This window comes from Acetobacter garciniae, assembly GCF_017377735.1.
In the GTDB taxonomy this organism is placed as follows: Bacteria; Pseudomonadota; Alphaproteobacteria; order Acetobacterales; family Acetobacteraceae; genus Acetobacter; species Acetobacter garciniae.
The window spans coordinates 284,542-341,678 of the sequence record NZ_JAFVMH010000001.1 but is presented as its reverse complement, the minus strand read 5'-3'; the positions used below and the strand labels follow the sequence as shown (position 1 = coordinate 341,678).

Below are 57,137 nucleotides of genomic sequence, written 5' to 3'. Positions count from 1 at the left end.
TGGCGGAGCGGGAAATAAAGGTGACTTCAGCCGTGACCGGCCCCAGCGCCGTAGCCGCCTGCGCAGGCATGGACCAGACTCCGCACAGGGCGAGCGTAATTGCGAAACGGCAGGATGCTGGACGCATCGGGTAAGCTCCCTGTATCAGCGGCGGAACATGCGGGGCGGCCCCTTTTTCATCCCCGGTCCCGGCGGCATGGCAGCACCCTGGGCATCTACAATGAATATCGAGGCGAACGGCCCGGCAGCACAGGCGCTTTTTTCTTCTGGCCCTTCGACCATGGCACAGGCGTCACACTCTGCAAAGCCCTTTCAGGCACCGGTTGTGCGACACCCGGCTGCGTTGGAAAAGTCACGCATTCCAGAGCGGATCTTTCAATTTTTCAACAAAGGCCGTGTGCTGGGCCAGTTCGTGTTCCGTGGGCCTGATACGGATCATCCGGCGTTCAAGCGGGGCGTCGTATATGACGGTGGGCGCCTGGCCGCCCTCGGCCACCAGCCCCAGCCCGTGCTGCCGCCCGCCCATGAGTTCGATATACACCTCGGCCAGCAGCTTGCAGTCCAGCAGGGCGTTGTGGGTCGTGCGGGCCGAAAGGTCGATGCCAAAGCGCCGACATAGCGCGTCCAGGCTGTTGGGCATGCCCGCAAAGCGTTCGCGCGCCATGTCCAGCGTATCGACCATGCGGCTCATATCCAGCGTGGGATAGCCCGCGCGGGCCAGTTCCGCGTTCATGAAGCCGAAATCGAAGCGCGCGTTATGGGCTATCAGCGGATCGGTGCCGACAAATTCCAGGAAATCGGCCGCCACCTCGGCAAATTTCGGCTTGCCCTGCAGGTCGGCCAGCGTAAAGCCATGCACGCGGCTTGCCTCTTCCGGCACGTCGCGTTCGGGGTCGATCAGCACATGGAAATGCCGCCCCGTGGGCAGGTCGCCCACCAGTTCCAGGGCCGCGATTTCAATTACCCGATCGCCGGTCGCGGGGTCCAGGCCGGTTGTTTCCGTATCGAACAGAATCGAGCGTTTCATGCCTGTCTCCTGGCAAAGCGTTTACGGACAAACTGGCGCACCTGCCGTTTTGTATCCCCCAGCGCGCGGCCCGTGCGCAGGATTGTATCGGCCCGCAGGCGCCTGCGGGCATCGGGCATCTGCCTGGCCATCAGCTTGCGGGCTTCAGCCGGGGTCATGCCCCGGCGGGCCGCAACCCTGCGGGCCTGCACCCAGCGCGGGGCAGAGACCACCAGAACATGGTCGCACAGCCGGTCCCCCCCCGTTTCAAACAGAAGGGGAATATCCAGCACCACCCACCGCGTGCCCCGCCTGCGGTGGCGGGCCAGAAACCGCGCGCGGGCCGCACGTACCTGAGGGTGGATAATGGCTTCCAGCCGCGCCAGCAACTGCGGGCGCGCCATGACGGCCCGGCGCAGGGCCGCGCGGTCCAGCTTGCCCCCGATCATGGCGTCGGGCACCAGCCTGGCCATGGCCGAAAGCACCGGCCCCGGTTCGGACTGGAGGCGGCGCACCTGGGCATCGGCATCGAAAACCGGCATGCCCGCGCGTTCGAGCATGGCCGCCACAGTGCTCTTGCCCATGCCCATGCCGCCTGTCAGGCCCAGTATCTTCATGCCAGCCCCCCTCCAGGCGGTTCACGTCAATCCGGCGCTTTTGACGAACCGGTTTCTTCAAGCCAGTCTTATCACGACCGATCTTTATCATACCCGCCCGGGCCACGCCTGTCTGGTTCGCATGCCTCGACCGCCTGCCCAAACCCCGCCCGCCCGATCCGTGCCAACGATCCGTGCCAACGATCCGTGGGGGATACCGTGCGCCGGCACAGGCCGCCATCAAAACTTGACACCCCTCACAAATCCGCCATTCCGAAAGCCGGTATTCTTGCGGTCCTGAAAAAGGATTGACGATCATTGCGTTTTCGCACCAATGATCCGGAACCCTCGCCAAGACCAGAAATAGAAAAGTGATCGCGTGAACCAGTGCCATAGCTCCACTCTCGAACGGGCGAAGGCCCTGAACGCCATTGCCAGCGTGAACACGCCGGACCTTGCGGAACAAGCTGGCCCCCTTGTTCTGGTCAAGGACAATATCGCCACGGCCGGCATGCCGCTGACCGCCGGTTCGCCGTTTTTTGCCGATGTCGTGGCAGGCGCGGATGCAACCGCCATCAGGCTGCTGCGGGCGGCGGGCGCCAATCCGGCCATTCGAACCACATTGCACGAACTGGCCCTGGGCATTACCGGCGTCAATGCCTGGAGCGGTCCCATCCTCAACCCGTTCTGCGCGACCCGCGTGGCCGGTGGGTCCAGTGGCGGGTCCGCCGCCGCACTGGCCGTGGGGCTGGGCGATCTTTCTGTGGTGACGGGTACCGGTGGTTCCGCGCGTATCCCCGCGGCCCATTGCGGCGTGATCGGCTTCCGCCCAACGACCGGCAGATACCCGGCCGACGGCGTGGTGCATCTTTCCCCCAGCCGCGACACGATCGGGCTGATGGCGCGTGATTTACGCTGGATCATCTGGGCCGACACATTGCTGAGCGGGGAGACCAGCCGCCCCCCGCAGCAATCGGGCGCTGTTATCGGTGTTATGGAAGCAGCAGCACTCGATACGCTGGACCCGCACATTGCGGCCGCCTATCGCCGGCTATGCGATGTGCTGACGCGCTCAGGCCATTACCTGAAACCCGTCAGCCTGGACCCCATCGCCCGGCTTGACGCGCAATGCGGCATGACAATTGCCGCGCATGAGACATACCACGCCCTTTGCGCCGCCAGCGCGACCCTGCGGGACAGCACATTCGACGCCCTGGTCGAAGCTACGGCCAGCCCCGATGTGGCCGAGGTGCTGAAAGGCTGCGCGCAATACGCGCTGGACGCACCGGGGGATTACGCACAGGCCATGGGGATCGGCCTGCCCGCGCTGCGGGCGGGTTTTCGCGCAATATTCGCGGATGTTTCCTTCCTGCTGACACCAACCACGCCGTTTCTGCCACCCCTTGTGGAACAGACCGACGTGCTCACCCCACAAGGAGAAACGCTGCCGATATTTCCTGCCTATAGCCGTTTCACACGCCCCGACAGCATGGCGGGCCTGCCATCGCTGTCCTTTCCGGTAGAGGCCGGGCAACACGCCTTGCCGATGGGCATGATGCTTTCAGCCCCCCGCCACAGGGACCGCGCGCTGCTGCGCACGGTGCAGGATATTCTCAACATTCTGGAACCGGGCATACTGCCCGGCTAGGCCAGACGTTCAGCCCCGCAGGCTGGCCAGCACATAGGCCTGGGTGGCGTCGTCCACCTGCGGTTCCACACCGAACCATTCCGTAAAGCCCAGCCGGGCCTGGTGCAGCAGCATGCCAAGCCCGCCAACCGTTTGCAGCCCGCATTGCCGCGCTTCGGCCAGGAGGGGTGTCACCATCGGCACATAGACGATATCGGCCACCACCAGCCCCGCATTTGCACAGTCGAGACGGGGGCGGAACTGCGGGTCCGGCCCGCCTGCCATACCCAGCGAGGTCGTATTCACCAGCAGGCTGTAAGCGCCAAGTCGGTTTTCCCATTCATCCCAGGCTACCACGCCAAGGCCCGGCAGGGCGCTGGCCAGTTCCTTTGCCCGGGCGGCGGTGCGGTTGCTGACATGAACCCCCATGCCCTGGCCGAGCAATGCCGCCGCCACCGAACGCGCAGCCCCGCCTGCCCCCAGCACCAGCACCTGCGCGCCGGGTCTTATGGTGTGCCCTTCGGCCTGAAGGCTCGCGACAAAACCGGCGCCGTCGGTTGAAAGACCACGAATTTTTCCGTCGTCCTGAAAGATCAGCGTATTCACGGCCCCCGCCTGCGTAGCGGAGTCGTCCAGTATATCGGCCAGCCTGAAGGCTGCTTCCTTGTGCGGGATGGTGACATTCGCCCCCCTGAAACCCGCCGCCTGCAAGCCCCGCACCGCAACTTCGAACGCACCCGGCTGCACGGGTAGGGGCACATAGACCCCGTCCACCCCGTAACGGCGCAGCCAGTAATTATGCAGCACGGGAGAGCGGGAATGGCTGACCGGCCAGCCCAGTACGCCTGCAAGCCGGGCCTTGCCGGTAATGATCTGGCCCGCAGCGGCGTTGTCCACGGTGTTGCCGGAGGCAGCGGTAGCGGGCTGGTGCGTTGCCTCGCCCGCGCCTGTGCGGGGCATCTGCCCGCCGTCCCGGGCGGATGGGGTGCGCGCTGTCATGGCGTGTCTTCTCCATACCGGTCGCAGAATGCGCGCCATGCCTGGGGCAGCAGGCGGGCCAGGCGTTCGGCCCAGGCAGCCTGCCCTTCGGGCTGGGCGATCAGATCCTGGCGGATTTCCAGTTCGATATAAGGCAAGGCGCGCTGTTCGCCATGTACGGGAATTGTGTAATCCGACGTATCGGTCAGGGCGTAGGGTTCGTTATCGCCTACTGTCAGCCCTTCATGCCGCAGCAGGTCGAGCATGATATGGGCCAGCCGCGAATCCTTGTTATGCAGCACACCCGCATGCCAGGGCCGCGCCTTGCCCCGCATGACCGGGGTGAAGCTGTGCAGGGCGACCACGACCGTGGGCCGGTTCCGGCTTGCGCGCGCGCTCAGTTCGCGGCGGATACGATCGTGATAGGGGTGCAGAATAACCTGTTCGCGCCAGGCGATATCCTGCGCGCACAGGCCCTGGTTACCGGGAACCGGCGTGCCATCGCTTTCACGCACGATGGAGGTCGGGTGGCCGGGGGCACGGTTACAGTCGATCACCAGCCGGGAATAGACCTGTTCGATCAGCACCGCCGGCAGGGCATCCGCAAGGCGGCGGCCCACGCCATCGATCCCGATATCCCAGCCGATATGGCGTGCGCGCTCGGTCGCACACACACCCAGATCGCCCAGTTCGGCGGGGATTGCCTGCCCCGCATGGTCGCTGACCAGCACGAACGGACCACCCGTATCGCGCCCGTATACGGCAAAGCTTTCTACGGCTTTTGCGGTCCTTGATTCCGTGGCCAAGCCGACCGGTTCGCGACCTGTCATGATCGCGCTGTTTCGCATGCTGTCATTCGTCCCTGCCCTGCCCCCCTCCGGCACCACCTGCCCGGCCTTTCAGCGGGCCGAGGATACGACCACGGCCGCAAGGTCGGCCTGCGCACGCACGGTGCCCGCGTCTTCCCCGCCAAGGGCTTCCGCATCCAGTCCGCTGCCATCCAGCGCATAGACAAGATAGGCGGGGTCCGCACCATCCAGCGCTTCCTCGCTGGCTTCGTCATAGCTGTGGGCGGCGACATATTCCGGGCCGCGCATTTTTTCTTCCAGGCGACGTACGGCGGCAACCGGGCTTTCGGCCCGGATGACTTCAAGCAGCACGTTCATGCCCGGATCGATCACGCCATAGGTTGCAAGCTTGTCTGTCGTCATGGTTCGTAAACTCCGTAAATGTCTGTTGCCTTATTAAGCAGAAAAATACGCTCGGGCCCATCCCCGCTCCCGGGCGCGCATGCAGGGCTGCCGCGCGTGGTGGACCCCGCGCAGCGATACGGTGATACTGCCCGGTGATTCCTTTCCCCGTAATGCTGCCCAATAATCCCGCCTGATGATCCCGCCCCATGGTCCCGCCCGATCAGGAGCGGAACAGCACGGTCTGCACATAATGGCCCGGGGCATTGCGTGACTGCTGCGCCGTTTGCACCAAAGACGCGGCCCCGGTAGGGTTAGGTGCTTTGCATTCGCGCCGGAGCGGTATAAATCGTGGCGGTATCAACCGGCACATTCCCGGCACATCATGTGTACGCAGTCGAACAGGTAAGCCCAACATATGTCTTTGACCAGCCAGAGCAACGCGGAACCGGCCACGCAGGGCCATGCCAATGTGCAGTGGGGCGGGCGCTTCGCGGGTGGTCCTTCACAAATCATGCAGGCCATCAACGCATCCATCAGCTTCGACAAGGTCATGTGGAAGCAGGATATCGAAGGCTCGCTGGCGCATGCGGCCATGCTGGCCCATGTCGGCATTATTTCCGCCGGGGACGAAGCAGCCATCCGCCAGGGCCTGGCAGATATCGGCCAGGAGATCGAAAGCGGATCCTTCGTGTTTTCCGAAGCCCTGGAAGACATCCACATGAATATCGAAGCCCGGCTTTCCGAACGGGTGGGCGAAGCGGGCAAGCGGCTGCATACCGCACGTTCGCGCAACGACCAGGTGGCGACCGACTTCCGCCTGTGGGTGCGTGACGCCATAGACGGGCTGGACCGGCAGGTGGCCTCCCTCATGCGGGCACTGGCCCGCCGGGCGGAAGAACACGCAGCCGACCCCATGCCCGGCTTCACCCACCTGCAGACCGCCCAGCCCGTGACCTTCGGCCACCACCTGATGGCCTATGTGGAAATGCTGGCCCGCGACCGCGGCCGCCTGGCCGATACCCGCCGCAGGCTGAACGAATGCCCGCTGGGTTCGGCCGCCCTGGCCGGCACGTCCTTCCCCATCGACCGGCGCATGACGGCGGGGCTGCTGCATTTCGACCGCCCCACGGCCAATTCGCTCGACGCCGTGTCGGACCGGGATTTCGCGCTGGAATTCCTGTCCGCCCTGTCGATCATGGCCATGCATCTGTCGCGCATGGCAGAGGAAATCGTGATCTGGTGTTCCTCCCCCTTTTCCTTCATCCGCCTGTCCGACGCGTTCACGACCGGTTCGTCCATCATGCCGCAAAAGCGCAACCCGGATGCGGCCGAACTGGTGCGCGCCAAGACCGGGCGCATGACCGGCAGCCTGGTCGGGCTGCTGACGGTCATGAAGGGCCTGCCGCTGGCCTATGCCAAGGACATGCAGGAAGACAAGGAACCCGTGTTCGCGGCAACCGATGCCGCCGCCCTGTGCCTTGCAGCCTGTGACGGCATGGTGCGCGACATGACGGCCAACACCCAGCAGATGCGCGCCTTGGCGGGGTCGGGCTATTCCACCGCCACCGACATTGCGGACTGGCTGGTGCGCGTGCTCAAGCTGCCGTTCCGCACTGCCCACCATGTTACCGGCAAGCTCGTCGCGCGGGCAGAAGAAAAGAACATCGGCCTGGCGGAACTGAGCATCGAGGACATGCGCGCGGAAGAGCCGGGCATTACCGAGGATATCTATTCCGTGCTCAGTGTCGATGCCTCCATCGCCTCGCGCACCAGCGAAGGCGGCACCGCGCCGGATAATGTCCGCGCGCAGGCCCGCCGCTGGCTGCATGCCCTTTCGGCCGAGGCTCCGGCAGCCCCCGAACCCGTCGCGGAATCCCGGCCATGACCGCGCGGCTGATGTTCGGCCTGGCGCTGGCCACGTTTTTATTCCTGCCCCTGGCCGCGTGCGGCAAGGTGGGCTCCCCCCACGAACCGGGGCCGGCCAGCAAGATCACCTACGGGCGGGTCTACCCGCCGGATGAATAAGCAGCACCCTGCCCATTTTGGCACCGGCTGCCCCCATCCCCCGGCCCTGGCAGGGTCAGCCGTGGCGGTGCCGGGGCCCCATAATCGTGCTGGCGGCCGTGCTTTCGGTCCTGCCGGATAAATCCACCGACATCGTGTCTGTTCCAAGGCTTCGTTCGCCTCATGGCTGATTTACCTGTTTACACGGACCCCGACCCCACCGGGGCGGAACTGCTGGCCACCCACCCGCATCTGCGCATGGATGCCACCTGCGGGCTGATGCTCGAAGGCGTGGCGCTGAACGCCATAGCCGATGCGGTGGGCACGCCCTGCTGGGTGCTGGGCGGGGGCACGCTCAAGCGTCGGCTCGCACGCATGCGGGCCGCCATGCGCGATGCCGGGCTGGACGTTGGCATTCACTACGCCGTCAAGGCCAATGACCACCTGGCCGTGCTCGACCTCATCGGGCGCGAAGGCTACGGGGCGGATATTGTCAGCGGTGGGGAACTGGCGCGCACGCAAAAGGCAGCGATCGCGCCCGCGCGCATCGTGTTTTCGGGCGTGGGCAAGACCGATGCGGAGCTTGAGCAGGCCATAGGCCTTGGCATCGGCCAGATCAACGTGGAAAGCGCCGAAGAACTGGCGATCATTTCCGCCATCGCCACCCGCATGGGTCGGACCGCACGCGTGACCCTGCGCGTCAACCCGGATGTAGACGCGAAAACCCACGCCAAGATCACGACCGGGCTGGCCGCCAACAAGTTCGGCATTCCCTTTGACAATGCGCTGGGTCTGTACGCCCGCGCCTCCAGCCTGCCCGGCGTGCAGGCATTGGGTTTTTCCACCCATATCGGCAGCCAGATCCTGACAACCGGCCCCTACCGCGCGGCCTATGCAAGGGTGGCCGAACTGGTACGCGCCGCGCGGCAGGCGGGGCTGGACGTCAGCACGGTGGATTGCGGCGGAGGGCTTGGCATTTCCTACCGCACGGAGCCCGAGGGCCAGCCCGAAGCACTGGCGGGGGCCATCAAGGCCGAACTGGGGGATCTGGGCGTGCGCCTTGCCATTGAGCCCGGGCGCTGGCCCATAGGGCCTGCGGGGGTACTGCTCAGTTCTGTCATCCTGCGCAAGGAAGCCGGGATGGATGTGCCGTTCGTCATAACCGACGCCGCCATGAACGACCTGGCGCGGCCCAGCATGTACGATGCCTGGCACGGCATTGTGCCGCTGGCCCCGCATGCGCCGGGCCAGGCCGTTGCAGCCACCCATGTGGTGGGGCCGGTCTGCGAAAGTGGTGATACCTTCGCGCGCGACCGCCTGCTGCCCCCGCTGGCGCGCGGCGAACGTATAGCCATTCTCGACACCGGGGCGTATGGTTCAGTCATGAGTTCCACCTACAACAGCCGCCCCCTGGCGGCGGAAGTTCTCGTTGAAGATGGAACATGGCAAGTCATACGCCCAAGACAGGCGGTGAAGGAGCTATGGCAGGATGAAATCATACCGACCCATGCTACCGAACAGGCGTGACCATGGGCGGGCCGGAGCATAGCCTGACCGCCCCGACCGCACCGAACGGAGCGCCCCACGTTCCGGATGGCGAGGCCACATCCCCCCCCATGGCCCTGGCCCGGCACCTGGCCGCCATGCGCCAGCGCGCAGGGCTGGTCCTGCGCGTGGAATATCTGTGGCCCGCCCTGCTGCCCCCTGCTGCCCTGCTGGGGCTTTACTGCCTGGCCGGCCTGCTGCGCCTGCCCCAGCACCTGCCCGACAGTGCCCGCCTTGTCCTGCTTGTCGGCTGGCTGGGCCTGTGCGGCTGGCGCCTGCGCGCAGGCTTGCGCCAGGTTGCCCACCCCACCCCCACCGCCATCGATCGCCGGATCGAGCAGGCCTCGGGCCTGGCCAATGCCCCGCTGAGCACGCTTGCCGACCGGCCCGCGCCATCGCCCGACGCACGCACCGCATTTTTATGGCAAGCACACCAGCAACGTGTTCTGGCATCCCTTGGCAGGCTGCGCACCGGCTGGCCGCATCTGCTGCCCCGGGGCAGGCTGGCCCGCGCCACAGGGGCGGCTCTGCTGGCGGCCCTGCTCGTAACCGGCGGGCTGGCCGGATCGTCCGCCCCGGGGCGAATTCTGGCAGCCTTCATCCCCGGCCGGGATGACCCCGACGTGCCCCTGCCCCGTGTGGAAGCGTGGATCACCACACCCGCCTACACGCCCGATGCCCCTGTTTTCCTGAATACGGGGGGCGATGGCGCCTCCGCCCCGGCGGGCACCGTGCCCCTGCCGCAGGTGCCCCAGGGTTCGCGCCTGACGGCCATTGTCTCGGGCATTGCCACCCCGCCCGTGCTGCGCGAACGCGGCGGGCTGGTTCTGGATCAGCGCAGCATGCAGCAGCTCGATGCGCATAGCTGGCGGCTGAACGCCACCCTGGCCCATGGCGGCACGGTGCGGCTGGCCGGGCGTGGGCGCACGCTGGCCTTGTGGCCGGTCACGGTGCTGCCCGACGCACAGCCCAGTGTAAAATGGGGCCCCAACCCCGGCGCCCCCAAGGGCGAATGGCGCACGCGCCTGCCGTATGAGGCCAGCCATGCCTATGGCCTGTCCGCGCTTACGATCGAGATGCGCCTGGCCCACCCCGCGCGCGGCATGACCGACACCCGCGTGCTCAGCCTGCCCGTAACACTGGCCGGGCACCCGCATTCCATCAAGGGCATGCTCACCCCCGACCTGTCCGAAGACCCCTGGGCGGGCATGGAGGTCACGGGCAGGATCGTCGCGCAATCGCTCAGCGGCCGCCGGGCCGAAAGCACCCCCGCCACGTTCAGCCTTGGCGCGCGGGTCTTTCATTCCCCGCTGGCCCGCGCCATTCTGGACGTGCGCAGGCGCTTTGCCCTGGGGCAGGAAAACCGCGCCGATACCGCCAGCGACCTGGAAGCGCTGGGTGACGCGCCGGGCCCGATCCACGACCATAGCGGCATGTTCCTCAACCTGGCCGCCGTGATCGCCATGCTGGACAACAGCCTGACCGACCCGCACACGGCCCTGGTCGGGGCCACGAACATGCTGTGGGACCTGGCGCTGGATATAGAAGACCGCCGCGACGGGGATGAAGCCAGCGCCCAGGCATCGCTCGACGTGCGGGCGGCGCAGGCGGCCGTGGCGCAGCAACTGGCCCGGCTGCGGGCCAGCGGCGCACAGGACCAGAACGCCAAAACGGAGCTGGATAACAGGCTCCAGGCCCTGCGTGAGGCCATCAGCCGCAAGATGCAGGCTCTGGCGGATGCCGCCCTGCGCAACCACACCGCCATTCCCGACCTGCCGGGCTTTTCCGCCGCCGGGAACAAGGCGTTTTCCAACCTGATGAAGCAGTTGCAGTCCGACGCCGCCAATGGCCATTCGGAAGATGCGCTCAAACGCCTGCAGGATATGGAAAACGCCACCGAGCGCATGCGCAACGCCACACCGCAGGACCTTGCCGCCCTGGCCCGCCAGATGCTGGCCCAGCAGAAAGCGCAGGAGCAGATGGCTGCGGCCACCGACCTTGCCGCGCGCCAGACCGGCCTGCTCGACCACGCCCAGTCCCGCCTGGACGAACGCCTGCGCGCCCAGGCCCACCGCCAGAACGACCTGGCCGACGATGGCGATGGCGAGGCCTCGAACTACACCTCCATGCCGACATCGGAACTGTTGCGCCAGCTTGGCCTGCCGGTGCCGCAGGAGAATGAACAGGCCAACACGCCGCCGGCTCCTCCCCCCCCCATGCCCGACCCCGCCAAGGCCGAGGCACAGGCCAATGCGCGCCGCGGCGAACGCGCGACCCAGCACGCGCTTGAACGCGCGACGGAAGAACTGCAAAACGAATTCAAGGCACTGACAGGCAAGACCCCCACCGCCTATGACGACGCCCGCACCCATATGCGCGACGCCCGCAAGGCCCTGGCCGACGGGGATGACGCCGCTGCCGCCACGGCGGAAGAAAAAGCGCTTGAAGACCTGCGCAAGGGCCAGCAGCAGATGCGTGAAGCCATGAAGGGGAACGGCCAGAACAGCACGCCCAGCTTCCTGCCGTCCTTCGGCAGCCCGTCCGAGGATTCCTCATCCGGGTCGGGGGGGAGCGAACAGGGTGAAAACGGCAGCGGCCAGCCGACCGACGAGTCCGACGGCGCGGACGATCACGACCCCACATCGGCCAAGCGTGACCCGCTGGGCCGCAAGCTGGGCGAAGGCAGCGACCAGTCCCCCGATGACAGCACCCATATTCCCGATACCGTCACCCGCCAACGCGCGCGGGAGATCGAGCAGGAACTGCGCCGCCGCGATTCCGACCGCACCCGCCCGCAACAGGAACTGGACTATCTGGACCGGCTTCTCAAACCGTTCTGAGGAACCGGCCCCACCGTGGCGGTGTTTGTAAAACACCCTGAACCCGCAGCGAAAAGCCCATGCCGGGCCAGCGCCCCGATCGCGCCAACCCGGCCCAACCACCCCAACCCTGAAGGATAGGCAAGACCATGGCTCGTTTTCTCGTGACCGGAGGTGCCGGCTATGTCGGCAGCCATGTTGTTCTGGCCCTGCTGGATGACGGGCATGAGGTGGTCGTATTCGATAACCTGCGCACCGGCCACCGCGCCGCCGTGCCCGAAGCCGCCAGTTTTGTGCTGGGTGATATTGCCGATATCCCCAAGCTGGACAGCCTGCTGGCCCATGGCCCGTGGGATGGTGTCCTGCATTTTGCGGCCCTGTCCCTTGTGGGCGAAAGCATGCAGCACCCCATGCTGTATATGAGCGCCAATGCCGGGTACGGCTACGGACTGATCGATGCCTGCGTGCGCCACGGGATCAAGCGCTTTGTGTTTTCCTCCACCGCCAACCTGTTCGGCGCGGCCGGGGAAGGCCCGATTGACGAAGACACGCCCATAGACCCCGGCTCCCCCTACGGCGAGAGCAAATACATGGTCGAGCGCGCCCTGCACTGGGCCGATCGGATTTATGGCCTGCGCAGCGCGTGCCTGCGCTATTTCAACGCCGCCGGGGCCGACCCCGCCGGGCGCGCGGGAGAAGACCACCGGCCCGAAACCCACCTGATCCCGCTGGTGATCGATGCCGCCCTGGGCAGGCGCCCTGCCCTGACCCTGTTCGGCCAGGACTACCCCACGCCGGACGGCACCTGCATTCGCGATTATGTCCATGTCAGCGATCTGGCGCGCGCGCATCTGGCCGTGCTGCCGCTTTTGAACGAGCGCAGCGTGGTGTTCAATGTCGGCACGGGGCGGGGCAATTCCAACCGCGAAATTATCGACGCGGTCGGCCGTGTCAGCGGGCTGGAAGTGCCCTGGCAGGGTGGCGCGCGCCGGGCGGGCGACCCCGCAAGCCTGGTGGCCAGCCCCACCCGGTTGATGCAGGCCACCGGCTGGGCACCGGAATTTACGGATATCGACCGGATCGTGCAGACCGCCTTCGCCTGGCGCAAGACACACCCCGAGGGCTATGGCGGCTGAAACACTGGGTTAACCCCCGCGGGCAGCAGATCCTGTGAACCTATAAAAGTTTTTGGTGAAGTTTTTTTCAAAAAGCTTCAGAGAACGTCGCCTTTTTGAAAAAAGGCGACATCCAAAAACTTTTATTACTTATCAATCAGTTGTCGGCGCACCCTTTACGCATCCACCGTGCCGGGTTGGCGGGCTGCGCTCCCCTCCTCCTGCGCCAGGGCGGCCAGGATCGTGGCCAGCAGGCCGGGGAAGCGCGCATCCAGTTCCTGGGTGCGCAGGCTGTTCATATGGGTCACCCCCACCACATCCGTGCGGACCAGCCCCGCTTTGCGCAACACCGAAAAATGGTGCGAAACCGAGGATTTCGGTCGCCCCGCCTGCAAGGGCCCGCAGGGCTGCGGCTGGGCCTGGGCGAGCTTGCGCACGATGGAAAGCCTGAACGGGTCCGACAGCGCATGCAGGATATGCAGCACCTGAAAGTCAGCCGCCACGGGGTGATCGTATTGCTTCATGTCCTACACCTTACAACTTTCCCCTTGCCCCACCCAATAGTTCGATTAATATCGAACTATTGGGTGGGAACGGCCCGCCGTGAACAGGACATGACCATGCCAGCTTTATTCGATTCTTACACGCTCAAGGATGTCACCCTGCGCAACCGCATTGCCGTGGGGCCCATGTGCCAGTACATGGCCCAGGATGGCGTGCCCAATGACTGGCATGATGTGCATTATGCCTCCCTCGCGCGGGGTGGAGCCGGACTGGTCACGATGGAAGCCACCGCCGTTTCCCCCGAAGGACGCATAACGCCCGGCTGCCTGGGCCTGTGGAACGACACGCAGGCCGCAGCCTTCGCGCCCATAGTTGCCGCCATGCGCAAGGCCGGCGCCGTGCCGGGTATCCAGATCGCCCATGCCGGGCGCAAGGCCAGCGCCAACGTGCCGTGGGAAGGCGACGACCATATCCCCGCCACGGACCCGCGTGGCTGGCAGACCATAGCCCCCTCCGCCATCGCCTTTGGCGAGAATTTGCCGCGTGAACCCCAGGCCATGACGCTTGATGACATCGCCCGCGTGAAGGCGGATTACGTGCGGGCCGCCGAACGGGCACGCGACCTGGGCTTTGGCTGGCTGATGCTGCATTTCGCCCATGGGTATCTGGCGCAAAGCTTCTGGTCCACGCATTCGAACCAGCGCACGGACAGCTATGGCGGCTCGACCGAGAACAGGGGCCGCTTCCTGCTGGAAACGCTGGCCGCCGTGCGCGCTGTCTGGCCCGAAAACCGCCCGCTGAGCGTGCGTTTCGGCGTGATCGAGTTTGACGGCCGGGATGAGGAAACCCTGGTGGAGTCCATCGACCTCGTTCGTAAAATGAAAGCGGGCGGGCTGGATTTCATCGATGTCAGCATCGGGTTTTCGACCCCTGCGGCCACCATCCCCTGGGGGCCTGCCTTCATGGCGCCCTATGCGCACCGTGTGCGGCAGGAGGCGGACATTCCGGTCAGCACGTCATGGTATATCAGCGAAGGGCGGCAGGCCGATGCCCTGATCCGCAATAATATCCTGGACATCGCAACCCTTGCGCGCCCGTTCCTGGCCAATCCGCACTGGCCGCTTGAAGCATCCCGCGCGCTACGGGCCAAGAATACGGAAACGCTGCTGCCCCCACCTTATGGCTGGTGGCTGGCCCGTTACCAGTAAGCGGCCCCTGCCCTCTACCTGTGCCCACTGCCACTGCCCCGGCCCGCTGCCCGCACCACAGGGGGCTCAGGCGACCTATGCCGGGCACACTGCCCTGCGGCCCGTGTCATCCGCACGGGCCGCAACAGGCCATAACAGGCAAGCTTGCAATTCAGGGTGTCTCGGTCAGGCCCACGCATTCCTCGGGCCCGGGAAAGCTGTGCGAGCGTACGGCCTGCGCATAGGCGGCAACGGCCCGGTCCACCTCCTGCCCGAGATTGGCGAAGCGCCGCACGAAACGGGGCGTGAAATCGGGAAACAGCCCCAGCATATCCTCCGTCACCAGAACCTGCCCCCCGCAGGCGGGGGATGCACCAATGCCGATGGTCGGGATGGACAGTTTTTCGGAAATGGCGCGGGCTACAGGCTCCATCGTGCTCTCGATCACCACCGCGAAGGCCCCCGCCTGTTCCACAGCCACGGCGTCCTCCATGATCTGGGTGGCCTCCGCCCCCCTGCCCACGGTGCGAAAACCCCCATGCGCATGCACCGCCTGCGGCTTGAGGCCGATATGCCCGATAACGGGAATACCGCGCTGGACCAGGAAGGCAATGGTGTCTGCCATTTCACGCCCGCCTTCAAGCTTGACGCACCCCGCCCCGGTCCTGGCCATGATATCGGCGGCCACCCGAAAGGCCTGCTGCGGGCTTTCCTGGTAACTGCCAAAGGGCAGGTCCACCGCGACACAGGCCTTCTGGCTGCCCCGCACCACCGCCTGGCCGTGGGCTGCCATCATTTCCGGCGTGACGGCCAGGGTTGAGTCCATGCCATAGACAACCATGCCCAGCGAATCCCCCACCAGAAGCAGGTCGCAATGCGGGTCCAGCAGACGGGCCATGGGAGTGGTATAGGCCGTCAGCGCCACAATGGGGGTCTGGAGTGTGACCAGGGAACGGGGCGTGTGGCGCCGGGTTGTCTGATGTTTGCTCAAGATCGTTTTTCCTGTTTTTTGACATGAAACCGCAAACTGCCGCAGCATTCTCCCGAACGGTCCGGGCTGTCCACCCCCGGGGTCCAAAAACCCGCACCCCGAACGCCCGTGCCCGTGCATTCGATACCCGCCACGGGCGCTGCAAAGGGCGTTGCAAAGAATGTCGCGAAGGCCATTGACAACGTATTCAGCAGGTTATAGGTCTTGCCCCACCACGATGGAGGGGTGCCCGAGTGGCTAAAGGGGGCGGACTGTAAATCCGCTGGCGTACGCCTACGTTGGTTCGAATCCAACCCCCTCCACCAATCCTGGAAAAATCCGACAATTCAATCATCTGGGCGACAATCCGCCGTCCTGTCCGCTTGGTATTCGCAGCCCCGGATGTCCTGCGCCTGTCGCGCCGGTACCGTCTGGCCTGCCCGATACGCAACGGGCCGGCAACACGTTCCGGCAGCGAACCGGGCTGCAGGAGGGGCGCCGGGGCGCAGCGTAAAATTGCATAGATGGTAAATTGCGTATTACTCACGCGTCCGCTACAAGAAAACGAACAAAACCGGTATTTTAAAAGGTAGCTAAAATCATTTAACTGCCGTAATTTCCGCCTGAGGTGGATTACAGCGCGTGTTATCAAAAGTGTCAGAATTGCAGAACAGGCCCATAGGCAAGGGCAAGGATAGGCCCGGAACAATGGCTATTTGGCTAAGAAACATAACAAGCACACGATAATGAAATTATTATCTAAAATAATTAGATTTTTTGCGGTGCTCTTCGATACTGTTGTATCAAGAATTGAATATCTTATGTTTGGCGTTGCGACGAGCCCGTTTGTTATCAAGCCGCCACGCTCCAGTATCTCATTAGTCGTGAGCGAACTGATCCGGGAAGAGCCCAACCAGCAGCTTCGCTACAGTTATTGTATTTTTTCAGTAGAACCCAAGGCCCTTGAAGATTATTGCGTAAAATATTTCTATAACGCCACCCTGCTCCAGTGCAAAAGAAACCTGGTGATCGAAGATGGGGACCTGATTATTCTCTTCAACATGGATGAAGTCCTTGGCAAGACCGATCCCACCAGTTACCAGGCCATGTTGTCTGTCAAAGTCGCCATCCATAACGTGATGAAGAAAAATTATCTCGGCCAATACAAGATTTTGCGCCTTTGAGTGTTCTTTCCGCGCTCCGGCCCTAACGGGTCTGGCAACTGCGCGAAAACCGCCCCCTACCGGGCAGGTCTTTCAGTTCCCGCATAAAAGCAGGATGTCCGCATGGCTTTTGGAAAGATCCAGACGATAGCCATCGCACAGGGCGGACATGACAAGCCGCGCACCATTTTTCTGCCTCAGGAACCGAGCATGAGCGAGCAGAATCTTGAGGACGAGGACAATCTGGAAAAGGCAAAAAAACCGGCCGCTGAAATACCTGTAAAAAATCATCTGGTTCCTGATCAGATAATACAGCCGCCAATGAACCTGCGTTGTGAACGGACGTGCCGCGACATCGTGCTGAAATTTCACCAGCGGCGCAAAAAAACTGCCATATCCGGCCTGGTGACATAAAAATGTGAACAATGTATCGTCACAATAAATAAACATTCTGCAATCTGGAAGAAGACCTGTTTCTTTCAGCATGGATCTTTTCAAAAAAGCTCCCACAAAAGAACTGTAGGAAATTTCCTTTATTTCTGTTCCTCGGTACGCCGCATCATCTAGACCGAAACTGCGTTTTTTATTCTTCAAGAAACTCCAAAAAGATTTCCAGTCGTCAAATGGGCTCAGGCCCGGCCGGTTCATTTGTGGAATTTGCCCCCCCGGAAGATACACGGCAGCCGCAATAAGGCCTACGGTGCCACCAGCCTCGATCTGACGAAATTGCGCTAGGGCGTCGGCTTCGGGCCATGCGTCATCATCGAAGCAGGCAATCCAGTCCACGCCCTCAAGGTCGCGGGCGTAAGCCAGGCCATGCGCGAAGCCACCGGCCCCCCCCAGGTTGACGCCGGCCTTCAGGACCGTAAGCCGCCTGTCCTCCAGCTGATCGAGCCAGCTTGCCGTTCCGTCTTGGCTGGCATTATCCACCACGATGACACGACAGAAATCCTGCGCGAGTGTGGCGGCCAGGCTGACTTTGAGTTTTTCCAGTCTGTTATAGGTTACAAGCAGCGCGGCAATTTGCTGTGCCATGGCAAGAACCCCCTAGATCTTTTTTTTCAGGGCCTGGGCAAGCGGCCACAGACGGGTACGCAGCCCTAGCGGCAATCTGCGCCACACCATTCTGGCTGCCCGCAGCATCCGTCCGCCTGACGGAGCGGGCATTACGGCACGCCCATGCGCCTGCCCCCCCCAGCAGACTTGTTCGTACCAGACTGTCTGGCGCAGGAAATACCAGTAAAACTGGGCCAGGGGGGCGGCGGCATTATTCCACGGCTTTGCATCCTGCCCGGCGTAATGAACAATTTTCGGCACCTGAATATCTTCAAGCGCCTTTTCACGCCAGTTCTGGTCAAGCCCGGGCAGAATGGCTGCGACAGTGCTGATGCAGTTCCACGCGGTATCCAGGAGCTTGACATGCCCCTGGAGGTATTTATTCAGCACATCCTGGTCCAGAAACCAGTATTGATTGGACCGCAAATCCGCTAGCGCGCGCGGCGCAATACCAAGATCCCGAAAACGGTCGAGATCGAAAACCAGAACACCAGCCTGGAAATAATCCCTGCCGTCCTCGCGCAGGCCCAGTCTTTCGCGAACATAACGGCCGGCGGGCAGCGCTTCATTGAAGGCCAGAACGTTTCTCTTGATAAAACTCTTCATGATCAGGTCTGGAGCGGCCGCAACACAGGCCCCGCCGAGATCAAGGTCCCACAAGCGGGAAATATCGGCCAGAACAATGGTATCGCAGTCAAGATAAAGCACACGGCTGTGCCGGGGCAGGATATCGCCCAGCGCTATCCTGAAGAATGTCGCGACCGAAAAATGCATGTGTACGGCGATCTCGCGATACATCGCACTACAGTCAAGAAAACGCAGCCGCGCGACGGATGACACACCCCGCGTTTGCACAAAAAGGGCGTTCCTGTTGGTTTTGGTTATCCCGCCGTCGAGGATGAGAATTTCAACGCCCCGATCCGGGGCAAGGGAATGCGTTATGGATTGAATAAGGGCCGCCAGATGGGGAACGAAATTATCATCGGCGGCGATAACGACGGTTATGATATCCTGCCCATCCAGGGGCATGAGCTGCGGAACATTCCCGGACATGGCGTCACTTCCTTGCGTGGCGGCAACGCCCGAGACCGGGGTTGACTGAAAAAATACACGGTCCAGTTCCAGTATTTTCAGACCTCTGTCAATTTCCCCGATCAGGAAAACGCTCAGGAGCCGTTCTGCCAGATAACCGAAGACGCGCCTGGCCTGGGGGCCATAATTGCTGCGATCGTGGCGCCGTTCCACCGCGAACAATATCGAAAACAGCCAGGCGCAGTATCGATCAAATATTTCCCGGCGGAAGATGAACATATTGGTAAAATAGCCGCTCTGGTCCGCCATATACCGATCGAACGCCCCCAGGTAATCCGGATGGCGTTCCGCGATGACCTGCCGCGTCAGTTCCAGATCAGCCGCGTGGTGATAAGGAGCCTCGCCATAATGGGCACGAATTGTCGCATATCCCGCAGAACGCACCGACCACTTGCGTGGCAGGATGGCATCCACCCCTGGGTTGCTTTCCAGGCAAGCCAGAACCTGCGCCGCATTCAACCCGAAACTGGCGCGCGTGGCATCGTTCAGTTCCGCAACGGGGATACACCCATATCGATCCAGTTTCCGGCCGGTCTGCCGAAAATCAAACAACCGGCGATAATGCATGACCCCCAGCCAGTCGGACGGAGGAGCGTTTTTCCACATCCAGTATATGGCGCTCAGTTCACAATATTCGCGGTTTTTTGCCGAAATATTATCACCCGTATCATCCCCCGCGAAGGGCAGGAGCCGATCGGTCAGCGCCCTGCCGACATGGAGGGGAACGAACACTTCGTCGGAAAAGAAATACCCGGCACCGTGATGGCACATATACAGACGCACGACGGCATGGCTGACGTCTTCCGGTGCGGATGCGGGCCTCTGGTCATGCATGTCTCAACTTTCGGGCAATGCGGTCTAGACGGTCTGGCGGGGCCCTTTTTGGCACCAGACGCGTTATACGGCCATAATACAGAATTTCGCCACCCTCTACGCTCTGCCGCCCGCAGGTCTTATGGTGCTGACATGCTCCGGCGCAGGTCGTGCGACAAGCGACATGCTCAACGCCATTCCGACGCCATATCCCTGGCAGGGACTAACGCCGCGAAAAAAATATTGCTAACGTGAAACTTCTGTCCCATCGCGCAACGGAGCCTGACCGGTGCCTCTTTCCCCGACCGCCGACGCTACCTTATCGCCCACGGCCCCCTCTGCCCCGCCGGCCGAACGCTATGACAGCCTGACCATCCTGCTGCACTGGCTGACGGCGGGGCTTGTGTTCGCACTGTTCGGGCTGGGGGAGACATGGGACCTGGTGCAGCACCCGACCCACCACATCATGGTGGTGGCGCATATGACGGCGGGGCTGGCGCTGGTGGCGGTCCTTGCGGTGCGCATAGGCTGGCGGCTGACGAAAGGGCGCAAATTCGCATCCTCCGGTTCGGCCATGGCCACGCGCCTGGGCCACTGCATGGATTACACGCTCTACGCGCTGCTGGTGGCCGAGGCCTGCCTGGGCTTTGCGTGGCGTTGGGGGGCTGGCCGCACGTTGAGCTTTTTCACGCTCCAGCTTGGCTCGCCCTTTGCCCCTGCATCCCATGATACGGTGCTGCTGTTCAAACAGTTGCACTACTGGACTGCGTGGCTGATCATCGGGCTGGCCCTGACACACGCCGCCGCCGCGATTTTTCACGCCGTCATCCTGCGGGACAATGTGCTTGAACGCATGCGGCCCGCGCGCCCAGACCGCTGACACACAGGGAACGCCGCCTTTTTGAAAAAAGGCGACGCCCCGAAACTTTCAGCTTTTTACTAATCGGCCGGTCTGAACCGGCCTTATTACAGAATGCGACCGGCGATGGTTTTCAGCTTGCTGATCAACGCCGGGTCACGGGCGTCGGGTGCGGTGATGATCGCGTGTTCCAGCGCGCGGTCGCATCCGGCATGGCAGACAGGCCGGTTTTTTGCGCCCAATGCGGGAATGACAGCCTTGACCAGCGCCTTCGCCCTGGCGGAATTGGCCTGCATGGTCTTGATGACGCTGTCCACCGTCACATTGTCATGCTCGGTATGCCAGCAGTCGTAATCGGTCACCATGGCCACGGTCGCGTAGCAGATCTCCGCCTCACGGGCCAGGCTGGCTTCGGGCATGTTGGTCATGCCGATGACCGAACAGCCCCAGGTGCGGTACAGCTCGCTTTCCGCGCGGGTGGAAAACTGCGGGCCTTCCATGACCAGGTAGGTGCCGCGCCGGGCCGCGTCTATGCCCAGACGGGCGGCCTGTGCCTCCAGCACGTCGCCCACGCGCGAACACAGCGGATCGGCCATGGAGATATGGGCCACACAGCCGGTGTCGAAAAAGCTCTTGTCCCGCGCGATGGTGCGGTCGATGAACTGGTCGATAATGACGAAACGCCCGGGGGGCAGTTCTTCCTTGAGCGACCCCACGGCGGACAGCGAGACGATATCGGTCACACCCGATATTTTCAGCGCCGCGATATTGGCGCGATAGTTCAGCCGTGAAGGCGGGATGGGGTGCCCCCGTCCATGGCGCGGCAGGAACACGCAGCGCACGCCGTCAAGCCGCCCGAACAGAAGCTGGTCGGACGGGCTGCCCCAGGGGGTCTCGACCGTGCGCCATTCCTTGTCTTCCAGACCGTCTATGTCGTACAGGCCCGAACCGCCGATAAGGCCTATGACGGGTTCCACGGCTTCATTTTCTGACATCTGACCAGATTCTCCGCTTTAAGATCACAAACAGCAGGGCAAGAAAGCACAAATACAGCGCCGCACCCACCCCCACCCTGCGCCGCATGTCCTGGTGGGGGGCGGAAACCCATGCCAGGAACGTCGTCACGTCGCGCGCCTGCTGCTGCACGGTGGGCTGGGTGCCATCGGCATAATGGACAGCGCCGTCATGCAGGGGGGGCGGCATGGCCGTGCTGTGCCCGATGGCATAGGGGTTGGCGAAGTCGTGCCCGGTTTGCGGCGTGCCTGGCGCATATCCTGTCAGCAAGGCATAGATACGGTCGGCCCCACCAGGGTAGACGGTCACGATTCTCGACAGGTCGGGCGGCACAACCCCGCCATTGGCGGCCTTGGCGGCGGCGGGGCCCCAATAGGGGGATGCCAGCGCATCGTCCGGCCTGCCGTTGCGGCGCTGAAGCTGGCCTTGCGCGTTGGGCCCGTCGGGCACCTGCCAGGCGGCGGCCAGGGCCAGCACGTCTTCCGCCTTCAGGCCCATGCCCGTCAGATCGGAAAAATGCACCTGTGCGAGCCCGTGGCAGGAAGCGCAGACACCCGCGAACACGGCATAGCCCCGCTGCACCGACGCCAGATCGAACTGGCCCAGCGCACCATTGAAGGACCAGGCCTGCGCGGGCGCGTGGCGGGGCTTGAGCGTATCATCCGCCGCGCGTGCCGTGGGGGCCGTGGCCACCGCAAGGGCGCAGGCGATCCATGCCGCGCGAACGGGCCTGCGCCCAGACCGCGCATGGTTTTTCTGCCGGGTGATGGAAGGGGCCATATTCTTCATGGACGGGCCTTTCCCGCCCGGCCGCGCAAGGGCAGGAACACCAGGAAATACGCATAATACGCCACAATGGCCCCCCGCCCTGCCAGCAGCCACCCGCCTTGCGCATGGTGCCGCCCGGCAGAGGCCGCAACCACGGCAGCCCCCACCAGTATGACCAGCGCCAGCAGGGGCAGGACGGAACGGACCACCAGCCCGCCACCACCAGCCCCGCTGCCATGTCGGACAGCCAGTTCCGTGTTCGAAGCACCGGCAGGCCCATGGGCCTGCCCCTGCTCGGCCGCGGTATTGCGCCCCTTCTCGTGTCCGCTGGCGCGCCCCCTGTCCAATCCCTTGTCGAGCCACGGCACCGCGAACAGGACCGCGACAGCCCCGCCGGACAGCAGCACGCCGCCAAGCTTGAAGGGCACGACCTGCATCATGCCGTAAAAGGGCAGGAAGTACCATTCAGGCTCGATATCGGTAGGAGTGTGCAGCGGGTTGGCAGGGCGATAATTGGCGGGCTCGGTAATCAGCCCGGGCCAGAAACACATGACCAGCACGAAGGCCAGCGCGAACACCAGAACGGCCAGTATGTCACGCACCGTGAAATACGGGTAAAAGGGCAGAAACCCGCGCGGGGGAACGACCCTGCCCGACGGGCTTGAACTGCCACGTGCATGCACAAGGGCCACATGCAGCCCCACAACACCCACGATAAGGAAAGCCAGGCTGAAATGCAGCGTGAACATGCGGTGCAGCGTGGGCGTGCCCGGCATTTCTCCCCCCAGGAAGATCCGCTCGGCCAGGGGGCCCACGACCGGGATGCTCCCCACCGCCTTGCCCGCGACATCTGCCCCCCAATAGGACATCTGCCCCCATGGCAGCACATACCCCGCGAAGGCGGTGATCATCAGCAGGGCCAGCAGGGTGCACCCGCTCAGCCACACCGCCCGCCGAGGTTCGAGGTAGGAGCGGTAATACAACCCGCGCAGAATATGCCCGTACAAGGCCGCCATGCAGAAGGACGCCCCGGTCATATGCATGGCCCGCAGCAGCCAGCCCGAAGGCAGGCGGCGTTCCAATGCCTCGACAGAAGTAAAGGCAAGCCCCGCATCGGGCGTATAGGCCAGCGAAAGGGTCAGCCCGGTCAGCACCATCAGCCCCAGCACCGCAACCAGCATGGCCCCGATGGTCCAGAACCAGTTCAGATCGGCAGGGAGCGGCAGGCGCGCATAATCGCGTACGAAATCCACGGCACCGTGCACCCCGGCCCGGGCTTTGACCCCCGTTCCGGCCCCGACGCTGGCACCGTTACTGGCGCCCGCACTGGCCGAGCGGTCGCCCTTTTCCATATCCTGGCAGGATGGTACGCCACCAGCCATGTTGCCTTCTCCCCCCGCGTCTGCCACACCATGCCGGGCATGGCTACGGTTTAACGGCGAACGGGATGGTCTTGCAATGACCCGCAGGCAAAGCATTTTCGCAAGCCCCACTGCCCGGGCCCGTCCTGTGGCCCGCATTGCGGCCCCTGGTCCCGTCCGCGCCCTGCCCAGCCAAGGCCCCGGCCAAGGTGCCGCACGCCCTATTGATGGACTGTCCGAACAGAAGAGCCGCCGCCCATGACATCGACCAAGCCTGCCTCCGTTCCCGCCCATGACCGGCTGAAAGAGGCCGCCCGCCAGTGGTTCGAGGAACTGCGCGACCGGATCTGCGCCGCCTTCGAACAGATCGAGACAGACGCGCAGAACCTCGACAGCCCCACCCTGCCCGGCCACGAAGCCCCCGGCCGGTTCGAACGCAAGGCATGGCAGCGCGCCAATGAAGACGGCAGCCCCGGCGGTGGCGGGGTGATGAGCGTCATGCGGGGGCGGGTCTTTGAAAAAGTGGGGGTGAATGTCTCCACGGTGGAAGGCACGTTCGGGGCGGATTTTGCAGCCACCATTCCCGGTGCCGCCGAAAACCCGCATTTTTTCGCAACCGGTATCAGCCTGGTGGCGCATCTGTGCAGCCCGCTGGTGCCGGCAGCCCATTTCAACACCCGCATGATCGTGACAACGCAGGGCTGGTTCGGCGGCGGCGGCGATATTACCCCCATGTTCCCCGCAAGCGAGCAGGCGCGCGAGGACGCAGCCGTATTCCATGCCGCCTTCGAACAGGCCTGCGCACGGCACGACCCGGAATATTATCCGCGCTTCAAGGACTGGTGCGACCGGTATTTCCACCTGCCCCACCGCAACGAACCCCGCGGCCTGGGCGGCATTTTCTATGACCGGCTCGATACGGGCGACACGGATGCCGACTTCGCTTTCACCAAGGATGTGGGGCTGGCCTTTCTGGAAAGCTATCCGCAGATTGTGCGCAGGCGCATGATGCAGGGCTGGACCCCAGAACAGCGCGAAGCCCAGCTTGTCCGGCGCGGGCGCTACGTGGAATTCAACCTCCTGCACGACCGGGGCACGCTGTTCGGCCTGAAGACCGGCGGGCATACCGAAGCCATTTTGATGAGCATGCCGCCCGAGGTGAAATGGCCGTGATAAAACGGTCGTGATTCTGCCACCAATCTGTCGTAGCATCCGCCAGCCGATCAGCAGAGGAACCACAACGCTTGCCCGACCCTGACGAGACCCGCCGTCTTTCACGCCACCGTACTGCACGCCCACGCGCCTTCACACGCCGCGTGTTTGTAGCCGGCTCGGCAGCAGGCATTGTCGCGGCAGGGGTGGCGCGGTCGCAGGATACGGCAGCAGCCGACGCCACAGACGTTCTGGCCGCCGATACCGTACCCGCAGATCCTTCAGCCGGGGCCCTCCTTCCGGGCGCGGGCGGGGGGCGGCTGGTCGTTGCAGGAACCGCGGACACGCCAAGCGGCAAATGGGCCACCCTGCTGGCCCCGCTGCTGGCGCGTACGCTGATCCGCCCCGCCTTCAGCCTTGAAACCACCACCGGGTGGGACGGCGTGACCGGCGCCAACCTGTTCGACGCCCAGCAGCAGGGCACCAACGCCCCGGCAGCCCTGATGGCGCCGGGCACCACCATGCTGACATCCATGACCGGCGACATGCGCGTTCATTACGATTACCAGCGCTGGATGCCGGTCTTTATCGCCTGCCAGCCCACGGTTACGGTGGGGCGCGTGGCCCTGCACCGGTCCCTGGGGTCCATTCTGGGCAACCAGCAGACCAAGGTAGCCGTTCTCGGCCCCGCGGGCCCCGAACTGCCCACCCTGCTGGCCTTCGACCTGCTGGGCCTGCGCCCGCTCCCCATCAGCGGCTATGGAACGCCCGAGGCCGCCATGGCCGCCCTGCGCGCGGGCAATGTCAACGCCATCCAGTTACCACTCGACGCAGCCTTCGCCGGCAGGATCGCGGGCCTGCGCAATGACGGTTTCGTGCCCCTGTTCGTGAACACCACCACCCCGCTGCGCGGCGAAGCCGTGCAGGACCTGCCCGATTTCATGAGCGTGCTGCGCCAGGAACGCCCCAAGGCGGCCCTGGCCCCGCTGGCCGCCACCTGGCATGCGGTGGCCGCCGCCGCCAGCGTGAAAACGGCCCTGCTGCTGCCCCTGCTGACCACACCCGCCTCTGTCGCGCGCTGGCGCCACGCGGCGGAAACATGTGCCGCAAGCCCCACGGTCCGCCAGGAAGCAGCCGATAACCGTGACATGCTGATAAGCGGTGCGGAATGCATGTCCTTTTATATGGCGCTCATGCCCGATGTGAATGTCATTCTGGGCCTGCGGCGCTGGCTGGCGCTCAACCTGCCCCGCTGGCGCGACGGTGCCAATCCCGGCAAACCCTGAGAACGGACCGAAAATTCCTGAAAATTTTTTGGTGAAGCTTTTTCCCACAAGCTTCAGGACCGTCATCTTTTTGAAAAAAGGCGACGCCCAAAAACTTTTATCATTTTTATCAATGTCCTGGGAAATAACGGGCTTCAGCTTTTCCTGCGGCGCAGCAGCACCCTGACCGATCCCCTGTTGCCCGCATGGGGATAGGACAGGCCCAGAATCCGGCGGCGTATTTCGGGGCGGTCGAGCCAGTGCGGCAGTTCGCGGCGCAGAATGCCGCCCTCCTGCCCGGTGCCCAGCCCGGTAATGATCTCCACACAGCGCACGTCGCGCCGGGTCGCCACATCCATGAATTCCATCAGCCGGCGAAAAGCGTCCTGGGCGACCATGCCGTGCAGGTCCAGCCGCAGTTCCACCCGCATGCCACCATCTGAAAAGCGCCGCCAGCTATAGTCATCCACACCGGGCTGGCGTCGGCCTATGGCCTGGGCGGCATTGGGCGCACGGATAATGCTGACGGGTGCGGCAGCCTTTGCCCGGCCCGGAAATGCGGGGTCCGGCGCAGGTGATGGCTCGCCCCCCTGAACAGTTCCTTGAATGCCCCCGTCAATACCCATGTAGTCAGCCATGGTCTGCGCACCGGCATCCCCCGCCTGAAGGCCGGCCTGTGCCCCCGCACCATCCCCCATCGGCGCCGCGGACAGACGCGCGCGTTTCTTTCCCGCAGGGGTAACAGGTTGGGGCGTCGGATCGGTGGAGGGAAGCGGCGTTTCACCATTGGGGGGCACGCTTGGGGCCACGCGCAGGGGCGAGACATCGCGCACGACCAATGCCCAGAGCGCTTTTTCTTCATCCCTGAAATGCCGCCTCCTGGTCACCGCCGCTCCGTTCACCTGCCTGCTGCCTGCCCCATGACGATCACGAACAGTGCCATTACGGGCCCGTCACGAACGGCAACGGCCCGGCAGCCAGTTTATCACTCGCTACCGGGCCGCATTTCAAGGCCGAAAACGGGTCGGGGCATCAGCCCCTGGCTTTGTGACCCGCGATCTCAGTTCGCCGCATTCGTCAGGACATGCCCGTCATACGTGCCTGTCAGGGTTTTGAGGAAGGCGACAATATCCGCCACGTCCTGGTCAGAAGGTGTGCTGTCGGGCGTCTGGTAATGCGCCATCTTGCGCACGGCGTCTTCCAGCGTGGCGACACTGCCATCGTGGAAATAAGGGGCCGTCAGCGCGATGTTACGCAGGTTGGGCACGACAAAGCGATAACGGTCCTGATCCTGATGCGTGACCGTGTAGCGGCCTTCATCGGCGTCGGTCACAGGGCCGCCACGATCCTTGAAGTAGTCAGCCTCCAGCCCCATGGCTTCGTAGCCGCCGCCACCCAGGCCGATACCGCTATGGCAGCCGGAGCAGCCAATGGCCTTGAAGCGTTCATACCCCCGCTTGGCCTGGTCGCTGATCGCGTCGGTCTTGCCCTTGAGATACAGGTCGAACGCACTGTCTGGCGTGACCAGTGTCTTTTCGAACTCGGCAATGGCGGTCGTGATCGTCTGCTCGTCAGGCTTCGCATCCGGCCCGAAGGCGGTCTGGAACATCGGCCCGTAGTCAGGCCCCAGCTTGCTGGCAACAATCGTCCAGTCATGCGAACCCATTTCAAGCGGGTTCATGACCGGGCCCGCCGCCTGTGCGGCCAGGTCGGCCGCGCGACCGTTCCAGAACTGCGCGATCTTGAAATAGGCGTCATAGACCGTGGGCACGTTGATCGGGCCCTTCTGCCCGCTGATACCCGTGGCCGTTTTCAGGTGGTCGACACCGCCGCGTTCCAGGTCGTGGCAGCTTGCGCAGCTTACGGTACCATCGCCCGAAAGCGTCTTGTCGAAAAACAGCTTGCGACCCAGTTCGACCTTGGCGGCATCCACCGCGACGGCCGGCACCGTGCGCACGGGCTCACCCGCGAATTGTGCGGCGGCTGCCGTGTCGGGGTAATAGCGCAGCCGGGCGTCACGCACCCAGGCCAGCACGGCCTGGCGGTCGGCGTTGGACAGATGGGCGTGCCAGTGCAGCAACAGGTAAAGCGTTGGCGGCATACGGTTCTGGACAATGACCTCCTCGATCCGGGAAAGCTGTTCCTCGGACGGGGCCTTGCCTTCCTGCAAGGCGGCCAGAACGGGCTCGATGCGGAAATGGCGGCGGCCCTGCTCCAGGTCGCTGCTCATCAGCGTATGGGCGATGGGGAGGTTGAAATAAAATGGCAGTTCACGCCCCGTGGCATGGCAGTAGTCGCAGCGCGCCTCGCTCATGACATTGAAAGCCGCCAGGGCGACGGGGTCCTTGCGCGTGGGGGATGAGGCAGGCAGTGCGGGGGCCAAGCCATGGTCGAAATGCTGTAAAAAGGCGACCGTCCCGCCATAGGCCACAATACCTGCACCTATCAGGGCTGCTACGATGCGTTTCAAATCCAATTCTCCCTCAGCATTGCTTTATCGTCTATCTCATATTCTTTCTGGTCAGAGCTTGTGTTTGATACACATCAAAAAGTCAAAACGATTATTCTTGAAATAATTATGAATAAAATCGATCAAACTGTGCTCAAGGCCCCCCGGCACCGGCTAGGCGGCGGCCTCGTCCTCCTTCAGCCGGGCGCGGGCGACCGCCACATATTGCCCGTCAAGCTCGATCCCGACCCCCTTGCAGCCCATGCGCTGGGCCGCGAGCAATGTCGTGCCCGTTCCCATGAACGGGTCGAGCACATCCGCCCCCGCCTTACCATGCAGTAGAATACATCGTTCCGGCAACGCAACGGGAAAGGTGCCCGGATGGTCGAATTTTTCGGCCCTTCCCCGCACCGTCTCGTAGGGGATGAACCAGGTATCCCCCCGGCAGCGCCGGTCCTGGCTGTGGCCGCGCCGGGCGATGTTGGACTTGTCCTTGTAGGGCACGCCCGCGGCCAGACGGTCCAGCGCGACGGCACCGTCGAGCGTGAAATGAAAGACATGCTCATGCCCGCGGTGCAGGTAGCGCCGGCTGTTCATGGGCTTGAAATGGCCGAAGCTGTCTTCCCCCACCGAAATGGACTTCACCCAGGCAATATGGTTTTGCAGCACGAACAGCGCGCGCAGGCGCACCACCAGTTCGAACGGCAGCCAGGGCTGCGCCGACGAGCCTGAAATATTGAGAAAAAAAGAACCATCGGGGCGGAGCACGCGCCGCAACTGGGTTGCGACCTCCACCATCCAGTCCAGGTAATCGTCTTCCCCCCGGCGGTCGGGGTAGGACCGGTAGGACAGGCCGATATTATAGGGTGGCGAGGTTACGACGACATCGACCGAGCCTGCCGCCATGCGGCGCAGCACCCGCAGGCAATCCCCCTGCACGATCTGCTGGCCGCCAACCCGGTACCGTCTTGTCCGCGCGCCATGATGTGCGGAAACCGGCGCGTCAGACGCCGCGCCGCCGCCCTTCGCCTTGCCCGCACTCACGCACTGCGCGCCGCCGCAAGACGCCACCCGGTGCCGTTGACGCCCACCAGGCGTTCGAACGTCCACAGGTCGGAAAATTCCGTCACCGCATCGGTGCCGGTCACGGGCTGGCCCTGGGCATCCACCACCAGGCTGACCTGATCGGAGACAATGCGCACATCAATCGCCGCCATGCTGCCCACGCCCGCCGTGGCCAGGGGGGTCAGCCGCACATCCTCGATGCTGAGCGAACGCACGGCCTTGATTTCGGTGCGCTGTTTTTCGCCCGCCTGCTCACGCGCCGTCATGGCGGAATCGAACGAGGCGTAAACGGCAGGAATAAGATAGGTTTTCAGCGTATCGCGGTTGCCATCGGCATAGGCCTTGACCACCTGCGCAAAGACGGTCTGCACATTCATCAGGAACGGCTGGGCGGCAAAGGCCGGGTCGAACTGGCGGATTTCAACCAGCAACTGCCCCACCCGCGTGCCCGGGGCCGGAATATCGAAGGTGGTGGCGCTGGCTTCGGGCTGGGCGGTCATGCTTTCCACCGCGCGCACCGCCGCATCCGCGCGGGGGGGCACCGGCATGGGCTGGGGCTGCATGCCCACCCGCTTGCCCAGCACGCCGCGCAGGCGGAGCGCCAGGAACGCCGCCACCAGAGCCAGCAAAACCAGGTCGACCGGAAAATGGCCGAGAGAAAAATCCATCTGTCTTACGCCTACCCTATCTGCGCGCGGGCCGTTCTGGCCCACCCTGCGGGAAACCGCTTTCCCTTTTTGTGTCCTTACCACATAGTCATGCGGCAAACCCGATACAATGGTGCGCGTTCGCTGCGCACCAGAGGCAGAGTATCCGATCGTGTCACGATACGGTCATAATACCATGAACAGACTCTATCCATGATTATCCTGCGACATTGCGAAAGCGAATTCAACCGGCTCTACGATCTTCAAGGCCGCGACCCGGGTACGCCCGACCCCGCCCTTTCGCCCCAGGGGCAGGCCCACGCCACCCAGCTTGCCCGGCAGATGCACGGTCTGGGCATTACGCGCATCCTGGTTTCACCCTATACGCGCACGCTCCAGACGGCAGCCCCCATTGCGGCAACGCTGGGGATCACGCCCGAGATTACGCCCATCATCCGCGAACGCGGCATGTATTCATGCGACAAGGGCACGCCGGCATCGGTCCTTGCCCGAACCTGGCCGAAGCTGGATTTCAGCACCCTGAGCGAGGACTGGTGGTCCCCCCCGCCCGAGCCGGATCGTATCCTGCATGAGCGGGCCCAGACCTTCAACCAGCGCATGACCCGCGAACGCGAGCACGATCGGATTCTGGTGATCTCGCACTGGTGGTTCCTGCTCGCACTGAGCGGGCGCAGCATGGAAAATGGCGACTGGATGCACCACCGCCCGTGATCGCGCATCTGAACGCTCCGTGAACACGCTCTTGAACGCGCGCTCTCGCAGGGCATTCCGCATGTTCCAGCCCATCCTGGCCGCACCCTTGCATAAACCCGCTGTGCGCGTCGTGCTCTGCGGCCCGGCAGTACCACCCCGATTATGCGGCGCTGCCGGTCAAGCCACCAGCCCCGGCCGCACATGATACGCCTGCAGGCGGTCAGGGCATGCCAACAGGCTCTTCCACCGCCCCGCTGCGTGCCGCATTGTCCGCCCCAGACGCCCCTGCCGCGCGGATGGGTTATTGGCGAAGTTCCCCGGGCATGCTACCGCGAAAGGGTTATGAAAGCCGACAGCAGGAAAACCGTCATCCATGTCTGAAACTGCCCAGTCCACCCCGCCCGCGCTGCCCTTGACCATCAATCTGCAGTATACGCGCGATCTCTCCTTCGAGGTGCCCGGAGGCGCCGAGATTTTCGCCACGCTGCGCAGCCAGCCCCAGATCGGCGTGAATATCGATGTCCAGGCCAACCGCCTGCAGGACGACCAGATGATTTACGAGGTCATCCTGAGCATCAAGACCGAAGCGAAGGAAGCGCCGGAAAATGAAGATGGCCCGGCTGGCCGCACGGTGTTCATTGCCGAACTGGTCTATGCCGCAGTCGTCACGCTGACCAATCCGCCCCAGGAACTGGTCGAGCCGATCCTGCTGGTTGAAGTGCCCCGGCTTATTTTCCCCTATGCCCGCAACATTATCAGCGATGTCACGCGTGACGGCGGTTTCCCCCCCATCGTGCTGCAGCCGATCGATTTTGTGGCCCTGTGGCAGGCCCGCCGCGCCGACTTCCCGCAGGCTGCCGGCAACGCCTGACCCCAGGCTTTATCGCCTTAAAAAAAACCTCCGGCCATCGCGGTGCGGAGGTTTTTTTTATGCCCTGCGGCTTGTGGCCATTACGGTAGCCATCCCGCGGGCCAGGTTGCCACGGCGACTATCATTGGCACCCCACCATCCTTAGAGACTGTTTCAAAAGTCAGTCGGGTCGGTCTGAGCGGGTCTTTTCCGGCCTGAATGCGTTGGCTTCCTGCCCCGATGCCCCGCATCGTGGCTTCGAATTCGCCTTATTCAGGCCAAAAAATCCCTCGCCAGCCCTCAGCCGCCGACTTTCGAAACAACCTCTGACAGGCGCGGCCTATGCGCAGGGCGCCACCCGGCCCAGGGCCGCGATCATTGACGGGGCGTCGGGGTGGCTTGCCACCGCCACAGGCCCGGCCCAGCCCGCCGCGTGCAGGACCGTGGCAACATTGGCGGATATCACCACGGCCCGCGCCGCCAGGGCCGTGCTTCTGACCTGCCCGGGCGGCAGGGCGGCCAGCCAGCTTTTCGCGCTGAGTGCGGAAAAAAACAGCACAGCCGCAACGTCTGCCTGTTCCAGCGCCTGCTCGGCCTGCGGCCCAACGCTTTGCGCAGGCCGTGCCTCGTAAGCGATACGCCGCAGGACACGAAACCCCGCCTTGCGCAACTGGCTGGCAAGATCCTGCCCCTGCGCCGCCCCGCAGAGCAGCAGCAACGCGCCATCCGCCGGTGTTCGCTGGCGCATCACCAGCGTTGCCAGCGCCGTGGCGTCCCCATCGGCGCTATGGACCTGCGAAAAGCCAGCCTGCCTGGCGCGCGCGGCGGTCCTTGCCCCCACGGCAAAGAGCGGGGTTTCCAGTGGCAGGCAGGCAGCAGCACATGGCACGGCCTGCCCGCTTGTCAGCACCACGGCACAAGGCGGGCATGGCAAAGGCGGCAGCAGGCGAGGCCGCACGACCAGCGCGGGTGAGGCATAAGGCTGCCACCCCGCAGCGGCAACGGCGGCAATGGTTTCGCTCAACCCCGGCTCCGGCCGCGTGACAAGAACGCCCAGCACGGGGTTCTGAGCGGCCTGCCCCCCGTGCAAGACCGGGGTTCGATCGGGCGAAGGCGTGCGGGGGGAAGGAGCGTTCGGGCCGGGTTGGCGTGGGCGCGGTGAAGCCTGGGGCTGGCGGCCAGTTTGGCCACCCGAAGGGCGACCGGGCTTGGTTGGCCGGGGCATGCGTCAGGCTTGCCCGGAATCCTCGAAAATATCGGCCGGGCTGTCCTTGCGCAGGCTTTCACCCAGTGCACGCCCCAGCCGCTGCGCATCTTCCGGCGCGCCGCTGATGGTGCGCTTGAGCAGGAAAGACCCGTCCTCACGCGCGACAAGTCCTGTCAGGTGCAGTTCAGGCGCATCCCCCGCCACGACGGGAATAAGCTGCGCGTAACCGCCGATGGGCGTGCGGCAGGAGCCATCGAGTTCCGCCAGCAGGGCGCGCTCGGCCGTGGCCACGGCGCGGGCTTCGTAATCCTCGATGGCGGCCAGCAGTTCGCGCAGTTCGATATCGTCCTCACGCACCGTAACGCCGACAATACCCTGGCCTGCGGCGGGCACCATAAGGGTGGGGGCAAGCACCACGCTGGCCCGTTCGGCCATGCCCAGGCGCTTGAGCCCGGCCAGCGCCAGCAGGGTGGCATCACACTGGCGGGCCGCCAGCTTGTCGAGTCGCGTCTGCACGTTGCCGCGCAGAAGGCCGAATTGCAGGTCCGGGCGCACATGCAGCATCTGCGCCTGCCGCCGGACCGACGCACAGCCCACAAGCGCACCCTGCGGCAGGGCGGAATAGGGATCGTCCGGGTCGGTCGGGGTCAGGCCCGGGCCCAGGATCAACGCGTCACGCGCATCCTCGCGCTTGAGGGTGCAGGCCAGCACCAGGCCGGGCGGGAGCGTGGTTTCGAGATCCTTGAGGCTATGGACCGCGAAATCGATGCGGCCATCGGCCAGCGCTTCATGAATTTCCTTGGCGAACAGGCCCTTGCCGCCAATTTCCGCCAGACGGCGATTCTGCACCTGGTCGCCGGTGGTGTTGATCTGGTGTTCCTGGAACGCACCCATATCGCGCAGGACCGGGCAGAACCGGGTCAGCGTGGTCAGGAACGCGCGGGTCTGCACCAGTGCGAGGGGGGAACCGCGCGTGCCCACGCGTAACGGCAGGGAATGACGGCCGGAATGGCCCCCCGGCTTTTTCTGGCGGGTAAGGGCTTCGGCCGCGATTTCCTGCAAGGCGGAAGACACGGGCATGGCAGAGGGGTGGGCTTGCTCCATAAGATGTGTCTATTTACCGGCAAGCACGAAAGGACAAGACGCGATCATGCCCGGCTGGTCTGACAAACTTACACGACCGGAAAGACATTCCGACCTTCTCCCCCTGTTTTGCAGGCTTGACGATACAGGCTTTTGCCCGGTGCGTCCATGAGCCACTCGGACATGACTGTTGCACCACCCGGCCCTGTTCTGGCCATCGAATCCTCCTGCGACGAGACGGCCTGCGCCATTCTGGCCCCCGACGGCGCCTGCCTGGCCCAGCATGTGGTGTCCCAGGACGGGCATGCCCATTTTGGCGGCGTGGTGCCTGAAATCGCCGCGCGCGCGCATCTTGCCCTCCTGCCCGGCGTGGTGCGCGCGACGTTGGACGAGGCCGGGCTGCACCCCGCCGATATCGGCCTTGTCGCGGCCAGCACGGGCCCGGGGCTGATCGGCGGGCTGATCGTGGGCAGCGGCTTTGCCAAGGGGCTAGCACTGGCGCTGGACGTGCCCTTTGTCGCGGTCAACCATGTGGAGGCCCATGCCCTGACGGCCCGCCTGCCGGGCCTGGTGGAAGGCGGGGCTCCCTTTCCCTATCTGTTGCTGCTGGTTTCGGGCGGGCATTGCCAGTGCGTGGCGGTGGAAGGCGTGGGCCAGTACCGCAAGCTGGGCGGCACGATAGACGACGCGGCGGGGGAAGCCTTTGACAAGGTGGCCAAAATGCTCGGCCTGGGCTGGCCCGGCGGCCCCGCACTGGAAAAGCTGGCGCGCGAGGGCGACCCCACCGCCATTCCCCTGCCCCGCCCGCTGTGGCGCAGGCCGGGATGCGATTTCTCGTTCTCGGGGCTCAAGACCGCCATCGCCCAGAAACTGGCCCCCTACGGGCAGGACGCCCTTCCCCGCCGTTTTGCAGCCGACCTTGCGGCATCCTTCCAGCAGGCGGTGGCCGATGTGGTGGCGGACCGGATCGAACACGCGCTGGACATGATGCCCCAGGCCCGCCTGCTGGTCGCGGCCGGGGGGGTGGCCGCCAATACGGTGCTGCGCGCAAGGCTGGAAGACTGTGCCGCCCGCGCAGGCGTGCGTTTTGCAGCCCCACCCCTGCGCCTGTGCACGGACAACGCCGTCATGGTCGGCTGGGCCGCACTTGAAACCTGGCGGGAGGCCGCACGACGCCACCTGCCTGTGCCCGATGACCGCGCCATGCGCCCCCGCCCCCGCTGGCCGCTTGAAGACATGGCCACCCGATTTGAAACAGTAGCCCCCACCCCATGAATTACAGACATATCTACCACGCCGGGAATTTTGCCGACTGCATGAAGCATGCCCTGCTTGTCAGCCTGTTGCAGTCCTTCGGGCGCAAGCCCTCCCCCTTCATGGTGCTGGACACGCATGCGGGGATCGGCCGTTACGACCTTGACCGCGAGGAAGCCGAAAAAACGGGCGAATGGCACGATGGAATCGGCAGGCTGGGCGAAGAAGGGCCTTCCAGCCCGCTGGCCCCGTGGCTGGCGCTGGTGAAAAAGGCGGGCGGGCCACGTTTCTACCCGGGCTCGCCCCTTCTGGCGTCGTTCATGCTGCGCCCGCAGGACCAGTTGATCTGCTGCGAAAAACACCCCGAGGACAAACGCGCCCTGTACCGCCTGTTTGCCCAGACACCCAACGTGTCGGTGCATGAGCGCGACGCGTATGAGGCGCTACGCGCCCTGCTGCCCCCCAAGGTCGCCCGGCGCGGGCTGATCCTGCTGGACCCGCCCTTTGAGGAACCCGACGAATTCACCCGCCTTGCCCAGGGGCTACAGACCATTCAGGCCCGTTTTGCCAATGCGGTCGTGGCCATGTGGTACCCCATCAAGCACAGAACCCCCGTGCGCGCCTTTCATGCAGCCGTGGTGGGGACGGGGCAGCGCAATATTATCGTGGCCGAACTGCTCATGCGCCCCCCGCATGACCCGGACCGGCTGAATGGCGCGGGGCTGCTGGTCATCAACCCGCCTTTCGGTTTTGCCGAACAGGCCCGGGCCATACTGGCAAGGCTGCAAACCGTGCTGGGCGCGCAGGACTATCTGGTCGAGACCCTTGTGCCGGAATAGCGCGTATCCGGATTGTGCGGCGTACCTGCCTAACGCGGACGGCTGACATCGGGGCGAATAAAACCGCGCGCCCGGGCCGGGCTGTTCTAGCTCCGCGCCGTCCCCGCCTTGGACAAATGCAACCAGATATCGGTCACGAAGCCCTGCACGCCGCCGGCCATGATCTGCACGCCGATGCACAGCAGCACCAGTGCCGCCAGCCGGCTGACAATGCGTGTGCCGGTGATCCCCAGCATGGACACCAGTTTTTCGGAACTGGAATAGGCAGCCCAGACAATCAGCACCACGGCAATGGCAGCAAGGCTTACCCCCAGGCCGTATGCGAGGAACGGGTCTTCCGCCGGGCAGCCCGACCCCAGGGCAATGGCCACGGCTATGGTGCCCGGCCCCACGGTAAACGGCATGGCCAATGGAAAGAACGCCGAATCCGCCCAGTTGGGTGCCATGACCGTGCGCCCCCCTTGCAGGGCCTGTTTTTCCTTCTGCGCCTCCACACTTTCGGGGCTGTGCAGCAGGGCCCAGGCCCGCACCGCCACGACCAGCCCGCCCGCCACGCGCAGCGCGTTGACCGTAATGCCGAAAAACGCAAGCACGATGCTGCCCAGCCAGACCGAGGCCATGACCAGCACGAAGGAATAGAACGACACCAGCCGTGCCAGCGCCAAAATTTCACGCGGGGATCGGCCGGCCGTGGCCTGGGCGAAGATCAGCGATGCGCCAAGCGGATTGACGATGGAAAACAGGGCGGGAAAGGCAAGCAGGAAAGACGATGCCGCCGAGCGGAACGCAAGGCCGTTCAGGGAAAAATCGAGAAAATGCATCGTCATGGACCTGCCACGAACCCTATTCCTGAAAGCGGGCCTTACCCGACCGCCGCCTGATTACAGGTGGGCGGGTGGCACGCCTGCCGGCCCCGGCCGCTGCTCATAAAGTTTCGCCAGGCGCGATGCCAGCGCAATATCGCTTGAGGGATAGCAGAAATTCTGCCCGCTTCCATCCTCCAGCGGCCATACACTCAACCCAATGTCATCGTAAATGCGCAAAAATGTCTCGCCCACGCGCCAGAAGCCGATCTTCAGCCCCTCCTGCAAGGCCAGATCGCGCAGGCGCCAGATGGCGGAGATGCTGTCATCTTCCCCCCCCGCGGGGTCGCCCAGCCCGATCAGAAAGCCGTCGCGCACGAAAAAGGGGATCATCGCCTCCCCCGCCTCGCCCATGACAAACCCTTCGGGTTGCAGGGCCAGCACATCCGGCATGGCATGGGCCAGCGCACGGTACTGTTCATATGCTTCATCGGTCCAGAGGCGGACCGCGATCCTGCCCGGCCACATCAGCCGCACCACCACCACCAGCGCCAGCAGCACCGACAGGGCCACCGTCCAGCGCGCCGCCCCGTGCTGCTGCGCGGCCAGCACCAGTTGCCACCAGCTTCCCCCCACGCCGTTGCGCGTGGCCAGCGTGACGACACAGCCGAACAGCAGCAGCAGGCTGAGCAATGTGGATGCCGCCAGAGGTTCGCTCAGCAATCGCGCATGGCGATAGTAGCTGGTGCGATAGGGCGCGATGAACAGGGTGGAAAGCCCGAGCATGATCGGCACGAACACCGTATTGCCGCGCAGGAAGGTCAGCACCGTTGCCACCAGCAGCAGCACCAGGGCTCCGCGCCATGCCAATGTCACCCGCTGCGACAGGCCGATCGCCATGCCGATCAGCGCCACCCCCATGAGAGAGAGCAGGTAGTTGCCGCTGACCTGGGCGAACCAGGCCAGGCTGTCGGGCAGGATGGCGAATTTGGGCACCGGGTCCATGAGCACGAGGCAGACCAGCAGCAAGCCGCACAGCGAGACCGTGCCCGTGGCCACGGCGACCGAAAACGCCGCTTCGCTTTCGCGCACGACCTGGCTGGGCCTGCGCTGGACCGTGGAAGCGGGGCCGGACAGGCCAGCCGCCTTCTTTTTCGCCAGCGCTGCATCGCCACGCAGGAACAGTTCGTGCCCCGCGAACATCAGCCCCGCCAGGAACAGCGGAATAATGTAGTAAAGCAGGCGGAAGGTCAGCACCATGCCCAGGATGGCCGGCGCCTTCATGTAAGGGGCCAGGGCCAGCAGCATGGCGCCATCGAACACGCCCAGCCCGCCGGGCACGCTGGCCACCAGCCCCGCCGTGTAGGACGCGATATAGATGGCTAGGAACGACCCGAAATCCACGCCCGAATTTTCAGGCAGCAGCACGAAGGCGATGCTGGCGGTGGCCGCGACCTCCGCCGTGGCCACGACCGTCTGCATGACCGCCATGGCGGGGGATGGCAGCGCCACCACCCATGTACGCCAGCGCACTTCCCGCACCCTGAACGCAACCCCGATATAGGCGGCCACCGCCAGCCACAGCAGCGCGCCGATCACCGCCAGCACGGCTGCGGGCACATGCGCACCCACCCCAGGCAGCACCGCAGGTTCCCAGATCAGCACGCCGCCGATCAGCACGGCCGCACCCAGCAGGTAGGTGGCCGAACAAAAGGCGATGATCTGGGTTATGGCAAAGGAATCCACCCCCCAGTTCCGGTAGAGCCGATACCGCACAGCGGCCCCCGAAATGGCCGAAAACCCCAGATTATGGGACAGGACATAGGAACAGAACGCCGCAAATGCCGCCCGGCGGAACGGCACGTTGCGATAGCCGACCTGGATGACGGCCAGCCGGTCGTAAAAGGACAGCACGAAATAGGACAGCAGCGTGCAGCCCACCGCCAGCATGATGCGCGGTGCGGGTATGGCCGCCGTGGCCTGGCGGATATCGGACAGGCGCAGGTGCCGCACCTCGTGCTGCACCACGCCGATCGCCGCCACCATCAGCACCAGCCCCAGCACATGCGGCAGGTGCTTGCGCCATTTTTTCCACCCGGTTTCCCCGCCATGCAGATCGGGTGTGGGGTCCGACGGCGTTTGGGGCTGGGCCATGGTGGCGAAAACCCCGCCCTTAGTCCTGCCTGTCGCGCAGCAACGCGGCATCGATCAGGGCGATTGTCTCACCCACGCCGTACAGGGCCACGAAGCCGCCAAAACGCGGGCCTTCCTTCTGCCCCAGCAACACTTCGTAAAGACAGCCGAACCAGGCCCGCAGGGGCTCGAAACCGTGCCGCTTGCCCACCTCGAATACAAGGTTCTGCAAGGCGGCGGCATCGGGCGCATCTCCCTCGTAACCGCGCAGGCATTCCGCCAGGTCTGCCAGGGCCGCACGTTCCATGTCCGTGGGCGCGCGGAAGGTCTTGGCCGGGCGCACGAAATCCGCGTAATAGGCCACCGCGTGTTTGACCAGGCAGGCCAGCATGGGGTGTGTCTCGGGCGAGACCGCAGCATCGTACCGGCGAATGAAGCCCCACAGCACCTCGGGCGTGTCCGCATTGGCGACACTGGCCAGGTTCAGCAGCATGCCGAACGGCACCGGGCTGCATGCCTGGGGCCCCACCTGCCCTTTAAGGATGAACCAGGCCGGGTTGGCGCGCAGTTCGGCCCCCGTAGGGTTTTGCGCCTGCTGGGTGCAGGCTTTCTCGGCATGGGCCAGATAGTCATCGGCCGTTTTGGGAATAACGTCGAAATACAGCCGCTTGGCGCGCTGGGGCTGGTTGAACATGAACTGGCCCAGGCTTTCGGGCGGGGCGTAGCGCAGCCATTCCTCCACCGACAGGCCGTTGCCCTTGGACTTGGAAATCTTCTGGCCCTTGTCGTCCAGGAACAGTTCGTACGTCAGGCCCGCAGGTGCGGTGCCACCCAGAATCTTGCAGATCCGGCCCGACAGGCGCACGCTGTCGATCAGATCCTTGCCCGACATTTCATAATCCACGCCCAGCGCGTACCAGCGCATGGCCCAGTCGGCCTTCCACTGCATCTTGGCATGGCCGCCGGTCACGGGTGTTTCGAACACCTCACCACTGGCGGGATCGGTCCAGCGCACTGTTCCCGCCACCGGGTCGATGGCGTCCATCTTCACCTGCATGACCTCACCCGTGCGCGGATGCAGCGGCAGGACGGGCGAATAGGTGGCCCGGCGGTCCGGCCCCAATGTGGGCAGGATGACGGCCAGAATCTCGTCATGCACTTCCAGCACGCGCTTGAGTGCCGCGTCGAACCGGCCGGATGTGTAATAATCGGTGGAGGAGGCGAATTCGTATTCGAAGCCGAAGCCGTCCAGAAAGGCGCGCAGCCGGGCGTTGTTATGGGCCGCGAACGAGTCGTGCGTGCCGAACGGGTCGGGCACGCGGGACAGGGGCTGGCCTATGAATTTTTCCAGCATCTCGCGCTGGGGCACGTTGTCGGGCACCTTGCGCAATGCGTCCATGTCATCGGAAAAAGCCAGCAGGCGCGAAGGCCGGCCTGTCAGCGCCGTATAGGCCTGCCGCACCCAGGACGTGCGGGCGACCTCGCCAAACGTGCCGATATGGGGCAGGCCCGACGGGCCGTAACCGGTTTCGAGCAATGCGGGGCGGGCATCGCCCCCGGCACTTGCCGTGTCGCGCTGCGCGACATGGTCAGCCAGTTTGCGCGCTTCCTCGAAAGGCCAGGCGCGTGGAAGGTCGGACACGGGAGCTGTTTGGCTTTCAGACATGGGCGGAAGCTATGAACTGCTCTGCCCCGGGTCAATCCAAAAACGCGATCACGGGCGGATGGCTCCCATTTTTTACCACCATTGACCGCGCCCGCCTGCCGTTTCATCCTCTGGGCGAAATTATGCCCGGCTCTGCCTTGTCTCTCACTCCCCCAGCGTCCAGGAAAGGATTTTCCCCGATCATGCGCCGCACCTCCGCCCTTATCCTGATAGGCAATGAAATCCTGTCCGGCCGCACGCGCGATGAAAATATCCAGTTCCTGGCCAAGAACCTGGGGGAACTGGGCATTCCCCTGCGCGAGGTAAGGGTCATTCCCGACGTGCGGGAGACCATCATCAAAACGGTCACCGAAATCCGCGCCGCCTATGACGAGGTGTTCACGACCGGGGGGATCGGCCCCACGCATGACGACATCACCGCCCCCTGCGTGGCCGAAGCCTTTGGCGTGCCGTGGGAAATCCACCCCCCCACCTTCGCGCTGCTGGAAGACTATTTCCGCAAGACCGAGTTCAACGCCGCCCGCCAGCGCATGGCCAAGCTGCCCCGCGGCGCGACCCCCATCCGCAACCCGGTCTCCCTTGCACCGGGATTTACCATCGGCAATGTGCATGTGCTGGCGGGCGTGCCCCGCATCATGCGCGCCATGTTCGAGGAACTGGCCCCCACCCTGCGCCCGGGTGAGCCGGTGTTCTCCCTCACCTGGCATGTAACCTCGCTGTATGAAGGGGCCCTGGCCGAAGGGCTGGAGGCCATCCAGGCCCAATACCCGGACCTGGATATCGGCTCCTACCCGTTCCACCGGGGCGATGGACGGTACGGCGTGGCCCTGGTGGCCAAGGGACAGGACAGGGACGCCGTGACCCAGGCGGCGGCCCATATCCACGACCTGATCGAAAAAAAGGGCGGCACCCCCCAGCAGGGAGAGCCGCCGCCCTGAAAAAAATGCGCAGGGCCCCAGCGGCCCCGCCCCGCCGGTTTTATCGATTACCGCTTATAAAAAAAACCCCGCCCGGTCAGCACCAGGCGGGGTCGATCATGAACGCGATCGCAAGGCCGTTCAGTGCAGGGCTTCGCGCCCCATGGCCAGGAATTTTTCGCGCCGCAATTCCTTCAGGCGCTGGGGGGCAAGCGGCACCAGTTCCTTGAGCGCACCCGCCACCGCCTGGCCCACGGCAGCCATGGTCACCTGGGGGTCGCGCTGGGCACCGCCAACGGGTTCGGGAATGATCTGATCAATCAGCCCCAGCCGCTGAAGGTCCTGTGCAGTCAGGCGCAGCGTTTCCGCCGCCGTGCTGGCCTGCTTGGGGTCGCGCCACAGGATGGAGGCACAGGCTTCGGGCGAGATCACGGAATAGATGGCGTGTTCGAGCATGAACACCCTGTCCCCCGCACCCAGGGCCACCGCACCGCCCGACCCGCCTTCACCGATCACGGTCGCCACCAGCGGCACGGGGGCATCGAAACATGCGGCGATGGAGCGGGCAATGGCCTCTGCCTGGCCGCGCTGTTCGGCATCGATTCCCGGCCATGCACCGGCTGTGTCGATAAAGGTCAGAATCGGCAGGCCGAACCGCCCGGCCAGCGCCATCAGGCGTTGGGCCTTGCGGTACCCTTCGGGCCGGGCCATGCCGAAATTATGGCGCAGCCTGGTTTCCAGGTCCGAACCGCGTTCGGTGCCGATCACCATTACCGGCATGCCGTCGAACCGACCCATGCCGCCGATAATGGCCTTGTCGTCACCAAACAGCCGGTCCCCCGCCAGGGGCGTGAAGTCGCTTACCAGCGCATCGATGTAATCCTGCGTGTGCGGGCGTTGCGCGTGGCGGGCCACCTGCACCTTCTGCCACGGCGTAAGCTTGGCATAGATGGTACGCAGATGCTTTTCCGCCTTGTCGGAAAGGCGGGCTGTTTCTTCTTCGATATTGACCCCTTCGGGGTCGGTCATCTGCCGGAGTTCGTCGATCTTGTTCTCAAGTTCGGCGACGGGCTTTTCAAAATCAAGGAACTGACGCATGCAATGCCGATTAGCACAACGCGGTTGAAAACCAAGTCACTTCATGCGTCCAAACATGTCGTTCATGCGCTTTTTTAGCGAAAACTAGCGATCAGGGCGGTTTTTTACCCCCGCCCCCGCTTCCGGCCCCTGCCGGGCGAGGGGGTGGTGTGCCGCCACAGCCTGTTTCAGCCGTTCGGCCTGCACATGGGTATAGATCTGGGTCGTGGCGATATCCGCATGGCCCAGCAGCACCTGCAACGCCCGCAGGTCGGCCCCATGGTTGAGCATATGCGTGGCAAAGGAATGCCGCAGCACATGGGGCGACAGGCGTGAAGGGTCCAAGCCGGCGCGCAGGGCCACATCGTGCAGGATCCGGTCGAAGGCCTGGCGGGTCAGCGGCTGCGTGGGAACCCGGCCGGGGAACAGGTAGGGGCTGTGCAGGGGGGCGTCCGCCGCAAGAAGGGCCTTTGCCGCATCCCGCGCAGTTTCCGAAAGCGGGACAAGGCGTTCCCGCCCGCCCTTGCCCCGCACCATCATCATGCGCCCGTCCCCCGCCACTGCCTGGCGTGGCAGGCCCAGCAGTTCGGAGATTCGCAGGCCCGACGCGTACAGCAGTTCCAGTGCCGCCCGGGCCACCAGCCCGCGCCGGTGCTTGGCGGGTGAGGCATCGGGGGCTGCATCGCACGCATCCAGCAGGGCCAGCACCTCCGATTCGGAGAGAAAGCGCGGCAGGGTCGTGCCCGCCCGGGGGCTGTCGAGATTGGCGGCGGGGTTATCCGCCCGCAGGCCTTCACGCAGCGCGAACAGGTAGAACTGCTTGATGCACGAAAGCCTGCGCGCCACCGTACGGCTGGACTGGCCCGCCCCCGCCAGATCGGCCAGCCAGGCGCGCAGCCCATCCGCCGTCGCACCAAGCAGGCTTTGCCCCTGTGCGGCCAGGCTTTGCGCGCAGGACGTCATATCCCGCCCATAGGCGGCCAGCGTGTTGGGGGCGGCAGCCCGTTCGGCTGCCAGCATTTCCAGAAAAAGATCCACCCCCCGCACGGACTCGGCAGAAGCCCGCGTGGCAGCCGGTGCCTGAGCAGGACCCGCAGACTCCGCCGCCGCGTCAGCCCGCCTGGAACCGTCGTCCCCGGAACCGGCCCGGGCGGGGTGGCCATGGGTGGGACGGGGACGAGCACTTTTGGCACGGGCGCTGGCGCTCCCGGGGCCGGTCGTCAGGGGCTTGGCGGTCATGGACTCGGCAGCCTCGGCACGGGCGGGCCCCACCGGTCAGGCACCTGCCCCTTCCCCATCACGGATGGGCGGGGGCCGGGGCCGCAGCGGGAAGAGACGATTGCGCAGGGGCCGACTGGACGGGCTGGGCTGCCGGGCCAGACGGAATCTGACCTGCGGGAATCTGGGCAGGCGACTGGGTCAGATTCGGCTGGGTCAGAGCCGGCTGGGCAGGGGCCGTCGGCACCACGGGGGCCATGACGGGAACTGTCGCAGGGGCTGCGGGCACCACCGGCAGGCTTGCCGCGGGCAGGCTCTCGGCCGGGGCGGGGGGCAGGGCCACGGCGTGGTGCACAGGCTGGGGCACCGGGGGGCGACCTGTCAGGCCCAATGCCACGAAACCACCAAGCAGGCCGACGATCACAACGGTAAAAACGATCAGAACCGCGCGGTTCATAAAGGCAGGCTCCCCTGATAACAGATATAGGTGTGTTCCTCCTGCTCTATGTTAAGCTGCGTATCATGTCATCACGTATCTCTCTCCCTCCCCCCGAAACCGTGGACCCGCCGCCCGTCCCGCTCGACCTGGAACGCATCGTCCGTGACCACGCCCACAGCGTCCTGCCGTCAGGGCGCAGTATCGTGCTGGTCGGCCTGATGGGTGCGGGCAAGACCACGATCGGCCGCCACCTGGCCACCCGCCTTGGCCTGCCTTTTGTCGATGCGGATATCGAAATCGAGCGCGCTGCGGGCTGTTCCATTGCCGACGTGTTCCGCCTGTATGGCGAAGCCGCGTTCCGCGACGGCGAAAGGCGCGTCATCCGTCGCCTGCTCGAAGGCCCGCCCATGGTGCTGGCCACGGGCGGTGGTGCGTTCATGACCGAAAGCACGCGGGCTTTGGTGCGGGAGAAGGCCGTTTCCGTCTGGCTGCGCTGCCCCCTGCCGGTGCTGCTGCGCCGGGTGGCCGGGCGTACGCACCGTCCGCTGCTCAATACCGCTTCCCCGCGCGATGTGCTGGACCGGCTCATGACCATCCGCCACCCTGTCTATGCCGAAGCCGACATTACCGTTGATTGCGGAGATAACAACGTGGACTACACCACCACCCGCGTGATGGAAGCGCTTGCCCTGTCACGCCGCCCGCTGCGCCTGCCCGTGGCCCTGGCGCGCAACACCTATGACGTGGTGATCGGCAGCGATCTCATCAGCCGGGCGGGTGCCCTGCTGGCCCCCGTGCTGCCGCGCAAGGATACGATCATCATCACCGACGAGACCGTCGGCGCCCTTTACCTGGACAAGCTGCAGTCAGCCCTGGGCGAGACGGGCATTGCCTCGCGCGCCCTGACGATCGCCCCGGGCGAACACAGCAAAAGCCTTGCGACATACCAGCGCCTGACCGATGCGATTCTCGAACACGGGGTGGAACGCCGGACCACCGTCATCGCCCTGGGTGGCGGGGTCGTGGGGGATCTTGCGGGCTTTGTTGCGGCCACCACGCTGCGCGGCCTGCCCTTTGTGCAAATTCCCACCACGCTGCTTTCACAGGTCGATTCGTCCGTGGGCGGGAAGACCGGAATCAACTCGCGCTGGGGCAAGAATCTGATCGGGGCGTTTCACCAGCCGCTTTGCGTGCTGGCCGATGTTTCGGCCCTGGCCACCCTGCCCCGCCGGGAGCTGGTCGCAGGTTATGCCGAAATTGTGAAATCAGGCCTGATCGGTGACGAATCCCTGTTCGAATGGTGCGAAAAGAACGGTGCCGCCGTTCTGGCCCAGGACCCCGAATGCCTGGCCGAGGCCGTAAGGCAGGCCTGCGCCTTCAAGGCCCGCGTGGTCGCCGCCGACGAACGGGAAGAACAGAAATCCGACGGTCGCGCCCTGCTGAATCTGGGCCATACCTTCGGTCACGCTCTGGAGGCGGAGCTTGGGTATGACGGACGCCTTCTGCATGGGGAGGCCGTGTCCATCGGGCTGACCCTGGCCTTCAGCCTGTCCGTCCGGCTGGGGCTGTGCCCCAAGGCCGATCTGGACCGCGTGGTCACGCATCTGGAATCGCTGGGCATGCCCGCGCATATTCGTGACCTACCATACAGTTTTCGCATAACGGACCTGATGGCCCATATGCAGAGAGACAAGAAAATGCAGGACGGAAAACTGTCCTTCGTGCTGGTGCGTGGAATCGCACGTGCCTTCACCACGCGCGACGTACCGGCCGAGCAGGTGCGCGAGGTTCTTCTGGCAGATGGCGCAACTGCCTGAATCATGGCGGAAAACCGCCATTGGGCGGGGCGGTCGTTGTAAAAGTGTCACCCCGCCTCAATTCCGCCTCAATCTCGCACGAGAGAGACTTCAACAGTTGCGTTTGCAATATGTTAGGCTGTTTCCGCTAGACCTGTGGTAAGCTGCATGCAGTGACAACATATTCGAACCTCGGAATGAACTGTTGCAGATAAAGCACGCTTATGACTTGTTATGCGGCATAGCGTGAAACTTCGGGTTCCTATCAGGGAACTGATCGTTTTATAACGGCTTTAAGCATCTTGCTGGATTTGCCAACCAAATGGTTGGGGGCAGGTCAAACAGATGAAAATATTGAGGACGAAAAAATGCGTCTCCGCACGGCGTTACTTGCAACGACATTGATGGCAGCGGCTCCTGCGGCCGCATTCGCCACCACGATTACAGGCCCGTATGTCAACGTGGGCGGTGGTTACAACCTTGTTCAGAACCAGCACGCTCACCTCGCCGGCGATCCGCCCGGCGGCGGGTCTTCCCAGTTCCGCCACAACACCGGTTTCACCGGTTTCGGTGCTTTCGGCTGGGGCTTCGGCAACGGTCTGCGCGCTGAAATCGAAGGGGCCTACAACTACTCCAACATCGACCATCGCCCCGGCACGAGCATTCCGGGTCATACCCGCAGCTCCGACCAGGCGTATGGCGGTTTCGTGAACGTGCTGTATGACATCGACCTGAAGCAGTTCGGTATCGACGCACCTGTCACGCCGTTTGTCGGTGTCGGCGCGGGCTACCTGTGGCAGCACTACAACCCCGTCCAGACGAACTTCCAGGGCGGCGGTTACACGCATATCGGCGGCACGAACGGTGGCTTCGCCTACCAGGGTATTGTCGGTGCTGCGTATGACACAGGCATCCCGGGCTTCCAGATCACCACGGAATACCGCATGATCGGCCAGCCGGGCTCCTTCATGGACGGCGCCTATCAGTATTCCGCCGTTTCCGCGACGGGTGCGCGTTCTTCCGGGCACGTGAACTTCGACCAGCGCTTCAACCACCAGTTCATCCTGGGTCTGCGCTATGCGTTCGACACGGCTCCCCCGCCGCCCCCGCCGGCTCCGGTCGTTGCGGCTCCGGCTCCCCTGCCGGCCCGTTCGTACCTGGTGTTCTTCGATTGGGACAAGTCTGACCTGACCGCTCGCGCCCGTCAGATCGTGGCAGAAGCCGCCCAGGCTTCCACCCACGTCCAGACGACCCGCATCGAAGTCAACGGCTATACCGACAACTCCTCGGCCCATCCCGGCCCGCGTGGTGAGAAGTATAACCTTGATCTGTCCGTGCGTCGCGCCAACAGCGTGAAGGCCGAACTGATCCGTGACGGTGTCCCGGCTTCCGCCATCGACATCCACGGCTACGGTGAAGCCCACCCGCTGGTGCCGACCGGCCCGAACACCCGTGAGCCCCAGAACCGTCGCGTGGAAATCATCCTCCACTAATCGGTCTGTCTCCGGTTTGTTACAGAGAAAAGAGGTGCGTTCGCGCACCTCTTTTTTTATGGAAAACGCTTCGTCATCCTGTAGCCTTTCCGCGCCCCCCAGCGTTTTCGATGGATCATGACCTCACTCCTGCGCCAAATCCCCGACAAGCAAAAAGCCCTGCGCCTGTTCAAGTTCGGGGTGGTGGGCACCCTGGGCCTCGTTTGGGATACGGGATCGGTTTATGCGTTGCGCCCGCTGCTGGGTCTGACGCTTGCCACACTTGCGGCCTATTTCATTGCCGCGACCGCGAACTGGTTTTTAAACCGGCTATGGACCTTCAGGGGGGTCGGTCTGCACCAGCATATCCTGGTCCAGTGGCTGCGTTTTCTGACCACCAACAGCCTGGGATTCCTGCTCAATCGCGGCACTGTCTATACGCTGTTCCTTCTTTTTCCGCTTTGCCGGCACTATCCGGTCGTGGCCCTGGCAGCCGGTGCACTGGCTGGCCTGTTCAGCAATTTTCACATCTGCCAGAAAATGGTTTTTCGTGAACATCCAGCCGCCAACTGCCCTGAACAACCCACCGCAAACCCCCAGCCCCCCGCCCCCGAACCCGTGCGCCGCGTGGCTCCGTAACGCTGCCCTCTTTCGGAGAAGCGCTGGCTGCGCTACATTTCGGGCCGAATTAGAACGTGCCCGTCACTTTCAATGGCCGTGAGAGCGGATTTCCGTCTTTCAGCCATCACATGCCCAACCCCGTTGCAGGACTTTCCGCCCCACGCCATGCTGACAACAAATGAAATCCGCACCGCTTTCCTGGAGTATTTTGCCAGCAACGGGCACCAGATCGTACCTTCGTCGTCCCTCGTCCCCAGGAACGACCCGACCCTGCTTTTCACCAATGCGGGCATGGTACAGTTCAAGAACGTCTTTACCGGGCAGGAAACCCGCCCCTATTCCCGCGCCACCACGGCCCAGAAGGTGGTGCGCGCAGGCGGCAAGCACAACGACCTCGATAACGTGGGCTACACCGCGCGGCACCACACGTTTTTCGAAATGATGGGCAACTTCTCCTTCGGCGACTATTTCAAGGCCGAAGCGATCGAATTCGCCTGGAAGCTGGTCACCCAAAATTTCGGCCTGCCGCCTGAAAAACTGCTGGTCACGGTCTTCGCGGATGACGAGGAAGCCGCCGGCCTGTGGCGTTCCATCGCCGGGCTGGACGACAGCCGTATCATCCGCATCGCCACATCGGACAATTTCTGGCGCATGGGCGATACCGGCCCCTGCGGCCCCTGTTCGGAAATCTTCTACGACCACGGCCCGGACGTGCCCGGCGGCCCCCCCGGCTCCCCCGATGAGGATGGCGACCGGTTCGTCGAAATCTGGAACCTCGTGTTCATGCAGTATTTCGAGGACCCGCCGGGCGTGCGCTCCCCCCTGCCCCGCCCGTCCATCGACACGGGCATGGGGCTGGAACGCTTTGCCGCCATCATGCAGGGCAAGCGCGACAACTACGACACGGACACGTTCGTGGCCCTTACGCAGGCTTCCGCCGATGTGACGCATCAGGCGGTGGACGGCCCGTTCAAGGCCAGCCACCGCGTGGTGGCCGACCACCTGCGCTCCAGCGCGTTCCTGATTGCCGATGGTGTGCTGCCCGCCAAGGACGGGCGCGGCTATGTGCTGCGCCGCATCATGCGCCGGGCCATGCGCCACCTGCACATGATGGGCACGAAGGAGCCTGTTTTCTACCGCCTGCTGCCCTCCCTGGTGCAGCAGATGGGTGGCGCCTACCCTGAACTGGTGCATGGCGAAGCCCTGATCCGCGAGACCATGCGCGGGGAGGAAGAACGCTTCAAGGCCATGCTCGAACGCGGCCTGCACCTGCTGGACGAGGAAAAGACCCGGCTTGTGCCCGGCGCGGCCTTGCCCGGTGAGGTCGCCTTCCGCCTGTACGACACGTTCGGCTTCCCGCTCGACCTGACGCAGGACGCCCTGCGTGGAAGCGGGCATGAGGTGGACGTTCAGGGCTTTGAAGACGCCATGGCCGTCCAGCGCCAGCGTGCGCGCGCCGCCTGGGCCGGCTCGGGCGATGCGGCGGTCGAGACTGTCTGGTTCGAAGCGCGTGACAAGTTCGGCGCGTCCGAATTCCTGGGCTATTCCACCGAACAGGCGGATGGTGAGGTCCTGGCCGTGATCGCGGGCAATGCCTTCCTGCCCGAAGCCCCGGTGGGGTCGCAGGTCGCGGTTCTGCTCAACCAGACACCCTTTTACGGCGAAAGCGGCGGCCAGGCGGGCGATACCGGTTTTCTGACGGCCCCCGGGCTGAAAATGGCCGTGACCGACACCCAGAAGAAAGCGGGCGACCTGATCGTGCATATCGGCACGGTGGTGGAAGGCACGCTGCGCCCGGGTGTTGCGGTAACCGCCACGATCGACCATGACCGGCGCGCGGCCATTCGCGCCCACCATTCGGCCACCCACCTGCTGCATGAAGCCCTGCGCCGCCGCTTAGGCCAGCATGTGGCCCAGAAAGGCAGCCTGAACACGCCCGATCGCCTGCGGTTCGATGTCAGCCAGCCGCGCCCGATCGATGCTGCCGAACTGGCCGATATCGAAGCCGAGGTGAACCACCGCATTCGCGAGAACGCGCAGGTTTCCACCCGCTCCATGACGCCGGAGGAAGCGGTGGCCGAAGGGGCGACAGCCCTGTTCGGTGAAAAATACGGGGACGAGGTGCGCGTGGTCGCCATGGGCCCGGGCGATGACACACGCAGCGCGTGGTCCATGGAACTGTGCGGCGGCACGCATGTCGGCCGCACGGGGGATATCGGGCAGTTCCGTATCGTCTCCGAAAGCGGGGTTTCGGCCGGGGTGCGCCGGATCGAAGCCGTGGCGGGCAAGGCGGCCGAAGCCCTGACCGCTGCCAACGAACAGCGCCTGGCCCAGATGGCCGCCATGATGAAGGTGGGCCTGGCCGAAGCCCCCGAACGGCTTGCCAGCCTGCTGGATGAACGCCGCGCCATGGAACGCCAGATCGCCAACCTGCAACGCCAGTTGGCCACCGGCACGGTGGCGGCTGCCGGGGTGGAGCAGATCGGCGCCATACGGCTTGCCACCCGCAATGTGGGTGAAACCCCGCCGCGTGAACTCAAGGGCTTGGCCGAGACCATTCTCAAGCAGGGCAACGCGGATGTGGTGGTGCTGATTTCCACCGCCGAGGGCAAGGGCAGCGTTGTCGCGGCCGTGGCCCCCGCTTTTGCCGACAAGGCCGATGCCGTGGCCCTGGTGCGCGCGGCCAGTGTGGCCATGGGCGGCAAGGGCGGTGGCGGTCGGCGCGACATGGCCCAGGCGGGCGGGCCGGACGGCCAGGCCGCGGATGCCGCTTTTGCCGCCGTGCGCGAAACACTGAAGGAACTGGCCTGACCGGTCGGCCCGGGTCGGAGGGGAACCGCGCGTTCCTTTCCACCTTTTCGCTTCATTCGGGCTTTTTGCCATTCAGGGCCTTCGGGTAAGGATTGAACCATGTCTCTGCTCCAATCTCTCAAGCTTGTCGTCGCGCGTCCCCACCCGGAAGCCCGGCCTTTTCTGCTGGCATCCGCGGCATCCGCCCTTGTCACCTATTGGGCGGGCCGCAAGCTGTCCTGCCCCATGCTGCGCCGCGCCGGACATGCCAGCATGGGATTTTTCGGCTTCTGCCTGTATTTCTTCCGTGACCCCGAACGCGTGACACCCGCGCGGGCCGATATTGCCGTGGCCCCAGCCGACGGGCATATCGTCTCGGTTGAAAAAATAGCCCCGCCCAGGGAACTGAACATGGGCACGACGCCTGTCTGGCGCATTGCCACCTTCCTTTCGGTGCTGGACGTGCATGTCAACCGCATGCCGGCCGCGGGCACCGTCACGGCCATTGCCTACCACCCCGGCCTGTTCCTGAACGCAAGCCTGGACAAGGCGTCCGAGCAGAACGAACGTAATGCGCTCAGCCTGACCCTGCCCGATGGCCGCATGATGGCGGTTGTCCAGATCGCGGGCCTGGTCGCGCGGCGCATTGTCTGTTCCGTGACCGAGGGCATGAAGGTGGAAGCGGGCGAACGCTTCGGGCTGATCCGCTTTGGCTCGCGCACCGACCTGTACCTGCCGCCGGGGGTTGAACCGCTGGTCAGCGTAGGCCAGACCATGGTCGGCGGCGAAACCGTTATGGCCCGTCTCTGAAAACCGCCGTGTCTCTTCCCGCCCCCGCTCCGCAGCCCGCCCCCCTTTCCCCCGACGGGAAAACCGCGCCCCGCCGCCGCAAGTTGAAGCGGCGCATCCGCACGAAAAGCCGGGGGCCGTCCTTTAACCGCCTTATCCCCAATATCCTGACCATGCTGGGGCTGTGCGCCGGGCTGAACGGCATGCGCTTTGCCGTTGACGGCCGTTTCCAGGCCGCGGCCGCCGCCCTGCTGCTTTCAGCCTTTATCGACGGGCTGGACGGGCGCATTGCCCGGCTGCTGCGCGGGTCCACCCGGTTCGGGGCGGAGTTCGACAGCCTGTCGGACTTCGTGTGCTTTGGGGTGGCGCCATCCTTCCTGCTGTATTTCTGGGCGCTGCGGGACAGCAACCGCTACGCCTTCCTGCCGTGCATGCTGTTTACGGTCTGCATGGCGCTGCGGCTTGCCCGCTTCAACGCCAGCCTGGATGGTGAGGAGCACAAGCCCAAATACGCTTCCAACTTCTTTACCGGCGTGCCCGCGCCTGCCGGGGCGGGGCTTGCCCTGTTCCCGCTTTTTCTGGGGCTGGAAGCGCAGAAGCTCAATCTGGACTGGCTGTACGAATTCACACGCCAGCCCCTGCTCCCGTGGCTGACACTGACGGGCACGGCCTTCCTGCTGGTTTCGACCCTGCCGGTCTGGTCGTTCAAGAACTTCAAGGTGCCGGTGCAGTTCGTACTGCCGCTGATGCTGGGTACGGGCATTTACGCCGTGATCCTGATTGCCGACCCCTGGGGCGCACTGGCGGCGGCAGGCGTGATCTATACGCTGATGCTGCCTGTCAGCCGCCGCAGCTTCCTGAAGCTGAAAAGGGCGGCAGAAGCCCTGCAGGACGACGAAGAGCCCGAAACACCCACCCACGCCTGAATGGTCACGCGCGGGCCTAGCCCCCTGCGCCATCCGCACCGCCTGCGGCCACACCGCCCTGTGTATCCGGGGCTGGAACGGGCGGGCGGAACAGGCTGCGCAGGCCGTCCAGCACATCCATCGGTGTGGGCGGGCAGCCCGGAATTGCCAGGTCGATGGACACGCGGCGCTCAAGCCCGCCCATGACGGCATAGTTTTCACCGAACATCCCGCCATCGAGCGCGCAGGCCCCCACGCAGACAAGGCCCCTGGGGGCTGGCATGGCCTCCCACGCGGCTTGCACGACCGGGGCCATGGCGCGGGTCAGCGGGCCGGTCACGACCAGCATGTCGGCATTGCGGGGGCTGTGTACAAAGCCGAAACCCGCCCCCTGCATGTCAAACGGTGCGCAGGACAGGGCCTGAAGCTCCATCCCGCAGCCGCCGCACCCGCCCGTATCGATATGGAACAGCCTGACCGGCCAGCCCGGCCCCTGCGGTTTCATGCGCTGCATACCGGGGCGAAAGGCCATGTCGAAGACCGCGCGCATCAACCCCATGCCCAACCTCCCCCGCAGGAACACGCCCGATCGGGTGGCGCCCCCGCCAGTTGCCCTGTCATCCTGCCGGCCACCATTTTTTCCTGCCTAGCCATCCTGTGCCGCAACCTCCACCCCGAGCGAGCTTGCCAGCAGGGCAATATCGTCCGCCGCACATCCGCGCAGCGTATCTTCGAACAGCATCAGCGTGGCCGGTTCGGGGGTGTGGTAAAAAACCTGCGCCACGCGGCCTTCATGCAGGCGCACCCAATACGCAATACTGCCCCATGGTCCTTCTACCCGGGCCGTGCCTTCCCCGTCGCGCAGGCTCAGCGTACCGGGCCCGCTTATGGGCCCCATCCGCCCCGCCAGCCTGTCCAGCATGCCAAGACTTTCCGCGATCTCATCGAGCAGCAGCAGGGCCCGGTCCTGCGCCGTGCCGTGCTGCGGGCCCGCCGTATAGCGCCACAGCCCCTCATAAGCGGGAAGGCCGCGCCGTACGTCGCAATCCCGCCCTGCCGCCCGGGCGACGGGACCATCCAGCCCCGTGCGGTCCAGGACCTCGGCCGCAGGGGTACCAAGCCCCGCCAGGCGCGTGGCAAGACCGGGGTAGTCCCGCCAGAGCTGGTTCAGTTCGGCAAGGCCGGGCCGGGCGATATCGGGCACAAGGCTGCATAATTCCGCCATCTGCGCCATCTGTTTCACCCTGACCCCGCCGGGCACGCAGGTGTCCATCAGCAGGCGCGAGCCGACAATGGGGGCCACGTCGGCCAGAATGCGCTCACGCAGCATCATGCAGCGCGATGCGGGCAAATCCGCCCCCGCCAGCCCCGCGACATCGGCCAATGTGTAAAGATGGTGGCCGATCCGTTCGATCTCCAGCAACGCCACGCGTGCATGCTCGGCCGGCACTCCGGCCGCGTGCCCGCAGGCTGCTTCCACCGCCCAGGAAAACGCCACCTGGTGCGCCAGGGAACACCGCGCGGCCACGCGGCTGCTCAGGCGGGCGGCCTGCTCCACCGTGCTGCCGCGCCAGCGCAGGGCCAGGCCCCGATGCGCATAGCCGGTCTGGCTTTGCGCACCCAGCACGCGCCCTCCGGATACCGCCAGCCCCACATGAAAGGGCGAGCCCATGCCACCCGTGGCAGGCCCCCAACCATCCCTTTGCGCCCCATCCGCATGCAGGCCCTCGGCAGGCTGGAAGCGCACCAGCCCCTTATGCGTGCCCGCCATGCCGGGTGTGGGGGAAAGTGGGGCGGTGTTCAGCCACACGTCATGGTCCAGCAGGGGGCGGACATCGACCGCCCACATGGCCTCGGCGCCGTACAGGTCGTAAATCGCCCGTTCGTAAAAGGCGGAGACCGGCCGGGCGGGCGACAGGGCGGGATAGCGCCCGTCGTCCAGCGCCAGGGTCGCGGCCAGAGGCTGGCCATGGGGCAGGAACAGGGCATGGACACATACACCGTCGCACCACAGCCCGGCAAAGGGCAGGCTGTCGTGATCATGGGCAAGGGCTGCCACCATGTCGCGCCAGCCCAGTTCGTCCAGTTCGAAGCGCCAGGGCGTGGCCGTTTGCGCGCCCGCGCGGATCAGGGAGGCCGCAGTCATCAGAACGCCCCCAGCATCATGGCCAGCGGGGCGACAAGCCCCATGGCGGTCAGCACCGCGCAGGCCAGCCGCCCCGCCGGATCATCGGGCCAGAACCGATAGCCCAGCCCGTTGCCCGATGCATTGACGGGGGCATTGGAATCACCACGGAAGGATGAACCATCCATCGGCCCGGTCCTCCGTTCCTTTCCCACATGGGCCGGCATGGCCCGTGCGAGACAAATCAGGACACCCGCCACGCTCAGCACCGCCACCAGCCAGGACCAGTCCGCCATGACCGAAAGCAGAAGCAGGCAGCCCACAAAGGGTGCGCCGGGTGGAAAACACGTCACGGCGCGAACCGCCCAGCCCTGCCCCGCCCGGCCGCCGCCCGCCAGGCACCAGCCGCACAGAAAGAGCAGGGCCGCGACATCGGCCCCGACACCCACGGCCATGACCCCCAGCGCCAGCGGGAAACTGCGCAGCAGGTGCCACCGCTGCGCCAGGCGGGACGAGCAGGCCGTAAGCCACAGACACAGCAGGCCCGCCGCAACCAATGCGGCTTCGAACGCCATGCCGCCATGGGTGCGCATGCGCATGGCCAGCAACAGGGCCGCCCCGGCCAGCGGCACGAACAGCAGCGGACTGTTCGCATCCCGCCAGGAAGGACCGAAAAACGCAAGCCCAGCCAGGACCGACAGGCCGCAGGCCATCATCAGCCCGCCCCCCAGCGTGCCTGCCGGCAGCATCAGCCCCGACAGGGCAAGGAACGTGCCCACCGAACCCGCGCGAACAAGCGCCCAGCCCGCCATGGCCTGCCCCGGCCTGCGGGCCAGCACGAACACCCCCCAGGCCAGCGCCACCTGGACGATTCCAAGCCCGATCGCGGGGTTGGCGGCAACGCAGGCCAGCCCCGCCAAGGCGGTGGAGATATGGGGCAAGGTGCGCAAAAGCCGGTCCTGTGCCAGTGCCGGGGCGTAGTCCAGCACATTCAGCAACAGCCCGAAGGCCAGCATTACCCGCCCCGCCCGCTGCACCGGATCATCGTCCCACCCGGCGGATGCCCCCCCGCTGGCGGGAAAGACGAAAACCGCCATGGCCAGCGCACAGCCTATGCCCGCCATCCACAAGGCGACATCCCGCGCGCGCGGGGCCGTAACCACGCATACGATAACCGCCCCGACAAAGGGCCAGACAAACGCCAGCGCGGCCAGGAAAACGGTTATCTGCAAACCCGCGATCATGCGTGCTCCCCCGCCCCGGCCGATGGTTCATCCCGCGTGGAATCCCATGCTTGATTGCGCGCTGCGTGATGGGATGCCTGTGGGGGTGCTTGCGGGGGTGCTGCTGGGGATGCCCCCGGAGATGTCTCACGAGCCGTATCGCCGGATATGTCATGGGGATGGCCCCATGGGTTGCCCTGTGCCGGTTCAGCGCGCGCAGCCTCTGCCGGGGCCGGGTTCGGGGCCGGGCTTTGCGCACCATGCCAGGGCTGGGCCGTGGCAGCATCGCCCTGCGCCTGTTCTTTCGGCCCCGGCCGGCTTTCGTTACCATCCGCCCTATCCAGGCGGGAGGGCGAGGCAGGGTCGTATTCACCTTGCGCCCATCCTTCCGGCCGGGAAAATTCTTCGTCACTACTCGCCCTATCCGGGCTGACGGGTGGGATGGGGTCATGTTCGCCCCGCGTCCATCCTCTCAGTCCGGAAAACTCATCGTCACCACCTGCCATATCCGGGCTGGCGGATGAGACCGGGTTGGACTCGCCCTTCGTCCACTCTTCCGGCGGCGAAAAGTCTTCCTCACCACTCGCCCTGTCCTGGCTGGCGAGTGGGACGGAGGCCTGCTCGTCCTCGACCCGTCCTTCGGGGGGCTGTGAGTTCCTCCAGCCGGGCGCGGACGGGTTCATGGGCTGGTTGCTGCCCTGTTCGGCGCGCGCAGATAGGTCGGGCGCATGGTAGGGCGCGGCATCCGGGTGGGGCGTGCCGGTGCGCGGCGGGGGCATGGGCGGGGGACGGGTGTCCGGGCTTGCGACCTTGCGCAGTAACGTACGGTGCGCGCAGAACCCGCCAAATACCAGCACGATCACGCAGGCCAGGGCCGCCACGCCCATAACCTCGGCCTGCCGGGTCTGGGTTGCGAACAGCAGCACCCCTTCACCACAGGTCAGCACCCCCGCCCATTGCCATACCAG

Annotated in this window: 51 protein-coding genes and 1 tRNA gene (2 of these 52 only partly in view); 23 read left to right on the top strand and 29 right to left on the bottom strand. The window is 64.7% G+C overall.

Going from position 1 to position 57,137, the window contains the following annotated elements; all coding sequences use genetic code 11:
* From J2D77_RS01535 to coaE, 3 genes are all read right to left on the bottom strand, one after another.
* Nucleotides 1-127 carry the 5' portion of a hypothetical protein gene (locus J2D77_RS01535; RefSeq protein WP_230975394.1) on the bottom strand. The gene continues 482 nt to the left of window position 1, outside the view, so the window shows 127 of its 609 coding nt (coding positions 1-127); its start codon is at nt 125-127; its stop codon lies beyond the left edge, outside the window.
* A gap of 225 nt (nt 128-352) precedes the next feature.
* Complete coding sequence (gene dnaQ / locus J2D77_RS01530) at nt 353-1,027, bottom strand: DNA polymerase III subunit epsilon (RefSeq protein WP_207844407.1); 675 nt, start codon at nt 1,025-1,027, stop codon at nt 353-355.
* Nucleotides 1,024-1,623 (bottom strand): dephospho-CoA kinase, encoded by a 600-nt coding sequence (gene coaE, locus J2D77_RS01525; RefSeq protein ID WP_207844405.1) that lies wholly within the window; start codon nt 1,621-1,623, stop codon nt 1,024-1,026. Before coaE ends, dnaQ begins: the two co-directional genes overlap by 4 nt.
* A 358-nt stretch (nt 1,624-1,981) precedes the next feature.
* On the opposite strand from coaE, the gene J2D77_RS01520 reads away from it, so the two are divergent.
* Nucleotides 1,982-3,250: an amidase family protein gene (locus J2D77_RS01520; protein WP_207844403.1), complete on the top strand. Its 1,269-nt coding sequence runs from the start codon at nt 1,982-1,984 to the stop codon at nt 3,248-3,250.
* Nucleotides 3,251-3,259: 9 nt separating this feature from the next.
* On the opposite strand, the gene J2D77_RS01515 is transcribed toward J2D77_RS01520, so the two are convergent.
* From J2D77_RS01515 to J2D77_RS01505, 3 genes are all read right to left on the bottom strand, one after another.
* Nucleotides 3,260-4,228, bottom strand: coding sequence for a shikimate dehydrogenase (locus J2D77_RS01515; RefSeq protein ID WP_230975393.1), 969 nt, complete (start codon nt 4,226-4,228; stop codon nt 3,260-3,262).
* Nucleotides 4,225-5,037: an N-formylglutamate amidohydrolase gene (locus J2D77_RS01510; RefSeq protein WP_230975392.1), complete on the bottom strand. Its 813-nt coding sequence runs from the start codon at nt 5,035-5,037 to the stop codon at nt 4,225-4,227. Before J2D77_RS01510 ends, J2D77_RS01515 begins: the two co-directional genes overlap by 4 nt.
* Nucleotides 5,038-5,106: 69 nt before the next feature.
* Nucleotides 5,107-5,418, bottom strand: coding sequence for a hypothetical protein (locus J2D77_RS01505; protein ID WP_207844399.1), 312 nt, complete (start codon nt 5,416-5,418; stop codon nt 5,107-5,109).
* Nucleotides 5,419-5,815: 397 nt separating this feature from the next.
* On the opposite strand from J2D77_RS01505, the gene argH reads away from it, so the two are divergent.
* From argH to galE, 5 genes are all read left to right on the top strand, one after another.
* Nucleotides 5,816-7,285, top strand: a complete 1,470-nt coding sequence (gene argH / locus J2D77_RS01500; protein WP_207844397.1) for an argininosuccinate lyase — start codon at nt 5,816-5,818, stop codon at nt 7,283-7,285.
* Nucleotides 7,282-7,425, top strand: a complete 144-nt coding sequence (locus tag J2D77_RS01495; protein WP_207844395.1) for a hypothetical protein — start codon at nt 7,282-7,284, stop codon at nt 7,423-7,425. Before argH ends, J2D77_RS01495 begins: the two co-directional genes overlap by 4 nt.
* A 162-nt stretch (nt 7,426-7,587) precedes the next feature.
* Complete coding sequence (gene lysA / locus J2D77_RS01490; RefSeq protein WP_207844394.1) at nt 7,588-8,931, top strand: diaminopimelate decarboxylase; 1,344 nt, start codon at nt 7,588-7,590, stop codon at nt 8,929-8,931.
* Nucleotides 8,928-11,789 (top strand): DUF4175 domain-containing protein, encoded by a 2,862-nt coding sequence (locus J2D77_RS01485; protein WP_407927062.1) that lies wholly within the window; start codon nt 8,928-8,930, stop codon nt 11,787-11,789. The genes lysA and J2D77_RS01485 overlap by 4 nt, the downstream gene beginning before the upstream one ends.
* A gap of 128 nt (nt 11,790-11,917) precedes the next feature.
* Nucleotides 11,918-12,904 carry a UDP-glucose 4-epimerase GalE gene (gene galE / locus J2D77_RS01480; RefSeq protein ID WP_207844391.1) on the top strand — a complete coding sequence of 329 codons (987 nt, stop codon included), beginning with the start codon at nt 11,918-11,920 and terminating at the stop codon, nt 12,902-12,904.
* Nucleotides 12,905-13,059: 155 nt separating this feature from the next.
* On the opposite strand, the gene J2D77_RS01475 is transcribed toward galE, so the two are convergent.
* Nucleotides 13,060-13,407, bottom strand: coding sequence for an ArsR/SmtB family transcription factor (locus J2D77_RS01475; protein WP_207844389.1), 348 nt, complete (start codon nt 13,405-13,407; stop codon nt 13,060-13,062).
* A gap of 96 nt (nt 13,408-13,503) precedes the next feature.
* Here J2D77_RS01475 and J2D77_RS01470 point away from each other — a divergent pair, with 96 nt between their 5' ends.
* Nucleotides 13,504-14,595, top strand: a complete 1,092-nt coding sequence (locus J2D77_RS01470) for an NADH:flavin oxidoreductase/NADH oxidase (protein ID WP_207844387.1) — start codon at nt 13,504-13,506, stop codon at nt 14,593-14,595.
* 151 nt (nt 14,596-14,746) lie between these two features.
* Here the strand turns inward: J2D77_RS01470 and panB are convergent, their stop codons facing one another.
* Nucleotides 14,747-15,565 carry a 3-methyl-2-oxobutanoate hydroxymethyltransferase gene (gene panB, locus J2D77_RS01465; protein ID WP_207844385.1) on the bottom strand — a complete coding sequence of 273 codons (819 nt, stop codon included), beginning with the start codon at nt 15,563-15,565 and terminating at the stop codon, nt 14,747-14,749.
* A 219-nt stretch (nt 15,566-15,784) separates the two neighbouring features.
* Here panB and J2D77_RS01460 point away from each other — a divergent pair.
* Both J2D77_RS01460 and J2D77_RS01455 read left to right on the top strand, forming a co-directional pair.
* A tRNA-Tyr gene (locus J2D77_RS01460) sits at nt 15,785-15,870 on the top strand.
* 495 nt (nt 15,871-16,365) lie between these two features.
* Entirely contained in the window at nt 16,366-16,728 is a 363-nt protein-coding gene (locus J2D77_RS01455; protein ID WP_207844383.1) for a hypothetical protein, read from the top strand.
* A gap of 72 nt (nt 16,729-16,800) precedes the next feature.
* Here the strand turns inward: J2D77_RS01455 and J2D77_RS01450 are convergent, their stop codons facing one another.
* Both J2D77_RS01450 and J2D77_RS01445 read right to left on the bottom strand, forming a co-directional pair.
* Nucleotides 16,801-17,742 (bottom strand): glycosyltransferase, encoded by a 942-nt coding sequence (locus J2D77_RS01450; protein WP_207844380.1) that lies wholly within the window; start codon nt 17,740-17,742, stop codon nt 16,801-16,803.
* 12 nt (nt 17,743-17,754) lie between these two features.
* Nucleotides 17,755-19,689, bottom strand: coding sequence for a DUF4422 domain-containing protein (locus J2D77_RS01445; protein WP_207844379.1), 1,935 nt, complete (start codon nt 19,687-19,689; stop codon nt 17,755-17,757).
* 268 nt (nt 19,690-19,957) lie between these two features.
* On the opposite strand from J2D77_RS01445, the gene J2D77_RS01440 reads away from it, so the two are divergent.
* Nucleotides 19,958-20,548, top strand: a complete 591-nt coding sequence (locus J2D77_RS01440; protein WP_207844377.1) for a cytochrome b — start codon at nt 19,958-19,960, stop codon at nt 20,546-20,548.
* 86 nt (nt 20,549-20,634) lie between these two features.
* Here J2D77_RS01440 and J2D77_RS01435 read toward each other — a convergent pair whose 3' ends face one another.
* The 3 genes from J2D77_RS01435 to J2D77_RS01425 are packed head-to-tail and all read right to left on the bottom strand — an operon-like array spanning nt 20,635 to nt 23,691.
* Nucleotides 20,635-21,522, bottom strand: coding sequence for an S-methyl-5'-thioadenosine phosphorylase (locus tag J2D77_RS01435; protein WP_207844375.1), 888 nt, complete (start codon nt 21,520-21,522; stop codon nt 20,635-20,637).
* Entirely contained in the window at nt 21,509-22,330 is an 822-nt protein-coding gene (locus tag J2D77_RS01430; protein WP_230975390.1) for a cytochrome c1, read from the bottom strand. The genes J2D77_RS01435 and J2D77_RS01430 overlap by 14 nt, the downstream gene beginning before the upstream one ends.
* Nucleotides 22,327-23,691 carry a cytochrome b gene (locus J2D77_RS01425; RefSeq protein ID WP_269142507.1) on the bottom strand — a complete coding sequence of 455 codons (1,365 nt, stop codon included), beginning with the start codon at nt 23,689-23,691 and terminating at the stop codon, nt 22,327-22,329. The genes J2D77_RS01430 and J2D77_RS01425 overlap by 4 nt, the downstream gene beginning before the upstream one ends.
* A gap of 237 nt (nt 23,692-23,928) precedes the next feature.
* On the opposite strand from J2D77_RS01425, the gene hemF reads away from it, so the two are divergent.
* Nucleotides 23,929-24,843 (top strand): oxygen-dependent coproporphyrinogen oxidase, encoded by a 915-nt coding sequence (gene hemF / locus J2D77_RS01420; protein WP_207844373.1) that lies wholly within the window; start codon nt 23,929-23,931, stop codon nt 24,841-24,843.
* Nucleotides 24,844-24,914: 71 nt separating this feature from the next.
* Nucleotides 24,915-26,108, top strand: coding sequence for a hypothetical protein (locus J2D77_RS01415; protein WP_207844371.1), 1,194 nt, complete (start codon nt 24,915-24,917; stop codon nt 26,106-26,108).
* Nucleotides 26,109-26,242: 134 nt separating this feature from the next.
* Here J2D77_RS01415 and J2D77_RS01410 read toward each other — a convergent pair whose 3' ends face one another.
* The 4 genes from J2D77_RS01410 to J2D77_RS01395 form a co-directional block, all read right to left on the bottom strand.
* On the bottom strand, nt 26,243-26,974 hold the full coding sequence (locus J2D77_RS01410; protein WP_207844369.1) for a Smr/MutS family protein: 732 nt from the start codon (nt 26,972-26,974) through the stop codon (nt 26,243-26,245).
* A gap of 173 nt (nt 26,975-27,147) precedes the next feature.
* On the bottom strand, nt 27,148-28,563 hold the full coding sequence (locus tag J2D77_RS01405) for a cytochrome-c peroxidase (protein WP_407927061.1): 1,416 nt from the start codon (nt 28,561-28,563) through the stop codon (nt 27,148-27,150).
* A 147-nt stretch (nt 28,564-28,710) separates the two neighbouring features.
* Complete coding sequence (locus tag J2D77_RS01400; RefSeq protein ID WP_207844365.1) at nt 28,711-29,580, bottom strand: DNA-methyltransferase; 870 nt, start codon at nt 29,578-29,580, stop codon at nt 28,711-28,713.
* On the bottom strand, nt 29,577-30,269 hold the full coding sequence (locus J2D77_RS01395; protein ID WP_207844363.1) for a Tim44/TimA family putative adaptor protein: 693 nt from the start codon (nt 30,267-30,269) through the stop codon (nt 29,577-29,579). The genes J2D77_RS01400 and J2D77_RS01395 overlap by 4 nt, the downstream gene beginning before the upstream one ends.
* Nucleotides 30,270-30,461: 192 nt before the next feature.
* Between J2D77_RS01395 and J2D77_RS01390 the strand changes: the two genes are divergently transcribed.
* Complete coding sequence (locus tag J2D77_RS01390) at nt 30,462-30,980, top strand: histidine phosphatase family protein (RefSeq protein ID WP_207844361.1); 519 nt, start codon at nt 30,462-30,464, stop codon at nt 30,978-30,980.
* A gap of 355 nt (nt 30,981-31,335) precedes the next feature.
* The gene (gene secB / locus J2D77_RS01385; protein ID WP_207844359.1) at nt 31,336-31,833 is read left to right on the top strand and encodes a protein-export chaperone SecB; all 498 of its coding nucleotides are present in this window, start codon (nt 31,336-31,338) and stop codon (nt 31,831-31,833) included.
* 319 nt (nt 31,834-32,152) lie between these two features.
* Here secB and J2D77_RS01380 read toward each other — a convergent pair whose 3' ends face one another.
* Both J2D77_RS01380 and hemC read right to left on the bottom strand, forming a co-directional pair.
* Nucleotides 32,153-33,037 carry a uroporphyrinogen-III synthase gene (locus J2D77_RS01380; protein ID WP_207844357.1) on the bottom strand — a complete coding sequence of 295 codons (885 nt, stop codon included), beginning with the start codon at nt 33,035-33,037 and terminating at the stop codon, nt 32,153-32,155.
* 3 nt (nt 33,038-33,040) lie between these two features.
* Entirely contained in the window at nt 33,041-34,123 is a 1,083-nt protein-coding gene (hemC, locus tag J2D77_RS01375; RefSeq protein WP_207844355.1) for a hydroxymethylbilane synthase, read from the bottom strand.
* Nucleotides 34,124-34,285: 162 nt separating this feature from the next.
* On the opposite strand from hemC, the gene tsaD reads away from it, so the two are divergent.
* Together tsaD and J2D77_RS01365 are read left to right on the top strand one after the other, a co-directional pair.
* A complete protein-coding gene (gene tsaD / locus J2D77_RS01370; protein ID WP_230975389.1) occupies nt 34,286-35,377 on the top strand; it encodes a tRNA (adenosine(37)-N6)-threonylcarbamoyltransferase complex transferase subunit TsaD in 1,092 nt (363 codons plus the stop codon).
* Entirely contained in the window at nt 35,374-36,195 is an 822-nt protein-coding gene (locus J2D77_RS01365; protein ID WP_207844351.1) for a 23S rRNA (adenine(2030)-N(6))-methyltransferase RlmJ, read from the top strand. Before tsaD ends, J2D77_RS01365 begins: the two co-directional genes overlap by 4 nt.
* Before the next feature lie 86 nt (nt 36,196-36,281).
* Here the strand turns inward: J2D77_RS01365 and J2D77_RS01360 are convergent, their stop codons facing one another.
* The 3 genes from J2D77_RS01360 to J2D77_RS01350 are packed head-to-tail and all read right to left on the bottom strand — an operon-like array spanning nt 36,282 to nt 40,797.
* Nucleotides 36,282-37,022, bottom strand: coding sequence for a MarC family protein (locus J2D77_RS01360; protein WP_207844349.1), 741 nt, complete (start codon nt 37,020-37,022; stop codon nt 36,282-36,284).
* Nucleotides 37,023-37,076: 54 nt separating this feature from the next.
* Entirely contained in the window at nt 37,077-39,152 is a 2,076-nt protein-coding gene (locus tag J2D77_RS01355; protein ID WP_207844347.1) for a lysylphosphatidylglycerol synthase domain-containing protein, read from the bottom strand.
* 19 nt (nt 39,153-39,171) lie between these two features.
* Nucleotides 39,172-40,797: a lysine--tRNA ligase gene (locus J2D77_RS01350; RefSeq protein WP_207844345.1), complete on the bottom strand. Its 1,626-nt coding sequence runs from the start codon at nt 40,795-40,797 to the stop codon at nt 39,172-39,174.
* Between the two features lie 182 nt (nt 40,798-40,979).
* On the opposite strand from J2D77_RS01350, the gene J2D77_RS01345 reads away from it, so the two are divergent.
* Nucleotides 40,980-41,735 (top strand): competence/damage-inducible protein A, encoded by a 756-nt coding sequence (locus J2D77_RS01345; RefSeq protein WP_207844343.1) that lies wholly within the window; start codon nt 40,980-40,982, stop codon nt 41,733-41,735.
* 120 nt (nt 41,736-41,855) lie between these two features.
* Here J2D77_RS01345 and J2D77_RS01340 read toward each other — a convergent pair whose 3' ends face one another.
* The 3 genes from J2D77_RS01340 to J2D77_RS01330 all read right to left on the bottom strand — a co-directional run bounded on the left by J2D77_RS01340 (nt 41,856) and on the right by J2D77_RS01330 (nt 44,466).
* Entirely contained in the window at nt 41,856-42,812 is a 957-nt protein-coding gene (locus J2D77_RS01340; protein WP_207844341.1) for an acetyl-CoA carboxylase carboxyltransferase subunit alpha, read from the bottom strand.
* An 84-nt stretch (nt 42,813-42,896) separates the two neighbouring features.
* Complete coding sequence (locus J2D77_RS01335) at nt 42,897-44,030, bottom strand: site-specific tyrosine recombinase XerD (protein ID WP_207844339.1); 1,134 nt, start codon at nt 44,028-44,030, stop codon at nt 42,897-42,899.
* Nucleotides 44,031-44,088: 58 nt separating this feature from the next.
* Entirely contained in the window at nt 44,089-44,466 is a 378-nt protein-coding gene (locus tag J2D77_RS01330) for a hypothetical protein (RefSeq protein ID WP_207844337.1), read from the bottom strand.
* A 65-nt stretch (nt 44,467-44,531) separates the two neighbouring features.
* Here J2D77_RS01330 and aroB point away from each other — a divergent pair, with 65 nt between their 5' ends.
* From aroB to J2D77_RS01300, 6 genes are all read left to right on the top strand, one after another.
* Nucleotides 44,532-46,265, top strand: a complete 1,734-nt coding sequence (gene aroB / locus J2D77_RS01325) for a 3-dehydroquinate synthase (protein WP_207844335.1) — start codon at nt 44,532-44,534, stop codon at nt 46,263-46,265.
* A gap of 347 nt (nt 46,266-46,612) precedes the next feature.
* Nucleotides 46,613-47,737 (top strand): OmpA family protein, encoded by a 1,125-nt coding sequence (locus tag J2D77_RS01320; protein WP_207844979.1) that lies wholly within the window; start codon nt 46,613-46,615, stop codon nt 47,735-47,737.
* Between the two features lie 117 nt (nt 47,738-47,854).
* Nucleotides 47,855-48,355, top strand: a complete 501-nt coding sequence (locus J2D77_RS01315) for a GtrA family protein (RefSeq protein ID WP_207844333.1) — start codon at nt 47,855-47,857, stop codon at nt 48,353-48,355.
* 147 nt (nt 48,356-48,502) lie between these two features.
* The gene (alaS, locus tag J2D77_RS01310; RefSeq protein ID WP_207844331.1) at nt 48,503-51,148 is read left to right on the top strand and encodes an alanine--tRNA ligase; all 2,646 of its coding nucleotides are present in this window, start codon (nt 48,503-48,505) and stop codon (nt 51,146-51,148) included.
* A 99-nt stretch (nt 51,149-51,247) separates the two neighbouring features.
* Nucleotides 51,248-51,937 carry a phosphatidylserine decarboxylase gene (locus J2D77_RS01305; protein WP_207844329.1) on the top strand — a complete coding sequence of 230 codons (690 nt, stop codon included), beginning with the start codon at nt 51,248-51,250 and terminating at the stop codon, nt 51,935-51,937.
* 8 nt (nt 51,938-51,945) lie between these two features.
* Complete coding sequence (locus tag J2D77_RS01300) at nt 51,946-52,842, top strand: CDP-alcohol phosphatidyltransferase family protein (protein WP_207844327.1); 897 nt, start codon at nt 51,946-51,948, stop codon at nt 52,840-52,842.
* Between the two features lie 16 nt (nt 52,843-52,858).
* Here J2D77_RS01300 and J2D77_RS01295 read toward each other — a convergent pair whose 3' ends face one another.
* The 4 genes from J2D77_RS01295 to J2D77_RS01280 form a co-directional block, all read right to left on the bottom strand.
* Nucleotides 52,859-53,380 carry an NADH-quinone oxidoreductase subunit B family protein gene (locus J2D77_RS01295; RefSeq protein WP_207844325.1) on the bottom strand — a complete coding sequence of 174 codons (522 nt, stop codon included), beginning with the start codon at nt 53,378-53,380 and terminating at the stop codon, nt 52,859-52,861.
* A gap of 87 nt (nt 53,381-53,467) precedes the next feature.
* On the bottom strand, nt 53,468-54,967 hold the full coding sequence (locus J2D77_RS01290; protein ID WP_207844323.1) for an NADH-quinone oxidoreductase subunit D-related protein: 1,500 nt from the start codon (nt 54,965-54,967) through the stop codon (nt 53,468-53,470).
* On the bottom strand, nt 54,967-56,190 hold the full coding sequence (locus J2D77_RS01285) for a hypothetical protein (protein WP_207844321.1): 1,224 nt from the start codon (nt 56,188-56,190) through the stop codon (nt 54,967-54,969). Before J2D77_RS01285 ends, J2D77_RS01290 begins: the two co-directional genes overlap by 1 nt.
* Nucleotides 56,187-57,137: the 3' portion of a hypothetical protein gene (locus J2D77_RS01280; protein ID WP_207844320.1), read on the bottom strand. The gene runs 357 nt beyond the window's last position; 951 of the gene's 1,308 nt are visible here — the last part of the coding sequence; the start codon falls outside the window, past its right edge; its stop codon occupies nt 56,187-56,189. Before J2D77_RS01280 ends, J2D77_RS01285 begins: the two co-directional genes overlap by 4 nt.

Excerpts from the sequence above, each read along its gene's own strand:
- dnaQ (WP_207844407.1), bottom strand. The coding sequence starts at position 1,027 with ATGAAACGCTCGATTCTGTTCGATACGGAAACAACCGGCCTGGACCCC.
- coaE (WP_207844405.1), bottom strand. The coding sequence starts at position 1,623 with ATGAAGATACTGGGCCTGACAGGCGGCATGGGCATGGGCAAGAGCACT.
- J2D77_RS01515 (WP_230975393.1), bottom strand. The coding sequence starts at position 4,228 with ATGACAGCGCGCACCCCATCCGCCCGGGACGGCGGGCAGATGCCCCGC.
- J2D77_RS01510 (WP_230975392.1), bottom strand. The coding sequence starts at position 5,037 with ATGACAGGTCGCGAACCGGTCGGCTTGGCCACGGAATCAAGGACCGCA.
- J2D77_RS01505 (WP_207844399.1), bottom strand. The coding sequence starts at position 5,418 with ATGACGACAGACAAGCTTGCAACCTATGGCGTGATCGATCCGGGCATG.
- argH (WP_207844397.1), top strand. The coding sequence starts at position 5,816 with ATGTCTTTGACCAGCCAGAGCAACGCGGAACCGGCCACGCAGGGCCAT.
- J2D77_RS01495 (WP_207844395.1), top strand. The coding sequence starts at position 7,282 with ATGACCGCGCGGCTGATGTTCGGCCTGGCGCTGGCCACGTTTTTATTC.
- lysA (WP_207844394.1), top strand. The coding sequence starts at position 7,588 with ATGGCTGATTTACCTGTTTACACGGACCCCGACCCCACCGGGGCGGAA.
- galE (WP_207844391.1), top strand. The coding sequence starts at position 11,918 with ATGGCTCGTTTTCTCGTGACCGGAGGTGCCGGCTATGTCGGCAGCCAT.
- J2D77_RS01475 (WP_207844389.1), bottom strand. The coding sequence starts at position 13,407 with ATGAAGCAATACGATCACCCCGTGGCGGCTGACTTTCAGGTGCTGCAT.
- J2D77_RS01470 (WP_207844387.1), top strand. The coding sequence starts at position 13,504 with ATGCCAGCTTTATTCGATTCTTACACGCTCAAGGATGTCACCCTGCGC.
- J2D77_RS01455 (WP_207844383.1), top strand. The coding sequence starts at position 16,366 with ATGTTTGGCGTTGCGACGAGCCCGTTTGTTATCAAGCCGCCACGCTCC.
- J2D77_RS01450 (WP_207844380.1), bottom strand. The coding sequence starts at position 17,742 with ATGGCACAGCAAATTGCCGCGCTGCTTGTAACCTATAACAGACTGGAA.
- J2D77_RS01445 (WP_207844379.1), bottom strand. The coding sequence starts at position 19,689 with ATGCATGACCAGAGGCCCGCATCCGCACCGGAAGACGTCAGCCATGCC.
- J2D77_RS01435 (WP_207844375.1), bottom strand. The coding sequence starts at position 21,522 with ATGTCAGAAAATGAAGCCGTGGAACCCGTCATAGGCCTTATCGGCGGT.
- J2D77_RS01430 (WP_230975390.1), bottom strand. The coding sequence starts at position 22,330 with ATGAAGAATATGGCCCCTTCCATCACCCGGCAGAAAAACCATGCGCGG.
- J2D77_RS01425 (WP_269142507.1), bottom strand. The coding sequence starts at position 23,691 with ATGGCTGGTGGCGTACCATCCTGCCAGGATATGGAAAAGGGCGACCGC.
- hemF (WP_207844373.1), top strand. The coding sequence starts at position 23,929 with ATGACATCGACCAAGCCTGCCTCCGTTCCCGCCCATGACCGGCTGAAA.
- J2D77_RS01395 (WP_207844363.1), bottom strand. The coding sequence starts at position 30,269 with ATGGATTTTTCTCTCGGCCATTTTCCGGTCGACCTGGTTTTGCTGGCT.
- J2D77_RS01390 (WP_207844361.1), top strand. The coding sequence starts at position 30,462 with ATGATTATCCTGCGACATTGCGAAAGCGAATTCAACCGGCTCTACGAT.
- secB (WP_207844359.1), top strand. The coding sequence starts at position 31,336 with ATGTCTGAAACTGCCCAGTCCACCCCGCCCGCGCTGCCCTTGACCATC.
- J2D77_RS01380 (WP_207844357.1), bottom strand. The coding sequence starts at position 33,037 with ATGCCCCGGCCAACCAAGCCCGGTCGCCCTTCGGGTGGCCAAACTGGC.
- hemC (WP_207844355.1), bottom strand. The coding sequence starts at position 34,123 with ATGGAGCAAGCCCACCCCTCTGCCATGCCCGTGTCTTCCGCCTTGCAG.
- tsaD (WP_230975389.1), top strand. The coding sequence starts at position 34,286 with ATGACTGTTGCACCACCCGGCCCTGTTCTGGCCATCGAATCCTCCTGC.
- J2D77_RS01365 (WP_207844351.1), top strand. The coding sequence starts at position 35,374 with ATGAATTACAGACATATCTACCACGCCGGGAATTTTGCCGACTGCATG.
- J2D77_RS01360 (WP_207844349.1), bottom strand. The coding sequence starts at position 37,022 with ATGACGATGCATTTTCTCGATTTTTCCCTGAACGGCCTTGCGTTCCGC.
- J2D77_RS01355 (WP_207844347.1), bottom strand. The coding sequence starts at position 39,152 with ATGGCCCAGCCCCAAACGCCGTCGGACCCCACACCCGATCTGCATGGC.
- J2D77_RS01350 (WP_207844345.1), bottom strand. The coding sequence starts at position 40,797 with ATGTCTGAAAGCCAAACAGCTCCCGTGTCCGACCTTCCACGCGCCTGG.
- J2D77_RS01345 (WP_207844343.1), top strand. The coding sequence starts at position 40,980 with ATGCGCCGCACCTCCGCCCTTATCCTGATAGGCAATGAAATCCTGTCC.
- J2D77_RS01340 (WP_207844341.1), bottom strand. The coding sequence starts at position 42,812 with ATGCGTCAGTTCCTTGATTTTGAAAAGCCCGTCGCCGAACTTGAGAAC.
- J2D77_RS01335 (WP_207844339.1), bottom strand. The coding sequence starts at position 44,030 with ATGACCGCCAAGCCCCTGACGACCGGCCCCGGGAGCGCCAGCGCCCGT.
- J2D77_RS01330 (WP_207844337.1), bottom strand. The coding sequence starts at position 44,466 with ATGAACCGCGCGGTTCTGATCGTTTTTACCGTTGTGATCGTCGGCCTG.
- aroB (WP_207844335.1), top strand. The coding sequence starts at position 44,532 with ATGTCATCACGTATCTCTCTCCCTCCCCCCGAAACCGTGGACCCGCCG.
- J2D77_RS01320 (WP_207844979.1), top strand. The coding sequence starts at position 46,613 with ATGCGTCTCCGCACGGCGTTACTTGCAACGACATTGATGGCAGCGGCT.
- J2D77_RS01315 (WP_207844333.1), top strand. The coding sequence starts at position 47,855 with ATGACCTCACTCCTGCGCCAAATCCCCGACAAGCAAAAAGCCCTGCGC.
- alaS (WP_207844331.1), top strand. The coding sequence starts at position 48,503 with ATGCTGACAACAAATGAAATCCGCACCGCTTTCCTGGAGTATTTTGCC.
- J2D77_RS01305 (WP_207844329.1), top strand. The coding sequence starts at position 51,248 with ATGTCTCTGCTCCAATCTCTCAAGCTTGTCGTCGCGCGTCCCCACCCG.
- J2D77_RS01295 (WP_207844325.1), bottom strand. The coding sequence starts at position 53,380 with ATGGGGTTGATGCGCGCGGTCTTCGACATGGCCTTTCGCCCCGGTATG.
- J2D77_RS01290 (WP_207844323.1), bottom strand. The coding sequence starts at position 54,967 with ATGACTGCGGCCTCCCTGATCCGCGCGGGCGCGCAAACGGCCACGCCC.
- J2D77_RS01285 (WP_207844321.1), bottom strand. The coding sequence starts at position 56,190 with ATGATCGCGGGTTTGCAGATAACCGTTTTCCTGGCCGCGCTGGCGTTT.